The following is a 56,499-nucleotide window of genomic DNA, read 5'->3' as shown; positions in this document are numbered from 1 at the left end:
CTTGGCCAGCGGCAGTGCAAAGTTACCCAAACCACAAAACAGATCCAGAACCCGCTCATCCGACACAGGCTTGAGCCAGTCCAGCGCCTGGGCGACCATCGCTTCGTTGACCCCGGCGTTGACCTGAATGAAATCCCCCGGCCGCCAGGCCAGGTTCAAGTCCCACTGTTCAAGTCGATAACCCAACGCCTGGTCAGCCTCGACCGGTTGCGGTTCGCCGTCACCGTGCAGCCACAGTTGGGCTTCATGGAAGGCGCAGAAATCCTTGAGGATCGTCATGTCGGCGTCGGACAGCGGCGCCATGTGCCGCAGCAAAACGGCCAACTTTGATCCAGCAAACAATTCCACATGCCCCAGCGCCTGAGGTTTGCTCAAGCGCCGCAACATTTCCGGCAAGCGGGTCATGATCGGTTGCAAGGGCTGTACCAGCACCGTGCATTCGTTGATCGCAACGATGTCCTGACTGCCAGCCGCGCGGAAACCGACTTCGAGTTTTTTCGCTTTCATGTCCCAGCGCACCGCCACTCGGGCGCGACGACGGTAACCGAATTCCGGACCGCTCAACGGCGCTGCCCACTCTTGAGGTTCGACACCGGCGACCTTCGACAATTGCTCGGCGAGCATGCGCTGTTTCAGGGCGAGTTGTTCGTTGTGCGGCAGATGCTGCACGCTGCAGCCACCACAGCGACCGGCATGCGGACACGGCGCCGGGCGGCGCAGTTCGCTGGCCTGGAAGACGCGCTCGGTACGCGCCTCGACTACTTTGCCGTGGGCGCCCAATACGCGCGCTTCGACTTCTTCACCGGCCAAAGCGCCGATGACGAACCAGGTGCGACCTTCAAAAAAAGCGATACCGCGACCGTCATTGGCCAGACGCTCGATGCTCAAGCGCTGCTTTTTACCCGTCGGGATTTGCGGAGCCTTGCTGCCGCCCGTGGGCTGGAAGCGCAGGCCTCTCTCTTGCTTGGCCATCAGTTGGGCGCGTCGAAAATGCCGGTCGACAAGTAACGGTCGCCACGGTCGCAGATGATCGCGACGATCACCGCGTTTTCAACTTCTTGGGACAGGCGCAGCATGGCTGCCACGGCACCGCCCGAGGACACGCCGCAGAAGATGCCTTCTTCACGGGCCAGACGACGGGTCACGTCTTCGGCTTCGCTTTGCGCCATGTCGACGATCCGGTCCACGCGCTCGGCCTGGTAGATCTTCGGCAGGTATTCCTGCGGCCAGCGACGGATGCCCGGAATCGCCGAGCCTTCCATCGGTTGCAGACCGATGATCTGCACGCTTTCGTTCTGCTCTTTCAAGTAGCGCGAGACGCCCATGATGGTGCCGGTGGTGCCCATCGAACTGACGAAATGCGTGATGGTGCCTTCGGTCTGATGCCAGATTTCCGGGCCGGTGGTGGTGTAGTGCGCTTCGGGGTTGTCGCCGTTGGCGAACTGATCCAGCACCTTGCCGCAGCCTTCCGCTTCCATTCGCTGGGCGAGGTCGCGGGCGCCTTCCATGCCCTCTTCCTGAGTGACCAGAATCAGCTCGGCGCCATAAGCCGTCATGGCGGCTTTACGTTCGGCGCTGGAGTTGTCCGGCATGATCAGGATCATCTTGTAACCCTTGATCGCGGCGGCCATCGCCAGCGCAATCCCGGTGTTACCCGAGGTCGCTTCGATCAGCGTATCGCCGACGTGGATCTGCCCGCGCAACTCGGCGCGAGTGATCATCGACAACGCCGGCCGGTCCTTGACCGAACCCGCCGGGTTATTCCCTTCGAGCTTGAGCAAAAGGGTATTGCTGGTGGCACCTGGCAGGCGCTGCAAACGGACCAGCGGGGTGTTGCCGACGCAATCGGCGATGGTTGGGTACTGCAAGGTCATGGCGTATTCGCAATCCAGACTGCGGGGGCGCCTATCATACCGGCAAACGTCGGCAGGCCATATCACGCAAAGTGCGGTGCTTATGGTTTATGGGAATAAGGCCGGATAGATCAGCGATTTCTATCGGGGGCAGGCGTCGTCCTACAGCAAAAAAGCGTTAGAGGTGTAGGAAAAAAGTTTCTACTCAAAGATATCGCTCCTAGGAGACGCTTTTGTCGGACATTTCACTCAGATTTTAGCGATTACATGAACTGGGCATTAAAGGGCTTCATCGATAGCCTTTGTACTGCGCTCACGCTCAACAGCGGGATGCAGCACACCGTAAACCTCCTAAAGACCAAAAAACGATGTCCGATGCTTTAGCTTTATTTCGCTCTGAAGTCGTTAGTGCAAAGACCAAGCAACGCTTCGGTAGCGTACTGATCCATCAACCTTGGGGATATGGCGTAGCGTCCATTCTGGCTGGAACATTAATACTGGTGGTCGTGATCTATTCTTACTTTGGAACGTATACCCGTAAAGCTACCGTGGGAGGTTTACTCATGCCTGAACAGGGCATGTTACGCCTGACATCTCCCACTACAGGGCTGCTCACTGAAGTTTTTGCTCACGAAGGCCAGACCGTAGGCGCTGGTGAAGATTTGTTTGTAATCTCCGGCGAACGCGTCAGTGCCACCGGCGGTACACAACAGTTGATAGCGGAACAGCTCACTCAGCGTTTACTGGTGCTGGAACGTAATCGCACATCCGCAAATGATCGCATCGCAGGACAAGTTCGCCTACTTGATAGCCGACTCGTCACGATTACCGGGGAGCTGGGTCAGTATCGAGAAGAGATACGCCTGATCGCTCGACGTGTAGATTTGTCCGAGATTCAGCATAAGAGACTAAAAGACCTGTTGGCGGCTGGCTTCATTTCTGTTGCCCAGTATCAACAGGAGGAAGGAGAACTTCTCGCACTGCTTGGACAACAGCAAAGTATTCAGCGCGCTCGCGCTAGTCTCAATCGCGAACACATGGAATTGCAGATGCAGCGTCAGGAGGCCGAGTTACGGTACCGAAACGAAATCGCCGAGATAGACAAAGGCATCTCACTGGTTAGACAGGAGCAGGCGGAAAACGACATCCGCAACAAGCAAATTAGCTCTGCGCCATTTGCCGGAACTATAACCGGATTGAATATTCAAGTTGGGCAACAGGTCACAGCTGGGGCACTTCTTGCCAGTCTCATTCCCCAAGGTGCTGATCTTATAGCTCACATGTATGTAGCCTCACGAAAAATGGGTTTCATAGAAAAGGACCAGACAGTACTCATCCGATATTCCGCATATCCCTATCAAAAATTCGGTATGGCACGAGGTCAAATTATAGATCTGGCGAAAAGCCCTTATGCAGTCCAGGAACTACCAGCGCACATTGCAAGCGTTGTTCATGAAACAACGGAATCAACCGAACTTTTCTACCGAGTCACCGTCAAGCTCGATTCTCAGACAATTAATCTATACGGCAACTCACAACCACTGCAGGCTGGCATGCTGCTTGAGGCCGATATCGTGCAAGACAAACGCCGGCTCTATGAATGGACTCTGGAACCAATTTTCTCATTCGCTGGCAAACGTTCGGATTGATTTTTTCAAGCGCGAAGCATGGAGCAATATGCATATGACAAGAAGGGAACAAGAAGTCCTACATTCGCTTCTCGAAGGAAAAACCAACAAACAAATTGCTCGAGAACTGGGAATAAGTGATTTCACGGTACGCGATTATGTTTCTTCAATTTTCTATAAACACGGGGTCAACTCGAGGGGTGAGCTTTTCGCAGCAATAATGAAAATCACAAAACAATTTGCCACCCTACATTCATAGGGTTACATTCATATATCAGCCAAAGTATTCTTTTATCGCAATGTACAAAACCACCAAAACCAAATCCACTCGTTTAGCTGAAGACAAGCCAACGCATTAAAACCAAACATCAATACATAGGTGCTGAAAGCCATGCCCCAGCAGACTCTTGCCACTGCTAATGAAGAATGGAGCATTAATATATTTGGCGTACGCTTTGTGGAGGGTACAGTCTCTGACGCCCTTACCCCCTCTATTGTCGTCGCCATTTCATTTCTTCTCTACTATTGTTTTTTCAAACTGCTGCGCATGCGATGGGGAATACAAAGAAGCCTAGCAATAACCATATTGACAGCCTACATAGTTCCACTTATAGCATATTTAACAATAAAGCACATTCTCCCAACCATTACAAGATAGATAAAACAGAACAATGGAGCTTAACCATGAAAGAACTCTCAATATATGATTTAGAATTTGTTTCAGGTGCCGTAGGGCCACCCGGAGCCTTAATTGGTGGTGTTACAGCAGCAGCTGGGTATATAGGAAACTCCATGGCAACCGGAGAAGGTAGTGCTGAAGGACTTGTCGGAGCTATCGCGACCGGCGCAGTCGGAGGATTTATCTTGGGACCAGCAGGTTTAGGAGCGGGTCAAATAGCAGCATCAACCGCTGTTGGCGCCCATATTGGTTACTACAGCGGAATGCTAGGCGGCCAGGTTCAAAATGCTTTCACAGCAGGGACAAATTACAACTAATCCTTGCTGCTAAAAAACAATCTGAACAAATATTTAAAATACACTTGAGGTCTATCGGATGAGCATCGCATTCAACATATCTCCTGGTGATTTCGCCGAGCAATATCAGGAAAAAAAGCCGCTACTAATAAAGAGCGCAGTCGCTAAAACCTATTTCCCTTGGCAAGAGGCGAATGAAGTCTATAACAATAGTGACGTCGCATCCGAAGACCTCAAGTTATTTCTGAATGGTTTGATACCCAAACACAAATACACCGAAAAATACCTAGAAATCGGCACATTGCGGCATAGACTTGTCAAACCGACTGTCTATGAGTACTTAAAAAACGGCGCTACATTAATCGCTAATAAAATTAAACACTCTGGAAAAGTCGACCAACTTTCAAGACAAGTAGCAGTATTTACTGGAAGACAGGTAGTTAGTAGTGCTTACGTGGCGTTAGGTGAAAAGGAATCATCTCCCTGCCACTGGGATACCCGGGATGTGTTTGCAATTCAATTGATTGGTCGTAAGCGTTGGATAATTTATGAGCCGTCAATGGAATCGCCCATATTTACTCAACAAAGCAAAGACTACAAAGATCAGCATCCTTGCCCATCAGATTTTTACATGGACATTATCTTGGAAGCCGGAGATATCTTATACATTCCACGCGGTTGGTGGCATAACCCTCTACCATTGGGAGAGCCAACGTTCCATCTATCCGTTGGGACGTTTCCTGCCTTAACTGTAGATTATCTATCTTGGCTATTCACACATATTGAAAATTACGCGGACTCACGGAAATCTCTCAATAATTGGCGACAGGATAGTAGAACTCTCGCCTCCGTAGGTAATCATATCAATAAGTTGATAAACAACCCTGAAAACTATCGCCGCTTCATAGATGAGTTTACCGGTGCCACTCGCATAGATTCACCATTAGCTCTGGAGTTTTTTGGAAATCCTAGCGCCAGCGCACTGCCCGAGCACCTTGGTGTTCGGATTTGTGCAATCTGTCATCCAGGCTTAGACAGTGGTTATATTATTGCTAACGGCACTCGACTAAATCTCGACTTAAAAAGCTTAAAAATAGTTCAACACATAGCAGAGTCGCCTGGATCCAGCATAGTTAAACTAAGAGACAAACTCCCAGAAATCCCCTACAGCGAACTAAACACGATAATTACCCAACTATGCCGGCAAGACATTTTAGAAATACTCGATTATTGATTGAAGTTTTATTTCTTAGGGCATGCTGAACTATGCGAGTAACGTTACAAGCAGAAAGGCAGGAGTGCGGACTCGCCTGCCTAGTCATGATCGCGGCATTTCATGGATTGCATTTGGACCTAGCGAATATCCGCAGACGCTTCTCCATTTCCCTAAAAGGAATAAACTTAGCTCAACTGATGCGCTACGCCCACTCACTAAATTTCTCGTCTCGTCCACTGCGCTTGGAGTTAGACGAGGTATTTAGGCTGAAAACTCCATGCATCTTGCACTGGGACCTTGATCACTTCGTAGTACTGGAGAAATTAAAAGGACAAAAACTAATACTGCTAGACCCTGCTTCTGGTCGAAAAGTGATGACGATCGCTGAATCATCACAACACTTTACCGGAGTAGCATTAGAGTTAACGCCGAATTCGGTATTTCAACCCGAGTCTCTGAAGCCTCGGATCCGCCTGAATTATTTCACTAAACATGTTGTAGGATTAAAGCGTGCCTTGGCCAACATTTTCGTCCTTGCATTAGGAATAGAAATGGTTGCACTGCTAGCTCCACAAGTAACTCAGTGGGTGGTAGATGGCGCACTGGTATCGGCGGATCACGATCTATTGCTGCTAGCGGCAATTGGTGGCTGCCTGTTAATGGTGACTAGTTTTGTGCTGAGGATGGCGCAAGGATGGATGGGATTGCGCTTGAGTCAACAATTAGCAATTCAGCTATCTGGAAACTTATTCAGTCATATGTTACGCCTGCCTTGGTCGTATTTTGAAAAGCGTCAACTTGGGGATATTGCGGCTCGCTTTCAATCGCTTTCCGCTATTCGCAACGTTTTAACCAACAGTGCAATCACGGCGATCCTCGACGGGGTGGTCACATTGATTACTCTGACCATGATGTTTCTTTACAGCACAACACTAACAGTGATCGTTTTAACCGCGCTAGCCTTATACTGCATATTAAGAATTGTATTTTACTTTCCCTTGCGCAATGCTTCTGAAGAACGCATCGCGCTGAGCGCACGAGAAAATTCGTACTTTCTGGAAACCATAAGAGCAGTTTTACCTCTCAAGCTATTCAACGGCACTACATTGCGATTGGCAACCTGGCAAAATCTGATTATCGACGTTCAAAATAGAGATGTAACAACACAAAAACTATTATTGATGTTTGCCAGCCTTAACACCCTGATATTTGGACTGGAAGGAATGTTACTTCTCTATGTCGGAGGCCTAGCGGTACTACACGGCGCACTATCGTTAGGCATGCTATTGGCCTTCATTGCCTACAAAGGGCAATTCACTGGACGTGCAAGCAAACTAATAGATCTGAGCATCGAAATCCGGATGCTTTCGCTCCATACCGAACGGCTAGCAGACATCGCGTTAGAAGAACCAGAGCCGGACGAAGCAATTGAAATGGACCTTGAACGTATAGAACCAAGTATTGAATTCAGAGAAATTTCTTTCAGATATGCTCCAAACGAACCTTGGGTAATTAAGAATCTTTCACTTATGGTCCACGCAGGAGACTCAGTTGCTATCGTCGGCCGTTCTGGCTGCGGAAAAACAACATTATTCAAGTTATTACTTGGCTTGCTTACACCGACAGAAGGGGAGATTTTGATCGGAGGAATACCAACGCGCCAACTCGGAAATCTGGCTTGTCGAAATTTGGTCGGATCGGTGATGCAAGATGATCAATTGCTGGCCGGTTCATTAGCTGAAAACATCTGTTGTTTCGAACCTCACTTCTGCCAGGAGCGCATGAAAGAAGCAGCCAAACTTGCAGATATCGACAAAATTATAGGCAGCATGCCTATGGGCTACCAGACATTGGTATCTGAGTTGGGAACGGGGCTCTCTGGAGGAGAGAAACAGCGAATTTTATTAGCGCGAGCCTTATATCGAAAACCGAAAATACTTGCTTTGGACGAAGCCACTAGCCATCTAGATTTACACAGTGAACAGAATATAACTAAAGCGTTAAACGAAATGCCGACGACTCGAGTGTTTATTGCTCACCGTCGTGAAACCCTCGCTTTCGCTAAGCGCCTTGTTTGCCTAGATAATGGGGCGCTCGTGGAAGATGTTTGTCTCGATAGAACATAGGCTCACGTGTGAAGACCAAAAATATTGTATTGGGTGCAACAATGTTACTAGGCGCAGTAGTCGCTCAGGCCAACGACTTTGATCTTCTGCAAACCTATCGACAAGCATTACTTCATGATGCCCATTACTCTGCGGCAAAAGCCCAACTACGCGCAGGATATGAACGTTCAACACAAGGCCGAGCTGGGCTTTTGCCCCATGTATCGCTAGATGCCCAGATTCATTGGATGGAAACAGACTACCAAGTCCCGAACGGTAACATTCAACACAAAAGACAAAATCGTAGTTACGGCATACAGCTAATACAGCCAGTCTTTCGTTGGCAGAATTGGATGCAGTTTCAGCAGGGAGAGCTTCATCGTGTGCACGCGCAAATTGAGTTCGAACGCGCGGAGCAGGACTTGCTGCTGCGTGTTGTTCAAGCCTACTTTGAGATCCTAAATGCAACTGACGTACTTGAGGCGGTTCGAGATCTGCGCACCGCGGATACAGAGCAATTGGCGAGCGCCAAAAAAATGTTTGAAATTGGCAACGTCAGCATTATCGATGTACATGAGGCTCAAGCCAGTTTTGATCGAAGTACGGCGCAGTTTATCAAAGCTAGCAGTGATCTTGATCTAGCTCAATTCGCTTTAGTTCGAATCACTGGGCAGAATCCCAGCGCACTGAAAGGCTTCCACGACAGCGTGGCTCTTTCACCTCCGCAACCATTTGAGCTTGCCACATGGGTAGCGGCGGCTCGGCGGGATAATCTTGGCGTGCAAACTCAAGAGCTACTCCTAGATATCGCCGGTAGCGAAGTACATATCCGAAAAGCAGAACATTTTCCGATTGTTGATCTGGTAATCGGTCAAAACATGCAGCAAAACCCGAATGCCAATATCAATCGTACCGACTCATCTAGTATCGGGCTGCGTTTGAACATACCACTTTATAGCGGGGGCAAAATTGGCTCTGCTACTCGGCAAGCGATGGCAATGCAGGAAAAAACCGAGTTTGAATTGGAGGATGCACGCCGCGCTGCTGTGTTCGCAGCCAGACAGGCTTGGTCGGGTGTGGTGGATGGAATGGCGCAGGTTAAGGCACTTGAGGCTGCGAAGTCGTCCGCACATTCGGCACTGGCCTCCAATACCATCGGCTACAAAGTAGGAATGCGAGTAGGTATCGATGTGTTGGAGGCTCAAGGGAAATTGAGTGACATCATTCAACAGTTATCTCGCGCACGTTATGACACCCTGCTGGCTCAGCTACAGCTTAAGGCCACAGTCGGGGCCTTAAGTGAAGCCGATATTATTGAAGTCAACGCGTTATTGAGTGGTTAAATCTCGCGCTTCGAACACAATTCCTGCACATACACAGGAAGAACTCACGCTCTTCCGAGCGTTGACTCTGGCTGAAAATTGATCAAGTTGTGCGACTAGGATAATTGTCGCACCAGTGGGGCGACTTTCTCTGACGGTTTTTGGTCCAGGGCAATAGTGTCAGCAGCGCTGACACTATTGCCGATTGGGTGACGCTGAGTCCGATATGTGCGCCTTTGAACGGAGTTTGCTCTGGGTAAAAATGATCAGGTTGTGCGACCAGGGAATTGTCTCACCAGTGGTGAGACTTTTTCGTGATGGTGATCGGAGGGCCTCATCGCAAGCAAGCTCGCTTGTATGTTTAGACTTGAAGGGGACTCGCTTTCGCTGGTCACCCGCAGACGGCTCAAGGGCGTGCGTAATTCGTGGGACAGGTCGCGCAGCAGTTGTTGTTGCAGGGCCACCGTGCTTTGCAGGCGCTCGGACATGTGATCGAAGGCCCGCCCCAGTTCACCCAACTCATCCGAACGGTTGGTGGTTTGGCTCGACAGGCGCACGCTCATCTGGTCGGCATGCCAGGCATTGGCCTGTTCGCGCAGGCTGTTTAAAGGCACAACCAGCAACCGATATAGACCGACGCACAACAGTGAGGTGATCAGTCCGGGAATCACGCCATTGGTGATCACCCGCCAGAACACCCGGTAGCGACCGGGCATAAAACGCTGGGGCAGTTCGATCACCAGACTGCCGGCGGACGGATCGTTGGGAAAAGGCACGCGCAGCCACGGTCGGCCTTTGCTATGGCGACTCGTCGGCCAATCCAGGCCACGCAAAAAAGTCAGGCGCTGGATTTCTTTTTCCGTCAGCGGGTAACTGCTCAAAGACTGCAAATCGCCGCCAATCACACCGACCCACGTCGACTCGCGATGGCCGATACTCTGCAACCGGGCATCCACGTCTGCACTCTGATGCCTACTCCACGCCTGCTCGGCCTCGGCGGCGTAGCGGGTCAGCGTTTCCAGCAACCGGTACTCGCTGCGGGTCAGGCCGGCGACGTATTCGCCATAAAAGACATCACCGCGTTCATCGTCAAAACGCAGGCTGCCCGCCAAAGGGGCAATCGGTGCCGGCGCTGGCCGGCGGTCGAGCGCAACCCGCCGCAGGATCGCTTCGATGCGCACCCGCAACTCAACCATGCTGAAGGGTTTGGGCAGGTAATCATCGGCGCCCAGGCGAAAGCCACTGATGCGATCTGCCTCGGCACCGAGCGCCGACATCAGCACCACCGGGGTGGAATGGCTCTGGCGCAACTGTGTCAGCACGTTCAGCCCGTCCAGGCCCGGCAGCAGAATATCCATCAACGCCAGATCGAAGGCTTGCTGGCGGGCGATGGTCAGACCTTCCTGACCGTTCTGGCACCAGGTCACCTGAAAACCGCAACGCCCCAGGTGCTCGTGAACATAAGCACCGAGCACGAGCCGACGAATGCCGACATCAATTTTACGAGGATTGCCCGCCTGCAAATCGCTACACTGCGCAAGTGGCGCGTGCCGGAAGTACGTGCAGGTCATTAAATAGCTGGATGCAGGAGAGATGCGTGCTCAAGAAACTGGGAATTAAAGGCCGCGTGCTATTGCTGACCCTGTTGCCGACCAGCCTGATGGCATTGGTTCTGGGCGGCTATTTCACCTGGATGCAGCAATCCGACCTGCAAACCCAACTCATGCAGCGTGGCGAGATGATCGCCGAACAACTGGCGCCCCTGGTGGCCCCGGCCATGGGCCACAAGAACACCGAGCTGCTGGAACGCATTGCCACCCAATCCCTCGAACAAACAGACGTGCGCGCCGTTTCGTTCCTCACGCCCGACCGCTCCCTGTTGGCCCATGCCGGCCCGACCATGCTCAATCAGGCGCCGGTCGGCAACAGTTCGCAGATGCTGCGCCGCAGCGGTAATGACGCGACGCGTTACTTGCTGCCAGTATTCGGCAAGCACCGCAATCTGGCCGGTGACGTGATTCCCGATGAAGCCGACCGCCTGCTGGGCTGGGTCGAACTCGAACTGTCCCACAACGGCATGCTGCTGCGCGGTTACCGCAGCCTGTTTGCCAGCCTGCTGTTGATCGGTGCGGGCCTGGCCGGTGCGGCGCTGCTGGCGTTGCGCATGGGCCGGACCATCAATCGGCCGCTGAGCCAGATCAAGCAAGCGGTGGCGCAACTCAAGGACGGTCATCTGGAAACCCGTCTGCCGCCCCTCGGCAGCCATGAGTTGGATGAACTGGCGTCCGGCATCAACCGCATGGCCGGCACCCTGCAGAATGCGCAGGAAGAATTGCAGCACAGCATCGACCAGGCCACCGAAGACGTGCGTCAGAACCTCGAAACCATCGAGATCCAGAACATCGAACTGGACCTGGCACGCAAGGAAGCCCTTGAAGCGAGCCGGATCAAATCCGAGTTCCTGGCCAACATGAGCCATGAAATCCGTACGCCGCTCAACGGCATTCTTGGCTTCACCCACCTGCTGCAAAAAAGCGAACTGACCCCGCGCCAGCTCGACTATCTGGGCACCATCGAGAAATCCGCCGACAGCCTGTTGGGGATCATCAACGAGATTCTCGACTTCTCGAAAATCGAGGCCGGCAAACTGGTGCTCGACCATATTCCGTTCAACTTGCGCGACCTGCTCCAGGACACGCTGACCATCCTCGCCCCGGCCGCCCACGCCAAGCAGTTGGAGCTGGTGAGCCTGGTTTATCGCGATACGCCGCTGTCGCTGGTGGGTGATCCGCTGCGGCTCAAGCAGATCCTCACCAACCTTGTCAGCAACGCGATCAAGTTCACCCGCGAAGGCACCATCGTCGCCCGGGCCATGCTCGAAGAAGAGCATGAAGACAGCGTGCAACTGCGCATCAGCATTCAGGACACCGGTATTGGGCTGTCGAACCAGGACGTGCGCGCCTTGTTCCAGGCCTTCAGTCAGGCCGACAATTCGCTGTCCCGGCAACCGGGCGGCACCGGTCTGGGGTTGGTGATTTCCAAACGTCTGATCGAACAGATGGGCGGCGAGATCGGTGTCGACAGTACGCCCGGCGAAGGTTCGGAATTCTGGATCAGCCTGAGCCTGCCCAAAACCCGCGACGACGCCGAAGACCTGCCCGGCCCGCCGTTGCTCGGGCGCCGGGTGGCGGTACTGGAAAACCACGAACTGGCCCGTCAGGCATTGCAGCATCAACTGGAAGACTGCGGCCTCGAAGTCACACCGTTCAAGACCCTGGAAAGCCTGGCCAATGGCGTGACCAGTGCACATCAGACCGATCAGGCGATCGACCTGGCGGTGCTCGGTATCACCAGCAATGACATGCCGCCGGAGCGCCTCAACCAGCACATCTGGGATCTAGAACACTTGGGCTGCAAAGTGCTGGTATTGTGCCCGACCACCGAACAGACGCTGTTCCACCTCTCGGTGCCCAACCCGCACAGCCAGCTCCAGGCCAAACCGGCTTGCACGCGCAAGCTGCGGCGGGCCTTGTCCGACCTGGTCAACCCGCGTCAGCACCGCAGCGAACCCGGCGAACCGTTGTCCAGCCGTGCGCCAAAGGTGCTTTGCGTCGACGACAATCCGGCCAACCTGTTACTGGTGCAAACCCTGCTCGAAGACATGGGCGCCAAAGTACTCGCGGTGGAAAGCGGTTACGCAGCAGTCAAAGCGGTGCATACCGAAACCTTCGATCTGGTGCTGATGGACGTTCAGATGCCCGGCATGGACGGGCGTCAAAGCACCGAAGCGATTCGCCAGTGGGAAAGTGAACGGCATTGCACGCCGCTGCCGATCGTTGCCCTCACCGCTCACGCCATGGCCAATGAAAAACGCGCGCTGCTGCAAAGCGGTATGGACGACTACCTGACCAAACCGATCAGCGAACGGCAACTGGCCCAGGTGGTGCTGAAGTGGACCGGCCTGGCGCTGCGCAATCATGGACCAGAGCGCTCCAGCGACAGCCACGGCGGCGGTCATGAGTTGCAGGTGCTCGATCACGAGGAAGGTTTGCGCCTGGCCGCCGGCAAGGCTGATCTGGCGGCGGACATGCTGGCGATGCTGCTGGCGTCGCTGGAGGCCGACCGCGAAGCGATTCGCTTTGCCCGGGAAAACAACGACCAGAACGCCTTGATCGAGCGAGTCCATCGCCTGCACGGTGCGACGCGTTATTGCGGCGTCCCGCAACTGCGCGCTGCCTGCCAGCGCAGCGAAACCCTGCTCAAGCAACAGGACCCGAAAGCCCCCAGCGCGCTGGAGGACCTCGACCGGGCCATCAATCGCCTGGCCGCCCATGCCCGTATCAATGCTTGATGCATAGTCCAGGAGGACCGCATGCGCACGATTCTTTTCAGCAGCCAGACCTACGACCGCGACAGTTTTCTCAGTGCCGAGCTACCGTCCGGCATCGAGCTGCACTTTCAATCGGCGCGACTGAGCCTCGATACGGTGGCGCTGGCGGAGTATCACGAGGTGGTCTGCGCCTTTATCAATGATGACCTCAGCGCGCCGGTGCTCGAACGACTGGCCGCCGGCGGCACTCGCCTGATCGCCCTGCGCTCGGCCGGTTACAACCATGTCGACCTGGCGGTGGCGAAGCTTCTGGGATTGTCGATTGTGCGCGTCCCGGCCTACTCGCCCCACGCGGTGGCGGAACATGCCGTGGCGCTGATCCTGGCGCTCAACCGACACCTGCACCGCGCCTACAACCGCACGCGCGAAGGGGATTTCAGCCTGCACGGGCTGACCGGCTTCGACCTGGTGGGCAAGACCGTCGGCGTGGTCGGCACCGGACAGATCGGCGCGACCTTCGCGAAGATCATGAACGGCTTTGGCTGCCAATTGCTGGCCTACGACCCCTTCCCCAACCCGCAAGTCGAAGCCCTCGGTGCCCGTTACCTGAGCCTGCCGCAACTGCTGGCCGAGTCGCAGATCATAAGCCTGCACTGCCCGCTCAACGAGCAGAGCAAACACTTGATCAATCGCGAGACACTGGCGCACATGCAGCCCGGCGCGATGCTGATCAACACTGGACGCGGTGGTCTGGTGGACACGCCGGCACTGATCGACGCGTTGAAAGACGGTCAACTGGGTTATCTGGGGCTGGATGTGTATGAAGAGGAGGCGCAGCTGTTCTTCGAGGACCGTTCCGACCTGCCGCTGCAGGACGATGTGCTGGCGCGGCTGCTGACTTTTCCGAACGTGATCGTCACCGCTCACCAGGCTTTCCTGACCCGCGAAGCGCTGGGCGCGATTGCTGCAACCACCCTGCAGAACATCGCGGCCTGGGCGGCGGGCACGCCAGCGAATCTGGTGAAGGGTGACTGAACCAGATCGAAGGTCACATGCCCGCGCCATGCTGCGCTGATGTCCGTGCTAGCATGCCGCGCATATTTGGAGGACCCATGGTCGAACACGATTTCCGCTACAGCCTGATGAACCCGCAACACACCCTCACCGAATGCCGCGCCCTTGTGCCGGGGCGTTATCAAGTCACCGGCAACGGCGGCTCGATTCGTAACAACGACGTGTTGATAGTGACCCTCAAGGGTGCCAAGGACTTGTCCATGCGCCTGACCGTCGAAACGGTTCGCCACCTGATCAACCCGCCCGGCCAATGGGTCGCGGTGGCCAGTGGTCCGGTGTTCGGCGAACTGGCGATTCATACCTGGAAAGTCAACTGCGACAGCTGCGCCAAAGAGCTGAGCTTCGAGTTCGCAGTCGACGCCAAGCTGGGCATCAAGGCTGAAAAGCCGGCTGCCACTGCACGGATCGCCGAGTTGGGCTGGACCACCGCCGCCGAGAAGCACCTGTGCCCGAAATGCCAGGAGCCCGCGTGATGAAACGCCTTGCTCTGACCGCGATGGTTGGCGCCAGCCTGCTGGGCTGCGCCGCCGAGCCGGTTCAATTGCAACAGAACCGCAGCTACATTCTGGAGTGGATCGGCGAACGTCCGTTGATGGACTACAGCCACCTGACCGTCACCCTCGGTGAAGACGGTCGCGCCTATGGCAACGGCGGCTGCAACCACTGGTTTGCGCCGTACACCCTGGAAGGCGACAAGCTGAGCTTCGGCAAAGTCGGCAGCACCCGCAAATTGTGCGCGCCGGCGTTGATGGAGCAGGAAAAGCGTTTCCTCCAGGCGTTGGAAAACGTTCAGCGTTGGGACGTCTCGCCGATCGCGCAGATGCGTTTCTGGCCGGCGCAAGGGAAGCCGTTGCGTTGGTGGCTTGAAGAGGGTTGATCATCAGCCCCGAAAAGATCGCAGCCTCGCCAAGGCTCGACAGCTCCTACAGGGTGTTCGGCAACCCATGTAGGAGCTGTCGAGCCTTGGCGAGGCTGCGATCTTTTGCTTTTAGTTCTTGGCCTGCAACGCCTCCAGCTTAGCCATCACCCCCGCCGCCGTCTGCTCACCCATCAGCTGTTCCCTTACCTTGCCTTTGTTATCGATGATGTAGGTCACCGGCAACGCCTCACTGCGCGGCAATTCAAAAAGCTCCGCCGGATCCGCAGCCAGCACGGTGAACTTGATCCCCAGCTTCTCGCTGGCGCTTTTCAGCTCTTCGCCCTGCACGTTGTCGAAGTTGACCCCGAACACCCCAATCTTCTTGTCCTTGAGTTGATCGGCCAAGGTGTTCAATTCGGGGATCTCGGTTCGGCACGGCCCGCACCATTCAGCCCAGTAATTGAGCACCAGCCATTGTTTGTCCAAACGTTCGGCGGCGACTTTCTGGCCGTTCTGGTCGATGCCATAGTCGTTACCGCAGCCCCCCAGCAATAACGTACCGATGATCGCCAATGCCGCTGCCAGTCGCCTAGTCATGTCGTGATCCTTGTTCAAAATTGAATGCGCCTGCGACCCATCGCCTCCCAAGGTTCTGGATTACGCGCTGCACAGTTAGAATAGCCGTCACCTTACGCAAGATGCGAACCGCACATGACCGATCTGACGCTTTATCACAACCCGCGCTGCTCGAAATCCCGCGGTGCGCTCGAACTGCTCGAAGCCCGCGGCCTGACCCCGACGGTGGTCCGCTACCTGGACACCCCGCTGGACGCCACGCAAATCCAGGCCCTGCTGACCAAGCTGGGCATCAGCGCCCGGCAACTGCTGCGTACCGGTGAGGACGAATACAAAACCCTCAACCTGGCCGACAGCAGCCTCAGCGAAGCGCAATTGATTGCCGCCATCGCCGCCAACCCGAAACTCATGGAGCGCCCGATTCTCGAAGTCGGCGACAAAGCCATCATCGGCCGGCCGCCGGAGAATGTGCTGGAGTTGCTGCCGTGAGTACGCCGTACATTCTGGTTCTGTATTACAGCCGCAGCGGCTCGACCAATGAAATGGCCCGGCAGATTGCCCGAGGCGTCGAGCAGTCCGGGATGGAAGCGCGCCTGCGCACGGTGCCGCCGATTTCCACCGAGTGCGAAGCGGTTTCGCCGGACATCCCCGACGAAGGCGCGCTGTACGCCAGCCTCGACGACCTGAAAAACTGCGCAGGCCTGGCCATGGGCAGCCCGACCCGGTTCGGCAACATGGCCGCGCCGCTCAAGTACTTCCTCGACGGCACCAGCAACCTGTGGCTGACCGGCGCTTTGGTGGGCAAACCGGCCGGGGTTTTCACCTCCACCGCGAGTCTGCACGGTGGCCAGGAAACCACGCTGCTGTCGATGATGCTGCCATTGCTGCACCACGGCATGCTGATCACCGGCCTGCCGTACAGCGAATCGGCCTTGCTGGAAACCCGTGGCGGCGGCACGCCTTACGGCGCCAGCCATCACGCCGGGGCCGATGGCAAACTCGGTTTGAATGAGCATGAAGTCGCGCTATGCCGGGCCCTGGGCCTGCGCTTGGCCAAGACCGCACAGAAACTGGAGCGCTAACGTGGCCAAGAAGCCGAAGATTTTGCCCTCCATCGAATGGCTCGAACCCAGGGTTCGAGCGATGCGCGTCATCAGCCTGCTGTGCTTTTTCGGTCTGGTGGGGCTGCTTTGCGCCTACTACCTGGTGGTCGCCGACCTGCACGGCGCAAGGCCGTGGGTGATTCTGCTGATCGAACTGGTGCCGCTGCTGTTGCTGGCGCCGGGGATGATTGTCGGCAGCGCGCGCGGGCATTCATGGATGTGTTTTGTGGTGAACCTGTATTTCATCAAGGGCGCACTTGCGGCGTATGACCCGAACCGGCAGTTGTTTGGTTTGCTGGAAATGGGGGCGAGCCTGGCGGTGTTCTGCTCGGCGCTGCTGTATGTGCGGTGGCGGTTTCAGTTGAACCGCAAGTTGGCGGGTGAAGGCGAAACCTCCGCCACCTGACGGCCCCCACAGTGATCGTTCCCACGCTCTGCGTGGGAATGCATCAAGTGACGCTCCGCGTCACAGGGACGCGGAGCGTCCCGGGCGGCATTCCCACGCAGAGCGTGGGAACGATCATCTTCGTCAATGATTCACTGTGTACGCCAGCATCATCGAAATCTGGCTCATTGGCCGCCCACCGCTCTCTTCATGCCACTGGTTGAACACGCCCTGCACCGTGGCCAGATCCCGCAGACTGGTCGGCACCTTGTCGACTATCTTCTGCGCATTCAACGCCGCGACCACGTCGTAGCTCGGTACAAACGTATCCTTACCAACCATCCGCAAGAATCGCGGTGCCGACAACCCGCCCAATTGATGACCGCGCTTTTTCAGGTAGGTCCACAACCCAACGATATCCGTGACCGGCCAATCGGCGATCAACGCGCCGAAACTGCCCTGCTCATGCGCCACATCCAGAATGAACTGCGCATTGCGCGGCACGCTCTTGAGCTTGCCCAGATGGCGAATGATCCGCGCGTCCTGCATCAGTCGCTCCAGGTGTTCGGCGCTCATCAGCACGACTTTTTCCGGGTCAAACCTGAAGAACACCTCTTCGAACGTCGGCCATTTGGCGTCCACCAAACTGTGCTTGAGCCCGGCGCGGAATACGCGCAGCGCCATGGTCGAGAGGTAGCGGTCGTCGCTGATCTTGCGTAATTGCGCCGGGGTTTTCGGAACGGGCAGATGGGCTTCCAGTTCAGCCGCTGAACCAAAGCGGTTCAGACAGTATTCGTGCAGCCACTTGTAATCGCGCATGCCCTCTCCCAAGGAATGAAATGAAAACGGTGCCCGCGAGCGCCGTAGGTCTGAGCGGTAGAAAGCGTCAGAGGTTGACTACGTTAACGAACCGCGACATGGCGGTTTCGTCGATACGCAGGCTGGTGAAGTCGAACAGATTGCGGTCCGCCAGTTGTGACGGGATCACGTTCTGCAAGCTGCGGAAAATGCTTTCGGTCCGGCCCGGGGTCTTGCGCTCCCACTCCTGAAGCATGTCCTTCACCACCTGCCGTTGCAGGTTTTCCTGAGAACCACAGAGGTTGCACGGGATGATCGGGAATTGCTTGATGTCCGAGTAGGCCTGGATGTCTTTTTCGTTGCAGTAGGCCAGCGGGCGGATCACCACGTTGCGACCATCGTCGGCCCGCAGCTTCGGCGGCATGGCTTTGAGCGAACCGTTGAAGAACATGTTCAGGAAAAAGGTCTCGACGATGTCATCGCGGTGATGACCGAGGGCCATTTTGGTCGCGCCAATTTCATCGGCGAAGGTGTAGAGCGTGCCACGACGCAGGCGCGAGCACAGCGAACAGGTGGTCTTGCCTTCCGGGATCAGCTCTTTGACCAACGAATAGGTGTCTTTCTCGACGATGTGGTACTCAATGCCCAGCGCTTTGAGGTAGGCCGGCAGCACGTGCTCAGGGAAACCCGGCTGCTTCTGGTCCATGTTCACGGCCACGATGTCGAACTTGATCGGAGCGACCTTCTGCAAGTGCATCAGCACGTCGAGCAAGGTGTAGCTGTCCTTGCCACCGGACAGGCAGACCATGACCTTGTCGCCGTCTTCAATCATGTTGAAATCGGCAACAGCCTCACCGGTCTGGCGGCGAAGGCGCTTTTGCAGTTTGTTCTGGTTGACCGTAAGAGTGCCCATGACGCGAAATCCGTGAGGTGTGACGAAAGGTCGGCATTTTACGCAAAAACGCTTCGGGGGCGAAGAGCCTCCAAGCGACAGACCCTGCGGCGATTAACAGGCGTGTTTACAGCGCAATTTGCTCTAACGCCCTACAACCTGCGCCGTGAAGACCTTTCTATACTGCGACATAAGGTCATACACATATCCAGACCTTTCCTTACTCGGCCACTTTGGCCCGTAGGCGCTCCACTGGGGGGCGACGGTAAAACAAGAGGAGTGACTGGCATGATCCATCACGTAGTGGGGCTCTTCACCCACCCTGACCAAGAATGGAAAGAGATCCGTGGCGACCAGGAGGAAAGCATCAGCCACATGTATCTCACCCACACCCTGATTCTGGCGGCGATCCCCGCAGTGTCGGCGTTTATCGGCACCACTCAGGTCGGCTGGGTCATCGGCAGCCGCGCGCCGGTGATGCTGACTGTGGAGAGCGCGTTATGGATGACGATCATGTCGTACCTGGCGATGCTCGGCGGTGTGGCGGTAATGGGCGCGTTCATCCACTGGATGGCTCGCACCTATGACGCCAACCCAAGCCTGGCACGCTGCGTTGCCTTTGCGACCTACACCGCGACACCGCTGTTTATCGGCGGTCTGGCGGCGCTGTACCCACACATGTGGCTTGGGATGGTCGTCGGCACCGCGGCCATCTGTTACACGGTGTACCTGCTGTATGTGGGGCTACCCACTTTCATGAACATTCCATCAGACGAGGGATTCCTGTTTTCGAGTTCGGTGCTTGCCGTAGGCCTGGTGGTGCTAGTGGCCATCATGGCGTTCACTGTGATTGTCTGGGGACTCGGCGTGGGGCCGGTCTATACAAATTAGCTACACATCACCCAAAACTAGATCTGCCAACACAGGCCGCCGCAAGGCGGCCTTCTACTCTCTAAGAAAGAGCAGGAGCGACGACCATTCGGCGCCTGAGCGATTCGCAAGTCCCGAGGGTTGCGGCATACTCGACGCCTCTGGAGATCCATCAAGCATGCCCGAGCAACTCAATACCCGCATCGAAGACTGTTACCGACTCGCTGAATCCTTTTTCAAACGACCTTTCAAACGCCCCGTGGTGAGCCTCAAGCTGCGCGGTCAAAAAGCCGGTGTTGCGCATTTGCACGAGAACCTGCTGCGCTTCAATCCGCAGCTGTACCGGGAAAACACCGAGGACTTCCTCAAGCAAACCGTGGCCCACGAGGTTGCGCACCTGATCGCCCATCAATTGTTCGGCGACCGAATTCAGCCGCATGGCGAAGAGTGGCAACTGATCATGCGCGGCGTGTACGAACTGCCGCCCAATCGCTGCCACACCTACGACGTCAAACGTCGCAGCGTGACCCGCTACATCTACAAATGCCCGTGTGCGGACAGCGATTTCCCGTTTTCGGCCCAGCGTCATGGTTTGGTGCGCCAGGGGCGGCGGTATTTGTGTCGGCGCTGTCGGAGTACGTTGGTGTTCAGTGGGGAGATGCGGGTCGAGTAGTTAGATTTTCACTGTTTTTGAGGACGCCTTCGCGAGCAAGCCTCGCTCCTACGGTCTTGCATTGCCCCGTAGGAGCGAGGCTTGCCCGCGAAGAGGCCAGTACAGCCGCTAGAGAATCACCTTGGCACGCCGCAACGCTTCGATGCACTCAGCGCTATACCCCAACTCCCCCAACACCTGATCGGTATGCTGCCCCAGCGTCGCGCCGACAAACCGTGGTTCAGGCAACCCCTCTGAAAACTTCAAAGGACACGCCATCTGCGCCTGACTCGTCCCATCCTCGCGCGGCACTTCAGTCACCCGTTCCCGCGCCTTAAACTGCGGATGCCGCACCGCCTCGCCCAGGCTCAACACCGGCTCCACGCAAGCATCGACGCCGGCAAACAATTCGCACAACTCGGCAAAGTCATGTTTCTCGAATTCAACCTTCAACGCATTCTTCAGCGCCTGTTGCTCGGCGGGTTTGGGTGACAGGCCCTGGGCTGCCAGTTCCGGCCGTCCCAGAGCCGTACACAGTTGCTGCATGAACGCCGGCTCCAGACTACCCACCGACAACCAACGCCCATCGCGCGAACGGTAATAGTCGTAGAAGCTGCCGCCATTGAGCATCTGATCCTCCCTCCCCGGCTCCTCACCACAGGCCAGGTACCCGGCGCCAGCCATGGCGTTCAAGCTGAACGCGCAGTCGGTCATGCTCACATCCAGATGTTGCCCCAACCCGGTTTGCTGCCGGGCGATGACCGCCGCCAGCAGCCCGATCACCCCGTGCAACGAGCCACCGGCGATATCCGCCACTTGCATACCCAACGGCAGCGGTCCGCTTTCGGCGCGGCCGGTGTAGCTCGTCAGCCCGGCCAGCGCCAGGTAGTTGATGTCGTGGCCGGCGCGGTCCTTGTAGGGACCGGTCTGGCCGTAACCGGTGATCGACACGTAGATCAGTTTCGGATTGATCGCTTTCAAGGCGTCATAACCCAGGCCCAAACGCTCCATCACACCGGGGCGGAACTGCTCCAGCACGATGTCGTAGTTTTGCAGCAACTGCTTGATCACCTCCAGCGCCTCAGGTTGCTTGAGGTCCAGCGCCAGGCTGCGCTTGTTGCGATTGAGGTAGGCGTGACTGGCGGAAACACCCTTGTCATGGGGCGGCAATACCCGCAGCAGGTCCATGCGAGTCGGTGATTCGATGCGCAGCACCTCGGCGCCCATGTCCGCCAGCAACAGTGAGGCGAACGGCCCCGGCAGCAGTGTCGAGAAATCCAGAACCTTGAGTGATGCCAGTGGACCGAGCATGGGTGATCTCCGTAAACGATGCCCTCAGACTAGGCAGCCATTGGCATTGCAGCAATCACCTTATGCGTCAGGCGCAGTGACCGTTACGCTCAAATCGCAGGCATAAAAAAAACCCGCCGAAGCGGGTTTTTTCAGCGCAGCCGTCTTATTTGACGCTGGCTGGGGTTGGGCCTTCGGCCACACCCAGGTCGTCTTCTTCACGCTCGTCGGAGATACCGCGACCGCCGGAAGCCAGCTCGACTTGCAGCTTGTCTTCGTCCAGCTCGTTCACCCACTTGGCCACGACCAGGGTCGCAACCGCATTACCAACGAGGTTGGTCAGCGCACGGGCTTCGGACATGAAGCGGTCGATACCGAGGATCAGCGCCAGACCGGCTACCGGCAGAGTACCTACGGCCGACAGGGTGGCCGCCAACACGATGAAGCCACTGCCGGTCACGCCCGCAGCACCTTTGGAGGACAGCAACAGCACCAGCAGCAGAGTGATCTGGTGGGTGAGGTCCATTGGGGTATCAGTCGCCTGAGCGATGAACACTGCGGCCATGGTCAGGTAGATCGACGTACCGTCGAGGTTGAACGAATAGCCCGTCGGGATCACCAGACCCACAACCGACTTCTGCGCGCCCAGGCGTTCCATCTTGATCAGCATGCGTGGCAGAGCGGATTCCGAAGAGGAAGTGCCCAGCACGATCATCAGTTCTTCACGGATGTAGCGAATCAGTTTGATGACGCTGAAACCGTGCGCGCGGCAGATGGCGCCCAGTACCAGGACCACAAACAGGATGCAGGTGATGTAGAAGCAGATCATCAGCTGACCCAGCTGCACCAGCGAGCCGACACCGTAGGCACCGATGGTGAAGGCCATCGCACCGAACGCGCCGACCGGAGCGAGCTTCATGATCATGTTGATGATGTTGAACATCACGTGAGCAAAGCGATCGATGAAGTCCAGCACCGGCTTGCCGTACGCACCCAGGCGATGCAGGGCGAAACCAAAGATCACCGAGAACATCAGCACTTGCAGGATATCGCCGTTGGCGAAGGCGCCGACGATGGTGTTCGGGATCACGTTGAGGACAAAGGCGATGATGCTCTGGTCTTTACCGGCCGAGATGAAGCCCGCGATTTTGCTGGTGTCCAGAGTCGTCACGTCGATGTGCATGCCGGCGCCCGGTTGCACGACGTTGACCACGACCAGACCGATCAGCAAGGCAATGGTGGAAACAATTTCGAAGTACAGCAGCGCATAGCCGCCGGTTTTGCCGACCGACTTCATGTTCTGCATGCCGGCGATACCGCTGACGACCGTACAGAAGATGATTGGCGCGATGACCATTTTGATCAGTTTGATAAACCCGTCACCCAGCGGCTTGAGGGCCACACCGGTCTGCGGGTAGAAGTGACCGAGCAGGATGCCGATAGCGATGGCAACGATCACCTGGAAGTACAGGGATTTATACAGTGGCTGACGAGTCGTCATTGCAAAGTTCCTCAAGAGCGTCCCGCGACAACATCCATCTGTTGTCAACGACACCTCATTTGCGAACCCTCCTGCACTGGAGGGATTTGTTTTATCGAGCTGCGCGACGGCAGACCTCTGCGGCTTGTATCGCAAGCCCCGTGCCACCTTCGTCAACAATCCTGCAAGCCTTCTGACATCAAGGGTTACAGCTTTTTCTGGGTCACTGCTCGGTTACATCGGCATGGCGGATTTCCGCCCTTCGGCTAAATCACGTCCTACAATTTGGCGGATATCCGCCTTGTTCATCGTCGGCCACCACGGCTACCATCCGCCGTTCAATGGACGGACTGCCTTCTATGCGTGAACGCACCATCGCCAGTCATTTCGCCCGTGCCGCCCTCGGTGGTGCGCGCCGGTTGGGTTTTGACTATTCACACCTGTTGCAACAACTGGGCATCAGCCCCGAGTTGCTTGACGAACCGCGTGCGCGAATTGCACCTGAGCAGTTCACCCGGTTGATCCAGGGTTTGTGGCTGGCGCTGGACGATGAGTACCTGGGTTTCGGGCCGGTGCCGAGTAAAACCGGCAGCTTCGCGATGATGTGCCATGCGGTGATTCACTGCCGTAATCTGGAAAAAGCACTCCATCGCGGCTTATTGTTTTACAGCCTGTTCCCCGAAGGTCCACGTCTGACTCTGACCCGCGAAGACGAAATGATCCGCCTCAGCCTGGATGATTCGAAATTCCAGGACCCGGATCATTTCCTCACAGAGAGCCAACTGATGGTGTGGCATCGACTCGGCAGCTGGCTGATCGGCCAGCGCATTCGGCTGGAGCAGGCGACGTTCAGCTACCCGAGACCGGAACATGGCGCCGAATACGATTTGCTGTTCCCGTGCCCGCTGGAGTTTTCCACGGCCCAGAGCAGCCTGCTGTTTCATAGTCGCTACCTGAGCATGGCGCTGTTGCAGGACGAACGGACACTCAAACATTTCCTCGAACGCTCCCCCGCCGACCTGTTGTCCCGCCCGGACGATGGCGACAGTTTGAGCAGTCAGTTGCGCCGGTTGCTCAGCCGCGACAGTTCACGCTGGCCAGACCTGGAAGCGGTAGCCGCACTCTTGCACATCAGCCCACAGACCTTGCGTCGGCACTTGCGGGAAGAAGGGTCGAGTTTTCAGGAATTGAAGGATCAGTTGCGAAGGGACATTGCGATTTATCACCTGGGGCGGGCAGATCTGTCGTTGCAACAGATTGCCGAGCAGCTAGGGTTTTCCGAGCCTTCGGCGTTTCATCGAGCGTTCAAGAAGTGGACCGGGTTGACGCCTGGGGCTTATCGCGCCAAAGAGAACTGAAGAGCCACAGATCGTGCCCACGCAGAGCGCGGGCACGATCGTCAGCCCTTTCGCTAGCCTTGTGGATCGATGTTATCCAGCGCCCGATTTACCGCCAGCTCCCCCAGCATGATGATTTGCGCAATACCTAACAGCGAATTGCGACTCGGCCCCTCCATATGATCCGCCAGGTCCATGGTCATGACATTGGCCGAGGCCAGCGACTCGCAAGCGTGGGCCAGCAGGGTCTCGGTATCGAGCTCCGGGTTGACGATGAACATAGTGCCGGGGGTGCGCGGGGTGGCTTTGATGTGGGCAGCCGGGTTGAGGTAGTAATCGAGGGCGCGGTCGGCGGCTTCGTTGAGTATTTTGGAATCGGGGGCTTCGTACGGGGATACCGGATCTGTTTCCGGTGGATTGGGCGTTACTTTGAACATAGTGAAACTCCTGACGAGCGAAATATAAGGAGCCATCACCCTCGCTACCAAACGAAGGGTGGAGGCCATACGCAGGTTGGTAGACCGGTCGTCAGGAACCCCGGCGCGTCCGAAGACGCCCCGCGCATGACCACCATAAAACAGAAACGATAAAAGTCTCCGTAAACGGTAGCGCTGTGCAACTGACAGAATCCGGGCTACCAAACCCGATCGCTATTTTTCAGCGACCGGCAAACGATAGAGCCCGGCCCTTAGGCGCACAAGCCGGCGGATTCTGGCGTAGTCGTAGGCAGCGGCGCAAGGATGTGTAGCCTGAGTGAGTGTCTGGAGATGTGTTTTAAACATCACTGTTTATTACTAAGTTTCTGTGGGATTTGCGTTGTAAGGGTGGGCCTCATCGCGAGCTTGCTCGCGACAGCGTCCGAAAGAACACCATCAGTTCAAGGCTGAAATGGACAAGGCCGGGGCGGACATGCAGGCGTTTTTCAAGAAGATTTTTGGTTGATCCGGTAGACCGCGCCGCCGATCTGAACCTTTGCACTACCCAGCCTCAAGGCAACCCGGCAAAATGCCCGACATGAATCCCGTCCCCGCCCTACCCGTCTGCTGCACCCCACTCGATGCTCATTGGCCGCTGCCGTTTACGCTGGCCGATACGGTGCTGTTGAGCACTCACTTCGATACCTCGCAGCTGGCCAGCGATGATTTCCAGCGCAGCGCCATCGAGCCGCCGGCCACCATCCAGCGTTCGGTTGCCAAGCGTCAGGCTGAGTTCCTCGCCGGGCGGGTGTGCGCTCGGGCTGCGTTGCAACAATTGGAAGGCTTGAGTTTTGTCCCGGCCATTGGTGAAGACCGGGCGCCGGTGTGGCCGACGCACATCACGGGCTCGATCACCCACAGCACCGGCCGGGCCGCGGCGATTGTCGCGAAGAAAGCCCACTGGCGCGGCCTGGGGATGGACTTGGAAAACCTGCTCAACCCTGAACGGGCCGAACGCCTGTCCGGGGAAATCCTGACCCCACCTGAGTTGCAACGCATGACCGCCGGCCGTCGCGATCAGTTGGCGATGCTGGTGACCCTGACGTTTTCGGTGAAGGAAAGCCTGTTCAAGGCGCTTTATCCGATTGTTCAGCAGCGCTTTTATTTCGAGCACGCCGAAGTGCTGGAGTGGACCGAGAGCGGTGAAGTTCGGCTGCGGTTGCTGACGGATCTGTCCAGCGAGTGGCGCAATGGCACTGAGCTGGATGCGCAGTTCGGGATTGTGGATGGGCAGTTGTTGAGTTTGGTCAGCATCAAGGCCTGAAGATTTGTAGCGTCTGTGAGGGCCTCATCGCGAGCTTGCTCGCGATGAGGCCCTCACAGACAACAAAAGTCTCACCGCTTCTCCTGATTCCTCGGCCAGCTCAGGCTGAAACACGCCCCGCCCAAACTCTTGCTCTTGCTGATCAACGCCCGGCCATCATGCCAATGGATGATCCGCCGCACGATGGACAACCCCAGCCCATGCCCGCCCGAGGCGCGGGTACGGCTGTCATCGAGGCGCAGGAACGGCGTGAAGATCTTCTCCCAGGCCATTTCCGGCACGCCCGGCCCGTCATCCTCGACATCGACCCGACAGCGCTGCTGCCCCACCTGATAGCTGACGGTCACCCGTGATTGAGCGTGGCGCATGGCATTGCTCACCAGGTTCTGCAACGCCCGGTGCAGGTAACGCGGTTCAGCCTCGACCCACGCATCGTCGTTGTCAGCGGCGGACAGGCACAAACCGCGCTGCACCGTGACCTCGGCGCGTAACGGAGCCAGTTCCTCGATCACCTGATTGACCAACGCATCCAGATCGATCCGCTGAAAATTAAGCGCCGGTGAGCCCTGCTCTAGCCGCGCGTAAGTGAGCATCTCGTCCACCAGCTTATCGAGGTCCTCGATGTCGTGGTCCATGCCTTCACAGTATTTTTCCAACGCCTGCGGCGTGGTGGCCGTGCCGATCATTTCCAGACCAAAACGCAGTCGCGCCACGGGTGTGCGCAGCTCGTGAGACACGGCGCGCACCAACTCACGCTGGATCGCCAGCAACTGCTGCAAGTGCTCGGCCATCCCGTTGAACGCCGAGGCCAGCCGTCCCACCGAGTCCGCGCCGCGTGCCGGAACGCGGGTTTCCAGGCTGCCCTTGGCGATGCGCGTGGCGGCCGCTTCCAGGCCACGCAAACGGCGCTCAAGTTGCCGCACCAGCAGATAGACGATCAAACCGATCAGGCTCAAACCAAGGGCGGCGATCAGCACCAGCCACTCCGGCGGATAAGGATTCATCTGATACAACGGGCCAATTTCAAGCACCCACGGCGTACCGACCATGCCGGCAAACACCCGGATCGAATCGCCGCCCTTGCCCAGCGCCATCACCGTGTCGCCCTCGGACACCCGGCGACGCTGGTCCTCGTCCATGTCCGCCTGCTCGACCGTCACCAGCCGCAAGTCGAAACCAAACCCTTTGTCACGCTTCAACTGCGCCAGGCGCTCGGGTTGCTCGGCCACCGGGTAACGCACCAGTTCATCGGCCAGCAGGTAAATAGTCGCCCGGGCCAGTTGCTCGCTGATCTGCTGGACCTCCCCCGTCAGCACCAACTGTTGCTTGTCGCTGACCAACCGGTAAACCTTCGCTGCGTGCGGACCGGTCTGTTCCACCAGCGCCTGACCGCGCAGCACGCGGGTGCGCTGGGTGAGGTCCAGGTCGGTCTGGGCGAAGGTTTTCAGTGCCAACGGGATCCCCAGCAATCGTTCCCACACCAGCAAGGCACGGTGGCGCTCGGTTTCGTTCATCGGGTTCAGGTTGTCGGCCATCAGCGAGAACGTACCGTGGGCCAGGCGTTCGCGGTATTGCTCGCTGCGCACCTGGTTGAGCAAGTGCAAGGCCAGCACGCCAAGTACGGCCACCAGAATCAGCGCCGCGCACATGCCGCCATAAATGCGCAGGAAGATCGAGTTCACAGCGTGCAGGCTTCCGGAACGAACAGATAACCTTTGCTGCGGATGGTCTTGATCAGCCGCGGATGCTCCGGGTCATCGCCGATTTTTGGTCGAATACGCGAGATGCGCACGTCGATGGAACGGTCCTGGCCGTCATAGCCAATGCCGCGCAGCGCGGTGAAAATCTCTTCCCGGGACAGGATGCGCCCGGCGTTGGCCACCAGCAGCCAGAGCAGATCGAACTCGGCGCTGGTCAGTTCGATGCTGTTGTCATTCAGCCAGGCCTCGCGCAACGCGTTGTCCACCACCAACGGACCAAACTGCAGCCGCCGTTGTTTTTCCGGCGCCACTTCAGGGACTTCACTGCGTCGCAACAAGGCCTGGATACGCGCCAGCAGCAGTCGTGGGCGAACCGGTTTGCACACGTAGTCGTCGGCGCCCAGGTCGAGGCCAAGAATTTGATCGGTGTCGTCGGTGCGGGCGGTGAGCATCAGGATCGGGCCATCATACTTGTCGCGGACCTTGCGGCAGATGCTCAGGCCATCCTCGCCCGGCAACATCAGGTCGAGGATCACCAGGTCCGGTTTTTCCTTGATGATCCGTGCCGCGGCCAAGGCGCCATTGCCCTCGATCGATACGCGCAGGCCATTGGCTTCCAGGTAATCGCGGGTCAGTTCAGCCAGACGCTGGTCGTCCTCGACAATCAATACCTGCCAGGCTTCTTGTTCCACGGTGACCTCTGCTTGCCAACAACTCTAATAAGGAAGGATCCGCCCGTCTTTTTGTAATGATTGGGGAGGATAAGAATGCGTACGCACTGGCCGATTGTATAAACGTCGCTCGCCGAGAACACAAGCCGGTAAATGCGTTCGGACAACACGTTTTTTTGTGGTAGGGTTCGCGCCCTTAAAAATCCAAATGACCGTTTTCGATCATTGCAAATCAGTGAAAAACGGCCCGCTCCAGCTACGTCGCGGCCTACACGCCTGTTCCACCTTTCACACACAATTTACGCACAGGTTTATCCACAGGTAGTACGTTGCAACACCCCCCAAAACGCATTATCTTGTACCCCGGCGCCAAAAAAACCCTACATATAGGGTTTTGCATAAAAAACCAAACACAAACCAGACACCAATTTCAAGCGCTTTTATTGCCTCTTCCGGTTGAACCAAACGAATTTTTGAAAGACCAAACCGCGCGTGCGGATGGCTACTGTTTTCGAGCCGAAAACGGCGTTAGCGGTACGGGTGTTGCAGTCAATTACTGTCACCCAAAAGGATCCCGGTTTCAGGTTCAAGGCCTGGGACCGAAGACTTCGGCATGGAAGCGGCGCCCCAATTACCCCTTCCTGATCTGCCCCGAAGTTGGTATGCCCGGCACTCGCCGGTTGTAGTGCTTCAGGACGGAACGGTGGGCACCGTGATGGTGCCCAAACAAACATAGAGAATGTGGAGACACCCATGCAAACCGACACAACTCGCGAGAACCCGCAGGGCACCTTGCCGCAGGCCGCTGATTCGACTTCGGATCTGTCCGCCACCGCGCCTGGCCAGCTGCGCGTGATCAAGCGTAACGGCACTGTCGTTCCTTACACCGATGACAAGATTACCGTCGCCATCACCAAAGCGTTTCTTGCAGTTGAGGGCGGCACCGCTGCCGCTTCGTCGCGAATCCACGACACCGTTGCCCGTCTGACCGAACAAGTCACCGCGACCTTCAAGCGTCGCATGCCATCGGGCGGCACGATCCACATCGAAGAAATCCAGGACCAGGTTGAACTGGCTCTGATGCGTGCCGGCGAGCAGAAAGTGGCGCGCGACTACGTGATCTACCGTGATGGTCGTTCGAAAGAACGCGCCGCCCACGCGCCGGCCGAGGAAGCGGTCAACGCTCACCCGTCGATCCGCATCACCCGCGCCGACGGCACCTTTGCTCCTCTGGACATGAGCCGCCTGAACACCATCGTCACCGAAGCGTGCGAAGGCCTTGCAGAAGTCGACGGCGACTTGATCCAGCGCGAAACCCTGAAAAACCTGTACGACGGCGTGGCCCTGACCGACGTCAACACTGCGTTGGTGATGACCGCCCGTACCCTGGTCGAGCGTGAGCCGAACTACTCGTTCGTGACCGCTCGCCTGCTGATGGACACCCTGCGTGCCGAAGGCTTGAGCTTCCTGGAAGTTGCTGAAAGCGCCACTCACCACGAAATGGTCGATCTGTACGCCAAGGCCCTGCCTTCGTACATCGCCAAGGGTATCCAATTCGAATTGCTGAACCCGGTCCTCGCTACCTTCGACCTGGAAAAACTCGGCAAAGCGATCAACCACGAGCGCGATCAGCAGTTCACGTACCTGGGCCTGCAAACCCTGTACGACCGTTACTTCATCCACAAGGACGGTATCCGCTTCGAACTGCCGCAGATCTTCTTCATGCGCGTGGCCATGGGCCTGGCGATCGAAGAGAAGAACAAGGAAGACCGTGCGATCGAGTTCTACAACCTGTTGTCGTCCTTTGACTACATGTCGTCGACCCCGACCCTGTTCAACGCCGGCACCCTGCGTCCACAGCTGTCGAGCTGCTACCTGACCACCGTGCCGGATGACCTGTCGGGCATCTACCACGCGATCCACGACAACGCCATGTTGTCGAAATTTGCGGGCGGCCTGGGCAACGACTGGACGCCGGTTCGTGCGCTCGGTTCGTACATCAAGGGCACCAACGGCAAATCTCAGGGCGTTGTTCCGTTCCTGAAAGTGGTGAACGACACCGCGGTAGCCGTTAACCAGGGTGGCAAGCGCAAAGGCGCTGTCTGTGCCTACCTGGAAACCTGGCACATGGACATTGAAGAGTTCATCGAGCTGCGCAAGAACACCGGTGATGATCGTCGTCGTACCCACGACATGAACACCGCCAACTGGATCCCTGACCTGTTCATGAAGCGCGTCTTCGATGACGGCCCGTGGACCCTGTTCTCGCCATCCGAAGTGCCGGATCTGCATGACCTGACCGGCAAGGCCTTCGAAGAGCGTTACGAGTACTACGAAGCCCTGTCCCAGTACCCAGGCAAGATCAAGCTGTTCAAGACCATCCAGGCCAAAGACCTGTGGCGCAAAATGCTGTCCATGCTGTTTGAAACCGGCCACCCATGGCTGACCTTCAAAGACCCGTGCAACCTGCGCAGCCCGCAGCAGCACGTCGGCGTGGTTCACAGCTCGAACCTGTGCACCGAGATCACCTTGAACACCAACAAGGACGAGATCGCCGTTTGCAACCTGGGCTCGATCAACCTGCCGAACCACATCACCAACGGCAAGCTCGATACCGCCAAGCTGGAGCGCACCGTGAACACCGCCGTTCGCATGCTCGATAACGTTATCGACATCAACTACTACTCGGTGCCGCAAGCGAAGAACTCCAACTTCAAGCACCGTCCGGTCGGTCTGGGCATCATGGGCTTCCAGGACGCTTTGTACCTGCAGCACATTCCTTACGGTTCCGACGCTGCCGTCGAGTTCGCCGACAAGTCGATGGAAGCGGTCAGCTACTACGCGATCCAGGCCTCCTGCGACCTGGCCGATGAGCGCGGTGCCTACGAGACGTTCCAGGGTTCGTTGTGGTCCAAAGGCATCCTGCCGCTGGATTCGCAACAGATCCTGATCGAGCAACGCGGCCAGAAGTACATCGACGTTGACCTGAACGAATCCCTGGACTGGGCACCGGTTCGTGCCCGTGTACAAAAAGGCATTCGTAACTCCAACATCATGGCCATCGCACCGACCGCGACCATCGCCAACATCACTGGCGTCTCGCAGTCGATCGAACCGACCTACCAGAACCTCTACGTGAAATCGAACCTGTCGGGCGAATTCACCGTGATCAACCCATACCTGGTTCGCGACCTGAAGGCTCGCGGCCTGTGGGACTCGGTCATGATCAACGACCTGAAGTACTACGACGGTTCGGTGCAACAGATTGAGCGCATCCCGCAAGAGCTCAAAGAGCTCTACGCGACGGCCTTCGAAGTGGACACCAAGTGGATCGTTGACGCGGCAAGCCGTCGTCAGAAGTGGATCGACCAGGCTCAGTCGCTGAACCTGTACATCGCTGGCGCCTCAGGCAAGAAGCTGGACGTGACCTACCGCATGGCCTGGTACCGTGGCCTGAAAACCACTTACTACCTCCGTGCGCTGGCCGCGACCAGCACCGAGAAGTCGACCATCAACACCGGCAAGCTGAACGCTGTTTCCAGCGGCGGCAACCACGGTGAAGATTCGGTCCTGGCAGCACCTGCCGGCCCTGCTCCAGTGCCGAAGGCTTGCGCCATCGACGAGCCGGATTGCGAAGCTTGCCAATAAGCTGAGCCGGTAGGCGCCGCGAGGCGCTTACTCGAAACCCCCGACAGGCCTCTGGTTTGTCGGGGGTTTTCTTTTGCCTCAAGGGAAATGGCGGCTGGTCTGACGCCTTCACGCCCTGAGCCTTTCCGTCAACACGGTTTTGCGTCGTGCCGGTTGCAGGTGATCGACATAAAATCTGCCTCCTGACAAAAATTCCGGCCACAAAAAACCCCTCGATTGAGGGGCTCTTTGTGCAGCGCTTTCAACCAACCCGCATCAGGTCATCTGAATAATGGTTTGCATGATGGTGCTTTGGGTGGAGATGGTCTTGGCGTTCGCCTGGTAGTTGCTTTGCGCCTTGATCAGGTCGACCAGTTCATTGGTCAGGTTGACGTTGGACTCTTCCAGGGAGTTGGAGGCGACCGAACCCAGGGTGCCGGTTTCCGGTGCATCGTAGCCCGGGATACCCGACGCGTAGGTTTCTTTCCAGCTGGTGCCGCCGACTGGCTGCAGGCCTTGCTCGTTGGTGAAACTGGCGAGTGAGATCTGGCCAATAGGCTTGGTCTGGTTGTTGCTGAAGTTAGCCAGCAACACACCGCTGCCGTCGATGGTCAGGTTGGTGATCTGGCCGGTGGCGTAGCCGTTCTGCGCAGGAATCGAACGCGCGGTGTCGGCGTTGAATTGCGTGGTGTTGGTCATGGAGAGGGTGACGCCCCCCGGATCGGCGGCGGCGCCGTTGGCTGCCCACACGCCATTGGTCACCTTGCCAGGAATCCAGCCCGTGATCTTCAGGTCAGGGCTGACGATCGGCGTTGGGGTCGCCGGAGTGGTGACCGAAACCAGCTTGCCCGAGGTGTCGAACGCCATGGTCGAAGCGACCGGCGGGGACAGCGGGGTCGCGGTAGGACTAGGGTCGCTGCCGTTCGGGTTGCGACCATCGATCAGGGTGTAGGTTTTCCAGGTGTTCGCGCCAGTCTTGACCATGTACTGGTCCATGACGTGCGAGTTACCCTGAGTATCGAAAATCGGAGTACTGAACTGCTTGGTGAAGGATGCCTGCTTGCTCGGGTCGAACGGGTTGGCAACCTGATCGATATTCAATGCCGTAGAGTTCAGGTTGATCGTCGACGAAACAGTGGTGGTGGTTTTCGGCGCCAGGTTCGAGGTGTCGATGCGCAGGTCGGTCAAAATGCCATTGACGATCTTGCCATTGGCATCCACACCGTAACCCTGCAGACGCGCGGTGTTGTCGGTGTTGGTGACGTAACCTTCCTTGTCGACCTTGAACGTACCGGCACGGGTGTAGGACAGCGAGCCGCTGTTGTTCAGCACGAAGAAGCCCGAACCGTTGATACCCATGTCCAGCACGTTGCCGGTATTGCTGACGTCGCCCTGGGTGAACTGCTGGGAAACGTTGGCCAGGCGCACGCCGTTACCGATGGTTTTGCTGCCGGAACCCAGCTTGGTGGCCGAATAAACGTCTTCGAATTCTGCACGGGACGATTTGAAACCGGTGGTCGCGACGTTGGCGATGTTGTTGCCGGTTACGTCCAGTTGTTTGTTGGCTGCATAGAGACCGCTAAGGCCGATATTGAAAGACATATTCCACTCCTTTGTGCCGTGTTAGCCGGCTCTACATACCAATGGTTTTAACTTTGGACAGGGCGATGCTGCCCAGCCCGGCCAGATTGAGCATCAACTCACCGCCGGTCTGGCTGATGGTCACGCTGTTGACCGTTGCTGGCAGGTTGGTGATCAGCGATACCGCCTGGCTATCGATGGTCGTCGATGCCGCGAAGGAGTAAGTGCCCGACGTTAGGGCGTTACCCGCAGAGTCCTTGCCGTCCCAGATGAAGCTGGAATTGCCGGCTGCCTGAGCCCCTTGATCGATGGTGCGAACAAGCTTGCCCTCCGCGTTCGTGATCTTCACCGTAACTCCCGCCACCGACGCCGGGAGCACGACCTCACCGCCAAACGACTTCGAGGTATCGACCACGGCTTTGCTTCCCGGTGCGATGACCGAGCGCCCTACCAGCGACGAGGCTTGCAACGCCTGCGACGAGCTGTTGCTGGCGGCAATTTTGCTCACGCTGGTGTTGAGCGTAGTGATCCCTTCCAGGCTACTGAACTGCGCCAACTGAGCCACGAACTCGCCGTTGTCCTGCGGTTCCAGCGGGTTCTGGTTTTTCAGTTGCGTTACCAGCAACTGCAGGAACGCGTCCTTGCCCAGGGCCTTTTTGCCGGTGGCGCTGTTCGTCGCGGACGCCAGGCCATCGGCACTGGTGTTGGTCTTGATCGAAGAGTTGGCCAAGATGTTTTTGAGGCTAGGGCCACTGGTGGTATCGGTAATACTCATCTGAGTCGCCCCTTATCACTGACCGAGGGTCAGGACCTTCTGCATCATGGTTTTGGCGGTGTTCATCATTTCGGCGTTGGTCTGGAACGAGCGGCTCGCGGAAATCATGTCAGCCATTTCTTCCACCACGTTGACGTTCGGGTAGTAGACGTAGCCCTTGCCGTCGGCCGCCGGATGGTTCGGCTCGTAGCGCGCCTCAAGGTTGCTCTGGTCTTCGACTACGCCCAGCACTTGCACACCTTGACCGGCCGCGTCCTGGTTCTGGAACAACGAATCGCTGCCGCCGCTCTGACCGCCCTGGAACATGGTGGCAAATACCGGGTGCCGTGCACGGTAGGTCTGGTCGATGCTCGAGGAGACGGTCTCGGCGTTGGCGATGTTACTGGCGACGGTGTTCAAGCGAGTGGTCTGGGCACTCATGCCGCTACCGGCAATGTTGAAAACACTGGATAGAGACATGGCTTACTCTCCGCGCAGGGCTGATACCAGCCCTTTGAATTTGCTGTTGAGCAGGGTGAAGCTGGCCTGGAAGCCGACGGCGTTTTCCGCGTAGTTCGACTGTTCAAGCTGGGCGTCCACGGTGTTCTGGTCGATCGACGGTTGCATCGGCGTGCGATACAGCAGCGACTCGTCGCCATTGCCCAGTCCTTCGGCTTCGATATGACGGTTGTTGGTCATGTTCAAGGCGAAAGTGCCGCTCTTGGTCTTCTCGTTCTGCTCGGCGAGCACTTTCGAGAAGTCCAGATCCCGAGCCTTGTAGTTCGGGGTGTCGGCGTTGGCGATGTTGTTGGCCAGGACTTCGGCACGCTGAGCGCGGTAGCCCAGGGCTTGTTCGTGGATACCGAGCGCTTTATCGAAGCTGATGCTCATGTCGGGAAACCTTCGGGTGACCTGATTTTTCGTAACAGAGACAAAGCAAGCGGCGTGCCAATTCAAAAAAGGCCGTAATCCGGGGCTTTGCGGGCAGTGGCAACGTGGCAATGCCAGAAAAGCGGCAACCGATTTCCGCCGCCTGCCGCTTTTCTGCCGCTCGCCTCCCAAAAATCGCAGGCAAAAAAAACGGGAGTCCCTGAGGACTCCCGTTTTTTTATACCGTCAACGAATCACTTCGCCTGGTAAATGATCCCCGGGCTGCATTGGACCATTTGGTAATGGTCCGGCAAACCGTTCAGCGCCTCGGAAGCACCGAGGAACAGATAACCGCCTGGCTTCAACGTGCTGTGAATACGCAACAGGATGTCCTTCTTCACCTCGGCGGAAAAGTAGATCAGCACGTTGCGGCAGAACACGATGTCGAACTTGCCGAGGCTCGCGTAGCTGTCGAGCAGGTTGAACGAGCGAAACTCCACCCGGCTCTTGATTGGTGCCTTGATGGCCCAACGCCCTGGCCCTTTCGGGTCGAAGTAACGCTGAAGGCGCTCGGGCGACAGACCACGGCCGATGGCCAGACTGTCGTACTCGCCGGTCTTGCAGTTGGTCAGCATGGTGCCGGACAGGTCGGTGGCAACGATTTGCACGCCCATCTTCAACTGGCCCATGTTCACGCGCTCGAACTCATCGATCGACATCGACAGCGAATACGGTTCCTGACCCGACGAACACGCCGCCGACCAGATCCGCAGACGCTGGCCAGGGGCGGCCTTGATCGCGGCGGGCAGCACCTTGTTCTTCAAGACTTCAAACGGATAGGTGTCACGAAACCACAGGGTTTCGTTGGTGGTCATGGCATCCACTACCATCTCGCGCAAACCGCTGCGTGGCTGGGTCTGGATGCGCTGGACCAGCTCACCCAGGGACTTGATGCCTTGCTGTTCCATCAGTTTGTTGAGACGGCTTGAGACCAGGTATTGCTTGTTTTCACCGAGCAAAATGCCACAGGCTTTTTCCAGGAAGACCCGGAACTGTTCGAAATCCAAATTACCCGTAGACAAAGATGCCGCCTCTTAAATCGTGTTAACCGCCAGGGGCAGAAGGCCCCTAGCTGATGTCTGCTGCTTTGATCCGGTTGACTACCCGGGATGCCAGGTCATCAGGACGGAATTTGGCAAGGAAGTCATCGGCACCGACCTTCTTGACCATCGCCTGATTGAATACACCCGACAACGAAGTATGCAGGATGATGTGAAGCTTTTGCATGCGAGGGTCGCTGCGGATCTCGGCCGTGAGGGTATACCCGTCCATCTCCGGCATCTCGATGTCGGAAATCATCATCAGGAACTCTTCTTCCGGCTTCTTGCCCTCGTCGACCAGTTTGCGCAGGTAATCCAGCGCTTGCCGACCATCGTTCAACGCCACCACTTCAACACCGACCGTCTGCAGGCAACGGGTCACCTGCTTGCGCGCCACCGACGAGTCATCGACCGTCAGTACTCGCAAGGAAAGCGCCTTGTGCTGGGTTTCGACATCCACCACGCCGACGGAAATCGCTTCCGGTGTCGGCGCCACTTCTGCCAGCACTTTCTCGACGTCGATGATTTCGACTAACTGATTGTCGACCCGAGTCACAGCCGTCAGGTAATGGTCGCGTCCCGTGCCCTTGGGTGGCGGATGAATCTCCTCCCAATTCATATTGACGATGCGTTCCACCGATCGCACCAGGAAACCCTGGGTCTTGGTGTTGTACTCCGTGATGATCACGAAGGGATTGCTTTGATCTTTCAGCGCACCGGAACCGGTCGCCATCGCCAGATCAAGAATCGGAATGGTCGCCCCCCGAATACTTGCCACACCGCACACGACAGGACTGGATTTTGGCATCAGCGTCAGTTTGGGGCATTGCAGCACCTCCCGAACCTTGAACACGTTGATCCCATAAAGCTGCTGACCGTCAAGACGGAACAACAACAGCTCAAGGCGATTCTGCCCTACCAGTTGCGTGCGCTGGTTTACCGCATCCATTACACCAGCCATGCACAGACTCCTACACCAACGCTTAAGTGTGTTGCGACGCGCGTTCATCACTAAACGGCACGGCGCTTGCTTTTTAACTCTTATGAACACAGAACCGACATTTTTCCGACGCCTGACATCAAATGCCCGCACATTAATGTGCGCGATGTCGGCCGTTTGCCTGTTCAACGCTGGCAGCCCTGCCCTTGCTGACGCGGTTACCTTGCCTGACATACTTATCGGCGTCACCCAAGGCTTTCTTGAATTCACCGTAGAAGACTATCTGGCGACCAGTCAAACGGAAGGCCGCTACGAAATCCAGGTCAACCAGCTCGACCCACGTCTGCGCATGCCTATGTGCGACAAGGAATTGACAGCCACTCTGGAAAGTCCGGCCACGCCGCTGGGCCGCGTTACCGTCAAGGTTCGCTGCGAGGGCGCGTCGCCCTGGACGGTGTTCGTACCCGCTCAAGTGCGCCTTTTTCGCGACATTGTGATCACCACCCGCCCGCTGCGACGCGCCGGTATTGTCGAGCCCGAAGATGTGACCTTGCGCGAGCGTGACATCAGCCTGATCAACCAGGGTTACCTGACTTCTGTCGACCAGGCGATCGGGCAGAAACTTACCCGACCAATGGTCGCCGATCAGGTCATGACCCTGGTACACATGGAGCAGGCAGAAGTCATCAGCAAGGGCGATCAAGTGGTGATAACCGCCCGCAGCGGTACGCTCAGCGTGCGCATGCCGGGTGAAGCGCTGTCCAACGGCGGCTTGCGCGAACAGATTCGAGTGAAAAACCTCAACTCCCAACGGGTGATCAAGGCGCAAGTTACCGCGCCCGGCCAGGTGGAAGTGGCCATGTAGAACACTGGCGCGCCGCTCGACTGTTCCCTAGACTGTGCCCTATGCAGGGCAAGCGCTGACGCGCGCAAGCTCATTGATAAATGGGCCTAAAGTTTTTCCGGGTATGGCCGAAAACATGGCAAGCGTCCAAATACCCAGAGGTTTTTTGTCATGGTCATCGATTTCAGCCGTTTGAACAGTTCCTCATCACTTACCGGTAGTACACGTACCAGCGCAGCAAAGGAAACCGCCGAAGCCGGCAAATCCGCGCCGCTGAATACCCCGGCCGAACAGGCCAGTACCGTCAAAAGCGGGGAATCGGTACATCTCAGCAATGAGGCGCAACAGTTGCAGAAGGTCACTGACAAGCTGCGCGATCAGCCTGCCGTCGACAACGCCCGCGTGGCCGAGTTGAAAGCAGCGATTGCCGATGGCAGCTACAAAGTCGACAGCAACCGTGTAGCCAGCAAACTGCTCAACTTCGAAGCCCAGCGCTAGGCCAAGGCCCGCGCCAGGCTTTTGGACGCTTAAAACCCAAGGCCAGCCATGCACGACTCTAATTTACTGCAACTGATCACTGACGATTTTGCTCCAGCACAGCATTTGCTGGAGTTACTGCAAACCGAGTCCCTCGCCTTGCACGGTCGTGATATGCCACTGCTCGAAGAGATTCTGGCGCAGAAACAGGCATTGATCATTTTGCTCGATCAGCATGGCCGCAAGCGCAGTGAAATCCTCGCCAGCCTCAATCTGCCGACCAACCGCAACGGCTTGGAGCAACTCGCCAGCCATTCGAGCATTGGCGATCAGTTACTGGAGCAGAGCGATGTGCTGACCGATCTTCTGGCGCAATGCCAGGCGGCCAATATCAAGAATGGCCAGTCGATTCTGGTGCAACAGGCCGCGACAGCCAATCAGCTGAAAATCCTCAACGGCGGCGAGCCGCCAGCGCTCTATGATGCACGCGGATCAACCTCCATGCTTGCGAAGCCGCGCGCGCTCAGTCAGGCTTGAACCTGCTGAAAAAGCGCGCACTATCAAGACGCGAAACATGCTGGCAAAATGATGGCCAGCCATAGTCATATTTTGTCTGGAGATTGATGAACCGTGTTCAATGCCTTATGCGCGGAAGATGCTCCGCAGCCACCCAAGGTGCTCACCACGCCCCTGGAGATCTCCGGCAACCTGCGTCAGCTGCAAGACAGCCATGATCCGCTGATCATCACGTTCCATGAGCGCAGCCAGCGCTTCCAGAGTTACCTGGTGGACATTGACCGTGACAGCAACATGATGGCCCTGGACGAAATGATTCCCCGCGACGGTGAACGTTTCCTGCTGGCCGGCGAACCGTTCAAGGTCGAAGGCTTTCACGACGGCGTGCGTATTGCTTGGGAAAGCAACGGCCCGTTGACCATCGACGAATCCGGTGGCGGTCGCTGCTATCGTGGCGCACTGCCCTGCGAGGTGGTTTACCATCAGCGCCGAAATGCATTCCGTGCTGCACTGAAGCTGGCACAACTGGTCAACGTCGATCTGGGTGGTGAAAAACTCAAGTCGCCGATCAGTGGCAAGCTCCTGGACATCTCGGCCACCGGCTGCAAGTTGCGCTTCGAAGGCGACATCACGGGCAGCCTGCAACTGGGTCAGGTCTACGACCGCTTCATCGCCGCCCTGCCCTTTGGCAACATGACGGCACCGGTCGAATTGCGTTACCTGCACTTCGAAGAAAGGATCTCCATCACCTTCGCCGGCGTACGCTTTCACAACATGAGCGGGCTGGTGCAGCGTCAAGTCGAGCGGTTCGTCTATCAGCTTCAGCGCGAAGCGCGGCGCTTCGACAAAGACGACATGTAAGACGACGCATCAATAGAAAACGGGCAGTCCCTTGCGGTGACTGCCCGTTTTTTTATGCATTTTAAGGCCTGGCCTCGGTGAAACTTTGCTCGCGCCCTGCGTCAGGGTCTTCTGGAGGTGGTTCCGTTTCGGGCTCGGGCTCGGGTTCCGGCTCTGGCTCCGGGTTGATCGGGTTGTGCATCTGCTCCTGCACCACCTGCTCATCGACACGCGGGTCCAGGCACGCCACCAGTGGCGAACTCGACATGCTGTCCGGCATGGCGACGTGATGCAGCGGTGCATCGTCCACCTGATGCAGGTTGGTTACCGCTTTCGGGCGAATCCGCCACACCAGCACCAACGCGAAGAAGCTGAAGAAGGCATAGAGCATGTGGCTGCCGAACATTTTCATCAGTACCCCAGCCACCAACGGCCCGATGCTCGCGCCCACACCATAGGTCACCAGCAACATCGCCGTCAGGGACACCCGCCGATCACCCTCGACGTGGTCGTTGGAAAACGCCACTGCTAATGGATACAGGCAGAACTGCACCAACGAACATACAAACCCGGCTATAAACAGCACCTCCAACGGCACTTGCTTGATGATCGCCAGTGGCAATGCAGCCAGCGCCAGGCTGAATGCAAAACAGCGGATCAACAGTGCCCGGTCATAACGATCGGACAGCCAACCCAGCGGCCACTGCACCACCAGACCGGCGAAAATGCAGCTACCCATGAACAGACCGACCTGCTCCGTGGACAAACCTTGCTGCGAGGCGTACAGCGGCGCCAGGCCGTAGAACGAACCGACGATCAGCCCTGCCCCAAGCACCGTGCTCAACGATTGCGGCACGCGCTTGATAAAAAACCGCGGCTCCATCGGCGCGGGGTGCAACGCCGCCGGGTGAATCCGCTGGGTCAAGGCCACCGGCACCAGACACAGGGCAAAGCAAAGAGCGACCAACATCAACAGCTCCAAGCCCAGCGCCGGGTGCATGACCAGGATCAGTTGACCCAACACCAGCCCCAGATACGAGGCGATCATGTAGCCGCTGAAAACGATGCCACGTTGCTTGGCTTCGGCCTGCTCATTGAGCCAGCTTTCGATGACCATGTACTGGCACATCATCCCGAGGCCGACAATTACCCGCAGGAAGATCCAGGCAGGCAACCAGTCCACCAGGCCATGGCCCAGCACCGCCGCGCCGACAATCCCGGCGCAGGCTGAATAGGCTCGAATATGCCCGACCCGGGCAATCAGCCGATGGCCGATCTTGCCACCCAGCACCAGGCCGAAATAGTTGGCCGCCATCAACGCACCGACCCACAGGCTGTCGACGCGGTCGGCGGCCAGGCGCAAGGCCAGGTAAGTACTCAACAGGCCAGAGCCGATCAACATCATCAGCGAGGCAAAATAAAGCGCTCGAAAGGGTTTCCAGATTTGGCGCATCGGCGTTCCGAGCGGCTCCTTGCAGTGAGAATCGGGCTACCCGAAAAGATAGCCCGAAGACGATGTAACGTCAGGCCTGAGCGGCCAGGACACGGCGCTCCCAGGGAGTAATTTCATCAAAGAAGCTGGTCAACTCCATAGTCTTCGAAGCGACGTAGCCTTCGATGAACTCCTTGCCAAACAGTTCCTTCGCCAATTGACTACGTTTCAGACGCTCAATAGCGGCATGCAAGGTACACGGCAACGAAAGATTATCCGGCACTTCAAATTCACCCTGGATCGCCTCGCTTGGCTCCAGTTTGTGTTCAATGCCATACAACCCTGCGGCAAGACTGGCGGCGATCGCCAAATACGGATTTGCATCGGCCCCTGGCAAGCGGTTTTCGACCCGCCGAGCGGCGGGCGAACTGGCCGGAATACGCAAACCGGCCGCACGGTTGTCGTGGGACCAGCAGGCATTATTCGGCGATGCGAAGGGATGGCACAAGCGCTGATAAGAGTTCACGTTCGGCGCGAACAACGCCGTGAAATCCGCCATGCAGACCTGCTGACCCGCGATGAAATGACGGAAGGTCGCGGTCGGCTCACCGGCCTTATCACTGAACACGTTACGCCCGCTGCCGATCTCGACAATGCTCTGGTGAATATGCATCGAACTGCCCGGCGTGTGCGCCAGCGGCTTGGCCATGCAGACTACTGTCAGGCCATGCTTGAGCGCGACTTCTTTAAGCAGATGCTTGAACAGGAAGGTCTGGTCGGCCAACAGCAGCGGGTCGCCGTGCAGCAGGTTGATCTCAAACTGGCTGACGCCCATTTCATGCATGAAGGTATCGCGCGGCAAGCCCAGCGCCGCCATGCATGCGTAGACCTCACTGAAGAACGGCCGCAAGCCGTTATTGGAACTGACACTGAACGCCGAAAGACCGTCCTCGCGACGACCGTCCAGACCCAGCGGCGGCTGAAACGGTTGAGTGGGGTCGGTGTTGGGCGCAAAGACAAAGAATTCCAGCTCGGTTGCAACTACCGGCGCCAGGCCGAAGGCCGCATAACGCGCGATTACGGCCTTGAGTTGACCACGGGTGGACAGAGACGAGCTTTCGCCGGTCAGCTCATCCGCATCGCAAATGGCCAGAGCTCGCGGCTGTGTGCTCCAAGGCAAGCGATGGATCTGTGCGGGATCGGGCACCAGCGCCAGGTCGCCATCATCGCTGCCGTAAAAGCGCGCTGGCGGATATCCGCCCATGATGCATTGCAGCAGCACCCCCCGCGCCATCTGCAAACGCCGCCCTTCAAGAAAGCCTTCGGCGGTCATTACCTTGCCACGGGGTACGCCATTCAAGTCCGGCGTGACACATTCAATCTCATCAATGCCCGTCAATCGCTCCGCGAGTGAACAATGGCCATCGGTTGTCATGACGCAATCCTTTTTGTATGCAAGCCGCGAACGGCGACCCGTACAAAATAGGCTCCGCCTGTTCGGAATATCAAGCAGCGGCCAACAAAAAGAAACCGGTCAGGGCAGATAGAGGTTGAACACTGCGCCACCCAGCGGGCCGCCATTGCTGATGTCGGTGCGTCCGCCCACGCCATTGCGCTGATGAAGTGCGGCAATCCGCCCGGCAAAGTACAGGCCCAGGCCAGTGCTTCCGCTGCTCTGGTTGATGCCCTGCACGTAATCGGCCTGACGCTCGATCATCTCGGGAGGATAACCCTCGCCATCGTCGTTGACGGTCAGCACCAATTGCCCGGCTTCATCGCTGACGCTGATCAACACCGCGTGGCGGGCGTAACGAATGGCGTTGTTGATGCTATTGGCCAGCACCGACGCAATCAGCTCCCGGTCGAAGAAGCCCAGCGGGCTCAACGGGTCCACTTCATAGGTCGCCATAATGCCGCGACTGGCGAACACTTCTTGGTGCGCTGCCAATTGCGCTTCGATGAAGTCATCCAGCTCATGGTAGGCCGGCTGCAATGGCATCTGGTTGACGCCGAGTTTGTACAGCCCCAGCAACTGCACCAGCATGCCATTGAGATGCGCGAACTCGAATTCGATCACGCCCTGTTCCGGGGTGTGCTGCTGCGGATCCGGCAAGCGCGCCAACCATTGGCTGTGGGCCTGCATCAACATGGCCAGGGAGTTCTTCATGTCGTGCACGGTGGAGGCAATCACCGTGGAAAAATCGAGTGCCTGTTCGCTGTCGTTCATTCGTCAAACGCCTTGCTTCGCAGCTTCTGATAACGGGAATAACGCGCATCGGTGTCAGGCATCAGGCCGACCATTTTCAGGCAGGCCCGACATTCCTCCAGCTCCGCCGAAGGCACAGTGGTGTCGGTGCCGTGCAGCAGCGACTGCGCCATGTTCAGCGCGATACTGATGTTTTTCGGCTGCATCGCCAGGGCTTTGCGGAACACCTGCCGCGCTTCCACCAGGTTGCCGGTCTTGTATACCCGCACGCCCTGACGGTTGAGGTCGGCAGCGGCGTTGCCGGAATTGAGAATGCTCGGATCGTCGGTCAGCTTGGCGATGCCCTTCATCACCGTCGGGTCGTCGCCGTAGATTTCCGCGCAGTTTTTCAGCATCGAGGCTCCGGCGCTGGCCTGCCCGAGCATCTGCAGTTGCTTGGCCACCAGCAGCGCCGCTTCGGCGCTCATGAACTGCTCCATGCCATCAAGGCGCATCATTGCCTGCTCGGTGAGCTTCTCGGCGGTTTCGGCATCGTTAAGCAGCATGCTGGTGGCTTTCATCAGCCGCGCACGAATCTGCAGACCTGGATCGGTAGGGTTTTCCTTTGCCACCGCACTCAGCGTCGTGTTGATTTCCAGCCGGGTCCGGTTATCCAGGCCTTTTTCGCTGCCTTTGCTGATCAAGGCGTGGGCCAGACCCAAGTTGCTCTCCGCATCCTTGAAACGTGACTGCGCGCCCTGCGCCACCGCCTGACGATAGGCTTTGGAGGCGGTGTCAAAATCTTCGTTGGCCATTGCCAACTTTCCCAGCAGCGCTTGCCGGCGCACCGCCAGCGGCGACAGTCGAATCGCCTCCTCCAATACGTTCTGGGCAGCCTTGGTGTCTCCTTCAGCGACCAGCACATCGGCCATGCCGTCGTAGAGCGCCGGCATCATCGGGAACACTTTCAGGGCTTTTTCGTAGACGCCCTTGGCCTGAACGACCTGGCCGCGCTTGAACAGCAATTTGCCCAGACCGGCAAACGCCCACGGCAAAGGCCGATCAGCAATGATGCTGTCGTAGAGACGCTCCAGCGCTTCGTTCTGATTCAGGTCGCGCAGGGCATCGGCGCGATAGCGCAGGCACAACGGCGAGTAGCGGATGTCTTGCTTGCACAAGGCGATGCAAGCATTCAGCACTTCAACCGGTTTGCCCCGGTCAAGGGCTTGCAGGATCGGCTTGAGCAACGTCTTGCGCTGCTCCAGCCGCTCCAGACGTTGAGCCAGGCCGGAACGGTTGAACGGTTTGGTCAGGTACGCATCGGGTTCGTGTTCCAACGCACTGAGCACCATCGCCTGACTGGTCTCGGCGGTGACCATGACAAACACGGCTTCATGACTGATCAGCTTCTCGATCATCAGGTCTTCAAGCACCTGCTGACCGTTCTTCTTGCCATCGCCCAGGTGAAAGTCCTGCAGGATGAAATCGTAGGCCTTCTGCGAACACATACGCAGCGCCTGTTCACCGGTGTCTGCGGTGTCGACATCCTTGACGCCCAGCTCGCGCAGCATGGACCTGACGGAACTGCGGAAATCCGAGAAATCATCGACGATCAAAAAACGCTTTTGGTGATACGACAGCATCGAAGATTTCCAGGCAATTGAAGAGGACGAACCGTGGGAATTTTCAGGCGCGCAGATGAGCTGGAGGCAAACGCTATCAAACGATTTCGTGCGAGTCTGAAGTAACCGTTTGGGTTATCGGCCGGATCAACAGTTCTCTTGAAGAAAGGGCGCTGCATTTATTTGGGGCTGAAAGCTTTTTAGCCCCTTTACCAGCGCAGCAGCCACAAAAAAGCCCCACCAGATCACTCTGAGTGGGGCTTTCAAAAATATGGTGTCCCAGGGCAGGTTCGAACTGCCAACCTTCCCCTTAGGAGGGGGATGCTCTATCCAATTGAGCTACTGAGACACTGGTCGACCACGAAGAAAACGCGGTGCGATGGACGGCGTGCATGTTAACGGGCAGGACTGCGTTTGTCATGTCGTCCTTGGGCTTTTTAAGTGTAGGCACACGCCTTACCGAGGCGTAGCTTTGTTTACCGTGCAATTTGCATCACCGCAAAAAGTCATCATTGCAAAATGCAATGCAAGCACCACGCACAAATAGCTTAATTCATTGTTTTTAAAGAGTTTAATTGCCGTTAGACTCTTGGCATGCAGGCTGCTTGAACTGTTCTCACAGAACAACGGAGGCCAGCCTCATGAACAGCGCCCTTTTACTCTCGAATGCGATCGCCCTGGCGATTCTGTTGGGCTTTCCATTTGTCCCCGAGAGCGGTGCTGAGCCAGTTGCCCATCGCGTGCCTCATTACCTTCAACTGCAAAAGACGCCTCAATTGGCGGTTATGAGCGATGCGCGCAGCTTTGTCAGCCAAGAGGTGAGCCAGGAAGGCATCCTGCTGCCAGCTCAGTCTTCCGAACGCTTGGTTTTTTGAATCACCCCATCAGGAGCACCGCATGTCCAAATCAGCCGCTGGATTTTTCATCCTCGCCTTACTGAGCGGCATTCTTCATCTATCAGTGGTCCAGGACAGGGTCGTTACCTTGCCCCTGATCGCCTGCGGCGTATTCGGTGCGCTATTTGTGCTGGCGCTGATTGCCGGGCGCAAGATCAAGTTCGATCCGGTACTGCGTTAACCTTCAACAGGTTCAGCAGATTGACGACAGTGATGGACAGTTCGCCTGAATTGTCGAGTCGATGGATCTGAGCGCCACCGAATGAACACTCTGCCGTGAATAACCCATTGCGGTGCAGCCTTGCCTCAATCTCCTCAAGACCCTCGCGACCACGGCGCAACAGTCGTTCTCGCAGGACTTGATCCTTGACCGTCAACAGAACCGGCAACAGCGTTGGATACCGGTGCAGCGCCTCAGCCAGATGGCCGCGGGAGCCGTTGACGAGGACATGTCGGCCGTCATTGAGCCAGTGATTTATTTCGATCGGAATACCGTAATCCAGGCCATTGGCGTTCCAGCACAGCGCGAAATCGCCCTCGACTCTGTGTCGCTCGAACACTTCCCGGGAAACTCCGATCGCATCCTCACCCACTGATTCGGCCGACCGCGTAATGAACCGACGCACCACTTCACAATTGAGGGTCTGCAAAGGCTCTCGAGCGGCTTCGATAAGGCTGTCCTTGCCGGCCCCAGAAGGCCCCATCAAGTAAATCAGCCTGCCATCCATCCTGAAATAGCCTCCCACCGCATGTCTGCCCCTAGTAAATCGGCCATATGCCACTATCCTGTACAAAGTAAGGAACACTGATCGAATCCGCACAGCATGCACCTTCAGGCGTCTTCGGACATCACCTGTCGACCAGGAGGATGTGGTCAGTCAAACGGCCTGGAGCAAACTTTTCAAACCAGTCCGCATTTCTGATAACTGGTGCTGGCATAACGCCTTTATCCAGTTCAATATTTGTCACAGAATTGACGCCAATGAACTGGCTGCTTTGAGGCATGATGCGAGCCTCTATCAATTCAGGTTGAACATTTGGCCAGACCGCTTGTCCTAAAAGACATCCTGCGGCCAATCCCGAGAACCGCTCCCCTGAACTAACCGGTTAAATATATGCGCCCATTGAAACAGGCAATTTATTCCAGCCGTACGGCTGACAAGTTCGTCGTACGTCTGCCAGACGGAATGCGTGAACGCATTGCCGAGGTGGCTCGCAATCATCATCGCAGCATGAACTCCGAAATCATCGCGCGCCTTGAGCAGAGCCTTATACAGGAAGGCGCGCTGGGCGAAGAGTTGAGCATGCGTTTGGACAGCCCGGAGCTGTCATTGCACGAACGCGAACTGCTGCAACGCTTCCGCCAACTCTCCCACCGTCAGCAGAACGCTCTTGTCTCGCTGATTGCGCATGATGCCGAACTGGCCGCAGACGCTTCCTGATTCATTCTGAACGCCCAAGCCAGCTTAATCGCTGGCTTTTTTTTGCCTGAAATTCGGGCATAAAAAAACCCGCCGATTGGCGGGTTTTTTTACGTCAGCACGTCAGAGCAGGAAGATTGTCGCCAGCCCGAGAAAGATGAAGAATCCGCCACTGTCCGTCATGGCGGTGATCATCACACTGGCGCCCATCGCAGGATCGCGCCCCAGCCGCGCCAGGGTCATGGGAATCAACACACCCGCCAATGCCGCCAGCAACAGGTTAAGCGTCATGGCGGCCGTCATCACCACACCCAGAGACCAACTGCCATACAGGAGGTAGGCGACCAAGCCGATCACACCGCCCCAGACCAGGCCATTGATCAGACCTACCGCCAATTCCTTGCGCATCAGGCGCGAAGTATTGCCGGTGCTGACCTGATCCAGCGCCATGGCCCGAACAATCATGGTGATCGTCTGGTTACCCGAGTTGCCACCGATACCGGCCACGATCGGCATCAATGCCGCCAGCGCCACCAGTTTCTCGATGGAGCCTTCGAAAAGACCGATCACCCGGGATGCGATAAACGCGGTGATCAGGTTCACGGCCAACCAGGCCCAACGGTTACGCAGGGATTTCCAGACTGACGCAAAAATATCTTCTTCTTCGCGCAGACCCGCCATGTTGAGAACTTCGTTTTCGCTCTCTTCACGAATCAGGTCGACCATTTCATCGATGGTCAGACGGCCGATCAGCTTGCCGTTCTTGTCGACCACAGGCGCCGAGATCAAGTCGTAACGTTCGAACGCCTGAGCAGCGTCATAGGCGTCTTCGTCCGGGTGAAAACTCACCGGGTCGCTGGCCATGACTTCAGAAACCTGTTTTTCCGGGTCGTTTACCAGCAAACGCTTGATTGGCAAAACGCCCTTGAGGACACCGTCGTAATCGACCACGAACAATTTGTCCGTGTGGCTCGGCAGCTCCTTGAGGCGGCGCAGGTAACGCAAAACCACTTCGAGACTGACGTCCTCACGGATCGTCACCATCTCGAAGTCCATCAGCGCACCGACCTGTTCCTCATCGTAGGACAACGCAGAGCGTACGCGCTCACGCTGTTGACCATCGAGGGTTTCCATCAGCTCGTGGACGACGTCTCGCGGCAGCTCGGAGGCCAGGTCAGCAAGTTCATCGGCGTCCATGTCCTTGGCCGCAGCCAGGAGCTCGTGATCGTCCATGTCGGCGATGAGCGTTTCACGAACCGAATCGGATACTTCGAGCAGAATGTCGCCGTCGCGATCGGCCTTGACCAATTGCCAGAGCATCAGACGATCGTCCAGCGGCAAGGCTTCAAGGATGTAGGCGACGTCGGCGGAGTGCAAATCATCGAGCTTGCGTTGCAACTCGACGAGGTTTTGCCGGTGAACCAGGTTTTCGACCCGGTCGTGATGCGGACCTTCCTGGCGATGAGTCAGGTCTTCGACCAGCCGCTGACGCTGCAGCAGCTCAACAACTTGAGCGAGGCGGTCCTGCAAGCTTTCCTGCATTTTCTTTACTTCAACTTCAGACATAGGCGAACTCCACTCCCAGCAGCGGGGCACGCCGGAAGGATCAATCAGTCAATTCATGATTGGAAAAAAGGGATACTGAGTAACTACTGGGTAAGTCCATGGAGGTATTCCACAAGCCCCGGCGGGGCTGACGGGCGCAATGATACACCGCCCGACGGTTTTAATCGTTAAAAAATCGTGGCTGAAACAAGCGGTTGCAAGACAAACTTGAGCGCTGTCCTGATCCGTCAAATTGCGACGACTCATCCTGAAAAGAAAACACACCACAGCCGAAAAATGTAGCGACTACCCTTGAGATGGACCGTCACGGAGGACGTTTAATGCCATCGAATGCACATTATTTTTTATTGATCGCCCTGCTCTGCCCGTCGCCCAGGGCGCTGGCCACGACCGTTCACCGCTGCGAAGCGGCCAACGGGCGCATTACCTTCACTACGCTGAGCTGTGCGGCCGGAGACAGCCTTTCGCTTCAGGATGTGCGCACCTTCACGCCAGGCAGCACGACCGCTCTCATGCCGGAAGAGATTCGTGAAACATCAGGCATGAAAATCAAAAGGAGAGATCCGACTGTCGTCGGCCGGACCGAGGACAAATGTGGAAACCTGATCAGCGCCAGGGAACGCCGCGAAGCCATCATCAATCAGCGGGTTGTCGCCGGCATGAGTCAGCAGGACGTCGAGAGCGCCCTTGGCAAGCCAGACAAGATCAGTATTCGCAATTCAGCGACGAGCTACCGTTACGACACCAAGCGAGGTCGTAGCGCACACGTCGAGTTCGATGAGAAAGGATGCACCAAAGGAAAAGCCAAATCCCAGACGGCAAAAAGCCCGCGTTAAACGCGGGCTTTTTGGTGTTTGGTGCACTCGACAGGATTCGAACCTGTGACCGCTCGGTTCGTAGCCGAGTACTCTATCCAGCTGAGCTACGAGTGCATTTGTGTTTTTATACCAGATCACAACTGGTTGAAGCCAAGTCATTCACATTACTGCAAACAACTTTTAAATGGTGCACTCGACAGGATTCGAACCTGTGACCGCTCGGTTCGTAGCCGAGTACTCTATCCAGCTGAGCTACGAGTGCATTTGTTGCCGCGCATTATAGGCCGTTTAATCTCTATGTAAAGCACTTTTTCTAGTAATTTCAAACACTTACCGAATAAGCTAGATTACAACGTACTACGCAAATAATGGCGGAGAACGGGGGATTCGAACCCCCGACACCCTTTTGAGGTGTACTCCCTTAGCAGGGGAGCGCCTTCGGCCACTCGGCCAGCTCTCCGCAACACGGGGCGTATGTTAACCAGCTTCTTCCCCGTTTGCAAACATAAAAAACGATAAAAATTAATGGCTTGGTTCTTCGTCCTTCTCTTTCTTAATACGCAGGTAAATTTCTTCACGGTGGACAGCAACCTCTTTCGGGGCGTTGACACCGATACGCACTTGATTTCCTTTGACGCCGAGCACGGTCACGGTGATTTCGCCATCACCTATAATCAGGCTTTCTGCGCACCGACGAGTCAGAATCAGCATACCTTTCTCCTCACGCATTTCATTTCAGGGACAACAGTCTGCAAAAAAAGGCACTCGACCTACAACCGGAGCGATCGCAGCCTTACATGCCTGAGTATTGACTAGCGCGAGCAAAAGAACAGCTTCGGGTCGCACCATTCAAAAAACAAAGGGCGCGGTCAGACCGCGCCCTTCGGCAAACGCATCACTCGCCCTGACGGGCCGGCGCGTCCAGTTCGAAAGCCGTGTGCAGAGCGCGCACAGCCAGTTCCAGATACTTCTCTTCGATCACTACGGAGACTTTGATCTCCGAGGTGGAGATCATCTGGATGTTGATGCTTTCCTTGGCCAGGGATTCGAACATGCGGCTGGCCACGCCCGCGTGGGAGCGCATGCCGACACCGACGATCGACACCTTGGCTATCTTGATATCGCCAACGACTTCACGGGCTCCGATCTCGCGAGCGGTGTTTTCCAGCACGGTTTGCGCTGCCTGGAAGTCATTGCGGTGCACGGTGAAGGTGAAGTCGGTGGTGTTATCGTGCGCAACGTTCTGCACGATCATGTCGACTTCGATGTTCGCGCCGCTGATCGGGCCGAGAATCTTGAATGCAACGCCCGGGGTGTCTGGCACGCCACGGATGGTCAGCTTGGCTTCATCGCGGTTGAAAGCGATGCCGGAAATGATCGGCTGTTCCATGGTTTCCTCTTCATCAATAGTAATGAGGGTACCCGGACCCTCCTTGAAGCTGTGCAGTACGCGCAGCGGAACGTTGTACTTACCGGCGAATTCCACCGCACGGATCTGCAACACCTTGGAACCGAGGCTGGCCATTTCCAGCATCTCTTCGAAGGTAATCTTGTCCAGGCGCTGAGCCACGGACACCACACGCGGGTCGGTGGTATAGACGCCGTCGACATCGGTGTAGATCTGGCATTCGTCAGCCTTCAAGGCTGCCGCCAGTGCCACACCGGTGGTGTCGGAACCGCCACGACCGAGGGTGGTGATGTTGCCGTGTTCGTCGACGCCCTGGAAACCGGCGACAACGACCACACGACCGGCCTTCAGGTCACCCCGAATCTTCTGTTCATCAATCTGCAAGATACGCGCTTTGTTGTGAGCGCTGTCCGTCAGAATCCGCACCTGACTGCCTGTGTAAGACACCGCAGGCACGCCGCGCTTGATCAGCGCCATGGCCAACAGCGCAATCGTCACCTGCTCACCGGTGGAGACGATCACATCCAGCTCACGAGGAACCGGTTGGCCGTCGCCACTGATTTGCTTGGCCAGATCGATCAGACGGTTGGTTTCGCCGCTCATTGCAGACAGCACAATCACCAGGTCATCGCCGGCCTCGCGGAATTTCTTAACCTTGTCGGCGACCTGCTCGATTCTCTCGACAGTGCCGACCGAGGTGCCTCCAAATTTCTGTACGATCAAAGCCATTTCAAAGCCGCCTCTGCCCATGAAGGGCGCCCAAATAATCACTCAAACAGCGATAAGGCCCGCCACTAGACTGCGGGCCGGACACACTGCCTTATAAACCCTGCTCTACAAATGGAACAGTCAGGGCCAATGCCGCATCCAGTGCGCCAGCGTCTACACCACCGCCCTGCGCCATGTCTGGACGACCACCGCCCTTCCCGCCCACTGCCGCAGCGGCTTGCTTCATCAAATCACCGGCTTTGAGTTGGCCAGTCAGGTCTTTGGTTACACCTGCAACCAGAACGACCTTTTCCTCATGGACACTGCCGAGCAGGATCACTGCGCGGCCGAGTTTGTTTTTCAGTTGATCGACCAGCGCCAGCAGCGCCTTGCCGTCCTGACCGTCCAGACGCACGGCCAGCACTTTCACGCCTTTGACGTCCAGGGCGCAAGCCGACAGATCGTCGCCCGCCGCGCTGGCAGCCTTGGCCTGCAACTGCTCGAGCTGCTTTTCCAACAGACGGTTGCGCTCCAGCACAGCCGACAGCTTGTCGATCAGGTTGTCGCGGCTACCCTTGACCAGGTTGGCCGCTTCCTTGAGTTGTTCTTCAGCCGCGTTCAAGTATGCCAGCGCCGCGGCGCCGGTGACCGCTTCGATACGACGCACGCCGGAAGCCACACCGCCTTCACTGATGATTTTCAGCAGACCGATGTCGCCGGTACGGCTGGCGTGGATACCACCGCACAGCTCGACGGAGAAATCACTGCCCATGCTCAGTACGCGCACGCTGTCGCCGTACTTCTCGCCGAACAGCGCCATGGCGCCCTTCTGCTTGGCGGTTTCGATATCGGTTTCTTCGGTTTCAACTTCGGAGTTCCTGCGAATCTCGGCGTTGACGATGTCTTCCAGCGCCTTCAACTGTTCAGGCTTGATGGCTTCGAAGTGGCTGAAGTCAAAGCGCAGGCGCTGACTGTCGACCAACGAGCCTTTCTGCTGAACGTGCTCGCCCAGCACCTGACGCAATGCCGCATGCAGCAAGTGAGTCGCCGAGTGGTTCAACGAAGTCGCGTGACGCACTTCAGCATCAACATGAGTTTCTACCGGTGCGCCGATGGTCAGGCTGCCCGACGCCAGCACGCCGTGATGCAAGAAGGCGCCACCCGTTTTGGTGGTATCGCGTACATCAAAGCGCGCATTGCCGACCTGAAGGAAACCGCAGTCACCAATTTGGCCGCCGGACTCAGCGTAGAACGGCGTCTGATTGAGAACAATCACGCCCTCTTCGCCTTCACTTAATACGTCGACCGACCGGCCTTCTTTATAGATAGCGACAATTTTGGCCGAACCGCTGGTGGCCTTGTAGCCGGTGAACTCGGTCGCCACGTCAACCTTGACCAGCGTGTTGTAGTCCAGGCCGAACGAGCTGGCCGAACGCGCCCGCACACGCTGGGCTTCCATTTCGCGCTCGAAGCCGCCTTCGTCGACCGTCAGGTTGCGTTCGCGAGCGATGTCAGCGGTCAAGTCCATCGGGAAACCGTAGGTGTCATACAGCTTGAACACCACGTCGCCCGGCACCACGGTGCCTTTAAGTTCCAGCAGATCCTGCTCGAGAATCTTCAGGCCGTGCTCCAGGGTCTTGGAGAACTGCTCTTCTTCGGCCTTGAGCACGCGCTCGATATTGGCCTGTTGCTGCTTGAGTTCCGGGAACGCTTCGCCCATCTCGGCAACCAGCGCCGCGACGATCTTGTAGAAGAAGCTACCGGTCGCGCCCAGCTTGTTACCGTGACGGCACGCACGACGAATGATCCGGCGCAGTACATAGCCGCGGCCTTCGTTGGACGGCAATACGCCGTCGGCAATCAGGAAACCGCACGAACGGATGTGGTCGGAGACAACCTTGAGCGAAGACTGGTCGTCGTTGCTGCAGCCAATCGCCTTGGCCGAAGCGCTCAGCAGGTTTTTGAACAGATCGACTTCATAGTTGGAGTGAACATGCTGCATCACCGCACTGATCCGCTCCAGGCCCATGCCGGTGTCTACCGACGGCGCTGGCAGCGGATGCAACACGCCGTCGGCGGTACGGTTGAACTGCATGAACACGTTGTTCCAGATCTCGATGTAACGGTCGCCATCTTCTTCCGGCGAACCCGGTGGGCCGCCCCAAATGTGGTCGCCGTGATCGTAGAAAATCTCGGTGCAAGGGCCGCACGGGCCGGTATCGCCCATGGTCCAGAAGTTGTCGGACGCGTACGGCGCGCCCTTGTTGTCGCCGATGCGAATCATGCGCTCGACCGGCACACCGATTTCTTTGGTCCAGATGTCATAGGCCTCGTCATCCGAGGCATAGACCGTTACCCAGAGTTTTTCCTTGGGCAGTTTCAGGACACCGGTCAGGAAGGTCCAGGCGTAGGTGATCGCGTCGTGCTTGAAATAATCGCCGAAGCTGAAGTTACCCAGCATTTCGAAAAACGTGTGGTGACGAGCGGTATAGCCGACGTTTTCCAAGTCACTGTTCTTGCCACCGGCACGCACGCATTTCTGGCTGCTTGTCGCACGGGTGTACGCGCGCTTTTCCTGGCCCAGGAAGCAGTCCTTGAACTGGTTCATCCCCGCGTTAGTGAACAGCAGGGTTGGGTCGTTGCCCGGAATCAAAGAGCTGGAGGCTACACGGGTGTGGCCTTGCTCTTCGAAGAAGCGAAGGAAGGCTTCACGGATTTCTGCGCTTTTCATTAGGTTCTTCCACGGAGGCTGCGGCCAAAGGCCTGTGCGAACGTCAACAGACGAAGCAACGGCAAAGGGCCGCATTATATCGGCCCTGCGCGTGGGGTACAGCGTGTTTATACGATAGAAACGGTCAATTGGACGGCTAACGCTATCAGTTGCGCGAAAACTCGACGAATGTCGCGACGACCTGCTCGATTTGAGCGCGACTGACGTCCATGTGCGTGACCATGCGCAGGCGCCCGGCAGCGCTGAGCTTGATTCCGCGATCCGCGGCAAATGCCTTGATGGCCTCGGCCTTGTCGCCCATCTTCACGTAAACCATGTTGGTCTGCACCGGCTCGACCTCGTAACCCGCGGCTCGCAGGCCTTCGGCCAGCCATTGGGCATTGGCGTGGTCGTCGGCCAGACGCAGAACGTTGTTTTCCAAAGCATACAAGCCGGCTGCCGCCAGAATTCCGGCCTGGCGCATACCGCCGCCGACCATCTTGCGCAGACGCCGCGCCTTGCCGATCAACTCGGCCGAACCGCACAGCACCGAACCGATCGGCGCGCCCAGGCCCTTGGACAGACAGACCGAGACCGAATCGAAATACTGGGTGATCTCTCGAGCATCGACACCCAGCTTGACCGCCGCGTTGTACAGCCGCGCGCCGTCAAGGTGCAGCGCCAGCCTGTGCTCACGGGTGAAACTGCGGGCCCGGGCCAAATACTCCAGCGGCAGGACTTTGCCCTGCATGGTGTTTTCCAGCGCCAGCAAACGGGTGCGGGCGAAATGGAAGTCATCCGGCTTGATCGCGGCCGCGACGTGCGCCAAGTCCAGCGAACCATCTGCCTGCACTTCCAGTGGTTGCGGCTGGATCGAACCGAGCACCGCTGCACCACCACCTTCATACTTATAAGTGTGAGCCTGCTGGCCGACGATGTACTCGTCACCGCGTTCGCAATGGGCCATCAAGCCCAGCAGATTGCTCATGGTGCCCGTCGGAACAAACAGCGCCGCCGCAAAACCCAGCCGTTCTGCAAGCTCGGCTTCGAGACGATTGACCGTCGGATCTTCTCCGTAAACGTCATCACCGGTGGCTGCTGCGGCCATCGCGTCGAGCATCCCTGCGGTCGGTTGGGTGACGGTGTCGCTGCGAAGATCGATAACGCTCATGAATGTGGCCTCGGTTTGCAGGGGAAAATCCCTTTCAGGTAGGAATTACTGCGGTCATGCCGACGAATAATCAACCCTTGAGTAGCAAAAGACTTCTTGAACCGACGAAAAAGTCGATAGCAAACACCAGATAGCAACAATGCACAGGGGAGAAATA

At 57.2% G+C, this 56,499-nt stretch carries 53 protein-coding genes, 4 tRNA genes and 2 pseudogenes (1 of these 59 running past the window's edge); 26 read left to right on the top strand and 33 right to left on the bottom strand.

Annotated elements, in window-relative coordinates; all coding sequences use genetic code 11:
* Together rlmD and cysM are read right to left on the bottom strand one after the other, a co-directional pair.
* On the bottom strand, window positions 1–972 hold the 5' portion of the coding sequence (gene rlmD / locus ACYZTU_RS08675) for a 23S rRNA (uracil(1939)-C(5))-methyltransferase RlmD (protein WP_461969425.1). The gene continues 381 nt to the left of window position 1, outside the view; only the first 972 of its 1,353 coding nucleotides appear in the window; the start codon lies at window positions 970–972; its stop codon lies off the left edge, out of view.
* On the bottom strand, window positions 972–1,874 hold the full coding sequence (cysM, locus tag ACYZTU_RS08670) for a cysteine synthase CysM (RefSeq protein ID WP_461969423.1): 903 nt from the start codon (window positions 1,872–1,874) through the stop codon (window positions 972–974). Before cysM ends, rlmD begins: the two co-directional genes overlap by 1 nt.
* Before the next feature lie 347 nt (window positions 1,875–2,221).
* Between cysM and ACYZTU_RS08665 the strand changes: the two genes are divergently transcribed.
* The 6 genes from ACYZTU_RS08665 (at window position 2,222) to ACYZTU_RS08640 (ending at window position 9,120) form a co-directional block, all read left to right on the top strand.
* On the top strand, window positions 2,222–3,502 hold the full coding sequence (locus tag ACYZTU_RS08665; RefSeq protein ID WP_461969422.1) for an HlyD family secretion protein: 1,281 nt from the start codon (window positions 2,222–2,224) through the stop codon (window positions 3,500–3,502).
* A complete protein-coding gene (locus ACYZTU_RS08660; protein ID WP_461969420.1) occupies window positions 3,450–3,740 on the top strand; it encodes a response regulator transcription factor in 291 nt (96 codons plus the stop codon). The genes ACYZTU_RS08665 and ACYZTU_RS08660 overlap by 53 nt, the downstream gene beginning before the upstream one ends.
* A 425-nt stretch (window positions 3,741–4,165) precedes the next feature.
* The gene (locus ACYZTU_RS08655) at window positions 4,166–4,477 is read left to right on the top strand and encodes a hypothetical protein (protein ID WP_461969419.1); all 312 of its coding nucleotides are present in this window, start codon (window positions 4,166–4,168) and stop codon (window positions 4,475–4,477) included.
* Between the two features lie 58 nt (window positions 4,478–4,535).
* Window positions 4,536–5,690 (top strand): JmjC domain-containing protein, encoded by a 1,155-nt coding sequence (locus ACYZTU_RS08650; RefSeq protein WP_461969417.1) that lies wholly within the window; start codon window positions 4,536–4,538, stop codon window positions 5,688–5,690.
* A 32-nt stretch (window positions 5,691–5,722) separates the two neighbouring features.
* The gene (locus ACYZTU_RS08645; RefSeq protein WP_461969415.1) at window positions 5,723–7,798 is read left to right on the top strand and encodes a peptidase domain-containing ABC transporter; all 2,076 of its coding nucleotides are present in this window, start codon (window positions 5,723–5,725) and stop codon (window positions 7,796–7,798) included.
* 8 nt (window positions 7,799–7,806) lie between these two features.
* Window positions 7,807–9,120, top strand: coding sequence for a TolC family outer membrane protein (locus tag ACYZTU_RS08640; protein ID WP_461969413.1), 1,314 nt, complete (start codon window positions 7,807–7,809; stop codon window positions 9,118–9,120).
* A 356-nt stretch (window positions 9,121–9,476) separates the two neighbouring features.
* On the opposite strand, the pseudogene ACYZTU_RS08635 reads toward ACYZTU_RS08640, so the two are convergent.
* Together ACYZTU_RS08635 and ACYZTU_RS08630 are read right to left on the bottom strand one after the other, a co-directional pair.
* Window positions 9,477–10,115, bottom strand: a pseudogene (locus ACYZTU_RS08635) (histidine kinase sensor domain-containing protein); the annotation flags it as partial.
* Window positions 10,116–10,283: 168 nt separating this feature from the next.
* Window positions 10,284–10,670: pseudogene (locus tag ACYZTU_RS08630) on the bottom strand (response regulator); the annotation flags it as partial.
* Window positions 10,671–10,696: 26 nt separating this feature from the next.
* Here ACYZTU_RS08630 and ACYZTU_RS08625 point away from each other — a divergent pair.
* The 4 genes from ACYZTU_RS08625 to ACYZTU_RS08610 all read left to right on the top strand — a co-directional run bounded on the left by ACYZTU_RS08625 (window position 10,697) and on the right by ACYZTU_RS08610 (window position 15,380).
* Window positions 10,697–13,450: a response regulator gene (locus ACYZTU_RS08625; protein WP_461969411.1), complete on the top strand. Its 2,754-nt coding sequence runs from the start codon at window positions 10,697–10,699 to the stop codon at window positions 13,448–13,450.
* A gap of 21 nt (window positions 13,451–13,471) precedes the next feature.
* Complete coding sequence (locus ACYZTU_RS08620) at window positions 13,472–14,464, top strand: 2-hydroxyacid dehydrogenase (protein ID WP_461969409.1); 993 nt, start codon at window positions 13,472–13,474, stop codon at window positions 14,462–14,464.
* A gap of 77 nt (window positions 14,465–14,541) precedes the next feature.
* Window positions 14,542–14,976: a hypothetical protein gene (locus ACYZTU_RS08615; protein WP_461969407.1), complete on the top strand. Its 435-nt coding sequence runs from the start codon at window positions 14,542–14,544 to the stop codon at window positions 14,974–14,976.
* Window positions 14,976–15,380 carry an META domain-containing protein gene (locus ACYZTU_RS08610; RefSeq protein WP_461969405.1) on the top strand — a complete coding sequence of 135 codons (405 nt, stop codon included), beginning with the start codon at window positions 14,976–14,978 and terminating at the stop codon, window positions 15,378–15,380. Before ACYZTU_RS08615 ends, ACYZTU_RS08610 begins: the two co-directional genes overlap by 1 nt.
* A 111-nt stretch (window positions 15,381–15,491) precedes the next feature.
* On the opposite strand, the gene ACYZTU_RS08605 is transcribed toward ACYZTU_RS08610, so the two are convergent.
* Complete coding sequence (locus tag ACYZTU_RS08605) at window positions 15,492–15,959, bottom strand: redoxin domain-containing protein (RefSeq protein ID WP_461969404.1); 468 nt, start codon at window positions 15,957–15,959, stop codon at window positions 15,492–15,494.
* 114 nt (window positions 15,960–16,073) lie between these two features.
* Between ACYZTU_RS08605 and arsC the strand changes: the two genes are divergently transcribed.
* Genes arsC through ACYZTU_RS08590 form a run of 3 tightly spaced genes read left to right on the top strand, consistent with a single transcriptional unit; the run spans window position 16,074 to window position 17,447 of the window.
* Window positions 16,074–16,427: an arsenate reductase (glutaredoxin) gene (gene arsC / locus ACYZTU_RS08600; protein ID WP_461969402.1), complete on the top strand. Its 354-nt coding sequence runs from the start codon at window positions 16,074–16,076 to the stop codon at window positions 16,425–16,427.
* A complete protein-coding gene (gene wrbA, locus ACYZTU_RS08595; RefSeq protein ID WP_461969399.1) occupies window positions 16,424–17,020 on the top strand; it encodes an NAD(P)H:quinone oxidoreductase in 597 nt (198 codons plus the stop codon). The genes arsC and wrbA overlap by 4 nt, the downstream gene beginning before the upstream one ends.
* Before the next feature lies 1 nt (window position 17,021).
* Window positions 17,022–17,447 carry a DUF2069 domain-containing protein gene (locus ACYZTU_RS08590; RefSeq protein ID WP_282375638.1) on the top strand — a complete coding sequence of 142 codons (426 nt, stop codon included), beginning with the start codon at window positions 17,022–17,024 and terminating at the stop codon, window positions 17,445–17,447.
* 123 nt (window positions 17,448–17,570) lie between these two features.
* On the opposite strand, the gene ACYZTU_RS08585 is transcribed toward ACYZTU_RS08590, so the two are convergent.
* Together ACYZTU_RS08585 and ttcA are read right to left on the bottom strand one after the other, a co-directional pair.
* Window positions 17,571–18,245 (bottom strand): DNA-3-methyladenine glycosylase I, encoded by a 675-nt coding sequence (locus tag ACYZTU_RS08585; RefSeq protein WP_461969397.1) that lies wholly within the window; start codon window positions 18,243–18,245, stop codon window positions 17,571–17,573.
* Window positions 18,246–18,312: 67 nt separating this feature from the next.
* Window positions 18,313–19,137: a tRNA 2-thiocytidine(32) synthetase TtcA gene (gene ttcA / locus ACYZTU_RS08580; RefSeq protein WP_461969395.1), complete on the bottom strand. Its 825-nt coding sequence runs from the start codon at window positions 19,135–19,137 to the stop codon at window positions 18,313–18,315.
* Between the two features lie 267 nt (window positions 19,138–19,404).
* Here ttcA and ACYZTU_RS08575 point away from each other — a divergent pair, with 267 nt between their 5' ends.
* The gene (locus ACYZTU_RS08575; protein WP_461969393.1) at window positions 19,405–20,007 is read left to right on the top strand and encodes a Yip1 family protein; all 603 of its coding nucleotides are present in this window, start codon (window positions 19,405–19,407) and stop codon (window positions 20,005–20,007) included.
* Between the two features lie 157 nt (window positions 20,008–20,164).
* The gene (locus tag ACYZTU_RS08570; protein ID WP_461969391.1) at window positions 20,165–20,659 is read left to right on the top strand and encodes a SprT family zinc-dependent metalloprotease; all 495 of its coding nucleotides are present in this window, start codon (window positions 20,165–20,167) and stop codon (window positions 20,657–20,659) included.
* 108 nt (window positions 20,660–20,767) lie between these two features.
* Here ACYZTU_RS08570 and ACYZTU_RS08565 read toward each other — a convergent pair whose 3' ends face one another.
* Together ACYZTU_RS08565 and ACYZTU_RS08560 are read right to left on the bottom strand one after the other, a co-directional pair.
* A complete protein-coding gene (locus ACYZTU_RS08565; protein ID WP_461969389.1) occupies window positions 20,768–21,949 on the bottom strand; it encodes a CaiB/BaiF CoA transferase family protein in 1,182 nt (393 codons plus the stop codon).
* Between the two features lie 145 nt (window positions 21,950–22,094).
* The gene (locus tag ACYZTU_RS08560) at window positions 22,095–23,429 is read right to left on the bottom strand and encodes a dicarboxylate/amino acid:cation symporter (RefSeq protein ID WP_461969388.1); all 1,335 of its coding nucleotides are present in this window, start codon (window positions 23,427–23,429) and stop codon (window positions 22,095–22,097) included.
* Between the two features lie 338 nt (window positions 23,430–23,767).
* Between ACYZTU_RS08560 and ACYZTU_RS08555 the strand changes: the two genes are divergently transcribed.
* Window positions 23,768–24,766: an AraC family transcriptional regulator gene (locus tag ACYZTU_RS08555; protein ID WP_461969386.1), complete on the top strand. Its 999-nt coding sequence runs from the start codon at window positions 23,768–23,770 to the stop codon at window positions 24,764–24,766.
* A gap of 53 nt (window positions 24,767–24,819) precedes the next feature.
* On the opposite strand, the gene ACYZTU_RS08550 is transcribed toward ACYZTU_RS08555, so the two are convergent.
* Window positions 24,820–25,182: a DUF6124 family protein gene (locus ACYZTU_RS08550; RefSeq protein WP_461969384.1), complete on the bottom strand. Its 363-nt coding sequence runs from the start codon at window positions 25,180–25,182 to the stop codon at window positions 24,820–24,822.
* Between the two features lie 577 nt (window positions 25,183–25,759).
* Between ACYZTU_RS08550 and ACYZTU_RS08545 the strand changes: the two genes are divergently transcribed.
* On the top strand, window positions 25,760–26,485 hold the full coding sequence (locus tag ACYZTU_RS08545; protein ID WP_461969382.1) for a 4'-phosphopantetheinyl transferase family protein: 726 nt from the start codon (window positions 25,760–25,762) through the stop codon (window positions 26,483–26,485).
* A 71-nt stretch (window positions 26,486–26,556) separates the two neighbouring features.
* Here ACYZTU_RS08545 and ACYZTU_RS08540 read toward each other — a convergent pair whose 3' ends face one another.
* Window positions 26,557–28,167 carry an ATP-binding protein gene (locus ACYZTU_RS08540; protein WP_461969380.1) on the bottom strand — a complete coding sequence of 537 codons (1,611 nt, stop codon included), beginning with the start codon at window positions 28,165–28,167 and terminating at the stop codon, window positions 26,557–26,559.
* Window positions 28,164–28,877 carry a response regulator gene (locus ACYZTU_RS08535; protein ID WP_461969378.1) on the bottom strand — a complete coding sequence of 238 codons (714 nt, stop codon included), beginning with the start codon at window positions 28,875–28,877 and terminating at the stop codon, window positions 28,164–28,166. Before ACYZTU_RS08535 ends, ACYZTU_RS08540 begins: the two co-directional genes overlap by 4 nt.
* Before the next feature lie 732 nt (window positions 28,878–29,609).
* Here ACYZTU_RS08535 and ACYZTU_RS08530 point away from each other — a divergent pair.
* The gene (locus ACYZTU_RS08530; RefSeq protein ID WP_282375625.1) at window positions 29,610–32,504 is read left to right on the top strand and encodes a ribonucleoside-diphosphate reductase subunit alpha; all 2,895 of its coding nucleotides are present in this window, start codon (window positions 29,610–29,612) and stop codon (window positions 32,502–32,504) included.
* A 255-nt stretch (window positions 32,505–32,759) separates the two neighbouring features.
* Here the strand turns inward: ACYZTU_RS08530 and flgE are convergent, their stop codons facing one another.
* The 6 genes from flgE to ACYZTU_RS08500 all read right to left on the bottom strand — a co-directional run bounded on the left by flgE (window position 32,760) and on the right by ACYZTU_RS08500 (window position 37,749).
* Window positions 32,760–34,085, bottom strand: coding sequence for a flagellar hook protein FlgE (gene flgE, locus ACYZTU_RS08525; protein WP_461969376.1), 1,326 nt, complete (start codon window positions 34,083–34,085; stop codon window positions 32,760–32,762).
* A 31-nt stretch (window positions 34,086–34,116) separates the two neighbouring features.
* Window positions 34,117–34,839 carry a flagellar hook assembly protein FlgD gene (gene flgD / locus ACYZTU_RS08520; protein WP_461969374.1) on the bottom strand — a complete coding sequence of 241 codons (723 nt, stop codon included), beginning with the start codon at window positions 34,837–34,839 and terminating at the stop codon, window positions 34,117–34,119.
* 15 nt (window positions 34,840–34,854) lie between these two features.
* Window positions 34,855–35,298: a flagellar basal body rod protein FlgC gene (flgC, locus tag ACYZTU_RS08515; protein ID WP_007899122.1), complete on the bottom strand. Its 444-nt coding sequence runs from the start codon at window positions 35,296–35,298 to the stop codon at window positions 34,855–34,857.
* Between the two features lie 3 nt (window positions 35,299–35,301).
* Entirely contained in the window at window positions 35,302–35,709 is a 408-nt protein-coding gene (flgB, locus tag ACYZTU_RS08510; RefSeq protein WP_282375620.1) for a flagellar basal body rod protein FlgB, read from the bottom strand.
* 233 nt (window positions 35,710–35,942) lie between these two features.
* Entirely contained in the window at window positions 35,943–36,770 is an 828-nt protein-coding gene (gene cheR / locus ACYZTU_RS08505) for a protein-glutamate O-methyltransferase CheR (RefSeq protein ID WP_008147958.1), read from the bottom strand.
* Between the two features lie 46 nt (window positions 36,771–36,816).
* Window positions 36,817–37,749, bottom strand: a complete 933-nt coding sequence (locus ACYZTU_RS08500; RefSeq protein ID WP_282375618.1) for a chemotaxis protein CheV — start codon at window positions 37,747–37,749, stop codon at window positions 36,817–36,819.
* 82 nt (window positions 37,750–37,831) lie between these two features.
* Here ACYZTU_RS08500 and flgA point away from each other — a divergent pair, with 82 nt between their 5' ends.
* From flgA to ACYZTU_RS08480, 4 genes are all read left to right on the top strand, one after another.
* Window positions 37,832–38,593, top strand: coding sequence for a flagellar basal body P-ring formation chaperone FlgA (gene flgA / locus ACYZTU_RS08495; RefSeq protein ID WP_461969372.1), 762 nt, complete (start codon window positions 37,832–37,834; stop codon window positions 38,591–38,593).
* A gap of 150 nt (window positions 38,594–38,743) precedes the next feature.
* Window positions 38,744–39,070, top strand: coding sequence for a flagellar biosynthesis anti-sigma factor FlgM (gene flgM, locus ACYZTU_RS08490; protein ID WP_129437605.1), 327 nt, complete (start codon window positions 38,744–38,746; stop codon window positions 39,068–39,070).
* 48 nt (window positions 39,071–39,118) lie between these two features.
* Window positions 39,119–39,586, top strand: a complete 468-nt coding sequence (locus ACYZTU_RS08485; protein ID WP_449643384.1) for a flagella synthesis protein FlgN — start codon at window positions 39,119–39,121, stop codon at window positions 39,584–39,586.
* Window positions 39,587–39,679: 93 nt separating this feature from the next.
* Entirely contained in the window at window positions 39,680–40,426 is a 747-nt protein-coding gene (locus ACYZTU_RS08480) for a flagellar brake protein (protein WP_461969370.1), read from the top strand.
* Window positions 40,427–40,487: 61 nt separating this feature from the next.
* On the opposite strand, the gene ACYZTU_RS08475 is transcribed toward ACYZTU_RS08480, so the two are convergent.
* The 5 genes from ACYZTU_RS08475 to ACYZTU_RS08455 form a co-directional block, all read right to left on the bottom strand.
* A complete protein-coding gene (locus ACYZTU_RS08475; RefSeq protein ID WP_461969368.1) occupies window positions 40,488–41,858 on the bottom strand; it encodes an MFS transporter in 1,371 nt (456 codons plus the stop codon).
* A gap of 70 nt (window positions 41,859–41,928) precedes the next feature.
* Window positions 41,929–43,170 (bottom strand): glutamine synthetase family protein, encoded by a 1,242-nt coding sequence (locus ACYZTU_RS08470; RefSeq protein WP_461970990.1) that lies wholly within the window; start codon window positions 43,168–43,170, stop codon window positions 41,929–41,931.
* Between the two features lie 201 nt (window positions 43,171–43,371).
* Window positions 43,372–44,064 (bottom strand): sensor histidine kinase, encoded by a 693-nt coding sequence (locus ACYZTU_RS08465; RefSeq protein WP_461969366.1) that lies wholly within the window; start codon window positions 44,062–44,064, stop codon window positions 43,372–43,374.
* On the bottom strand, window positions 44,061–45,665 hold the full coding sequence (locus ACYZTU_RS08460; protein ID WP_461969364.1) for a response regulator: 1,605 nt from the start codon (window positions 45,663–45,665) through the stop codon (window positions 44,061–44,063). Before ACYZTU_RS08460 ends, ACYZTU_RS08465 begins: the two co-directional genes overlap by 4 nt.
* A gap of 251 nt (window positions 45,666–45,916) precedes the next feature.
* A tRNA-Arg gene (locus ACYZTU_RS08455) sits at window positions 45,917–45,993 on the bottom strand.
* A 292-nt stretch (window positions 45,994–46,285) separates the two neighbouring features.
* Here ACYZTU_RS08455 and ACYZTU_RS08450 point away from each other — a divergent pair.
* On the top strand, window positions 46,286–46,519 hold the full coding sequence (locus ACYZTU_RS08450; RefSeq protein ID WP_461969362.1) for a hypothetical protein: 234 nt from the start codon (window positions 46,286–46,288) through the stop codon (window positions 46,517–46,519).
* Between the two features lie 22 nt (window positions 46,520–46,541).
* Window positions 46,542–46,721, top strand: coding sequence for a PA3371 family protein (locus tag ACYZTU_RS08445; protein ID WP_461969360.1), 180 nt, complete (start codon window positions 46,542–46,544; stop codon window positions 46,719–46,721).
* Here ACYZTU_RS08445 and phnN read toward each other — a convergent pair.
* Entirely contained in the window at window positions 46,696–47,268 is a 573-nt protein-coding gene (gene phnN, locus ACYZTU_RS08440; RefSeq protein WP_461969358.1) for a phosphonate metabolism protein/1,5-bisphosphokinase (PRPP-forming) PhnN, read from the bottom strand. The two genes, ACYZTU_RS08445 and phnN, sit on opposite strands and share 26 nt — an antisense overlap.
* Window positions 47,269–47,389: 121 nt before the next feature.
* Window positions 47,390–47,545, bottom strand: a complete 156-nt coding sequence (locus tag ACYZTU_RS08435) for a hypothetical protein (RefSeq protein WP_461969356.1) — start codon at window positions 47,543–47,545, stop codon at window positions 47,390–47,392.
* A 110-nt stretch (window positions 47,546–47,655) separates the two neighbouring features.
* On the opposite strand from ACYZTU_RS08435, the gene ACYZTU_RS08430 reads away from it, so the two are divergent.
* Complete coding sequence (locus ACYZTU_RS08430) at window positions 47,656–47,982, top strand: Arc family DNA-binding protein (protein ID WP_028620557.1); 327 nt, start codon at window positions 47,656–47,658, stop codon at window positions 47,980–47,982.
* Window positions 47,983–48,084: 102 nt separating this feature from the next.
* Here ACYZTU_RS08430 and mgtE read toward each other — a convergent pair whose 3' ends face one another.
* Window positions 48,085–49,527, bottom strand: coding sequence for a magnesium transporter (gene mgtE / locus ACYZTU_RS08425; protein ID WP_461969354.1), 1,443 nt, complete (start codon window positions 49,525–49,527; stop codon window positions 48,085–48,087).
* Between the two features lie 320 nt (window positions 49,528–49,847).
* Here mgtE and ACYZTU_RS08420 point away from each other — a divergent pair, with 320 nt between their 5' ends.
* Entirely contained in the window at window positions 49,848–50,363 is a 516-nt protein-coding gene (locus tag ACYZTU_RS08420) for a cell envelope protein SmpA (protein WP_461969352.1), read from the top strand.
* A 19-nt stretch (window positions 50,364–50,382) separates the two neighbouring features.
* Here the strand turns inward: ACYZTU_RS08420 and ACYZTU_RS08415 are convergent.
* The 7 genes from ACYZTU_RS08415 to ltaE form a co-directional block, all read right to left on the bottom strand.
* Window positions 50,383–50,459: transfer RNA gene (locus ACYZTU_RS08415), tRNA-Arg, on the bottom strand.
* A 71-nt stretch (window positions 50,460–50,530) separates the two neighbouring features.
* A tRNA-Arg gene (locus tag ACYZTU_RS08410) sits at window positions 50,531–50,607 on the bottom strand.
* A gap of 107 nt (window positions 50,608–50,714) precedes the next feature.
* Window positions 50,715–50,805, bottom strand: a tRNA-Ser gene (locus tag ACYZTU_RS08405).
* 62 nt (window positions 50,806–50,867) lie between these two features.
* On the bottom strand, window positions 50,868–51,056 hold the full coding sequence (csrA, locus tag ACYZTU_RS08400; RefSeq protein WP_002554426.1) for a carbon storage regulator CsrA: 189 nt from the start codon (window positions 51,054–51,056) through the stop codon (window positions 50,868–50,870).
* Between the two features lie 184 nt (window positions 51,057–51,240).
* Window positions 51,241–52,482 carry an aspartate kinase gene (locus ACYZTU_RS08395; RefSeq protein ID WP_461969350.1) on the bottom strand — a complete coding sequence of 414 codons (1,242 nt, stop codon included), beginning with the start codon at window positions 52,480–52,482 and terminating at the stop codon, window positions 51,241–51,243.
* Between the two features lie 91 nt (window positions 52,483–52,573).
* Window positions 52,574–55,192: an alanine--tRNA ligase gene (gene alaS, locus ACYZTU_RS08390; protein WP_461969349.1), complete on the bottom strand. Its 2,619-nt coding sequence runs from the start codon at window positions 55,190–55,192 to the stop codon at window positions 52,574–52,576.
* A 145-nt stretch (window positions 55,193–55,337) separates the two neighbouring features.
* Window positions 55,338–56,342, bottom strand: coding sequence for a low-specificity L-threonine aldolase (gene ltaE / locus ACYZTU_RS08385; protein ID WP_461969347.1), 1,005 nt, complete (start codon window positions 56,340–56,342; stop codon window positions 55,338–55,340).
* Window positions 56,343–56,499 lie beyond the last annotated feature (157 nt).

The organism is Pseudomonas sp. HLT2-19-2 (genome assembly GCF_054898005.1).
Note: the sequence above shows the minus strand (reverse complement) of the source record. Positions and strands in the feature narration are given on the sequence as shown.

Excerpts from the sequence above, each read along its gene's own strand:
- ACYZTU_RS08450 (WP_461969362.1), top strand. The coding sequence starts at position 46,286 with ATGAACAGCGCCCTTTTACTCTCGAATGCGATCGCCCTGGCGATTCTG.
- phnN (WP_461969358.1), bottom strand. The coding sequence starts at position 47,268 with ATGGATGGCAGGCTGATTTACTTGATGGGGCCTTCTGGGGCCGGCAAG.
- ACYZTU_RS08485 (WP_449643384.1), top strand. The coding sequence starts at position 39,119 with ATGCACGACTCTAATTTACTGCAACTGATCACTGACGATTTTGCTCCA.
- ACYZTU_RS08420 (WP_461969352.1), top strand. The coding sequence starts at position 49,848 with ATGCCATCGAATGCACATTATTTTTTATTGATCGCCCTGCTCTGCCCG.
- flgC (WP_007899122.1), bottom strand. The coding sequence starts at position 35,298 with ATGTCTCTATCCAGTGTTTTCAACATTGCCGGTAGCGGCATGAGTGCC.
- flgB (WP_282375620.1), bottom strand. The coding sequence starts at position 35,709 with ATGAGCATCAGCTTCGATAAAGCGCTCGGTATCCACGAACAAGCCCTG.
- ACYZTU_RS08610 (WP_461969405.1), top strand. The coding sequence starts at position 14,976 with ATGAAACGCCTTGCTCTGACCGCGATGGTTGGCGCCAGCCTGCTGGGC.
- ACYZTU_RS08660 (WP_461969420.1), top strand. The coding sequence starts at position 3,450 with ATGAATGGACTCTGGAACCAATTTTCTCATTCGCTGGCAAACGTTCGG.
- ACYZTU_RS08445 (WP_461969360.1), top strand. The coding sequence starts at position 46,542 with ATGTCCAAATCAGCCGCTGGATTTTTCATCCTCGCCTTACTGAGCGGC.
- ACYZTU_RS08585 (WP_461969397.1), bottom strand. The coding sequence starts at position 18,245 with ATGCGCGATTACAAGTGGCTGCACGAATACTGTCTGAACCGCTTTGGT.
- ttcA (WP_461969395.1), bottom strand. The coding sequence starts at position 19,137 with ATGGGCACTCTTACGGTCAACCAGAACAAACTGCAAAAGCGCCTTCGC.
- flgE (WP_461969376.1), bottom strand. The coding sequence starts at position 34,085 with ATGTCTTTCAATATCGGCCTTAGCGGTCTCTATGCAGCCAACAAACAA.
- flgA (WP_461969372.1), top strand. The coding sequence starts at position 37,832 with ATGAACACAGAACCGACATTTTTCCGACGCCTGACATCAAATGCCCGC.
- ACYZTU_RS08565 (WP_461969389.1), bottom strand. The coding sequence starts at position 21,949 with ATGCTCGGTCCACTGGCATCACTCAAGGTTCTGGATTTCTCGACACTG.
- flgM (WP_129437605.1), top strand. The coding sequence starts at position 38,744 with ATGGTCATCGATTTCAGCCGTTTGAACAGTTCCTCATCACTTACCGGT.
- csrA (WP_002554426.1), bottom strand. The coding sequence starts at position 51,056 with ATGCTGATTCTGACTCGTCGGTGCGCAGAAAGCCTGATTATAGGTGAT.
- flgD (WP_461969374.1), bottom strand. The coding sequence starts at position 34,839 with ATGAGTATTACCGATACCACCAGTGGCCCTAGCCTCAAAAACATCTTG.
- arsC (WP_461969402.1), top strand. The coding sequence starts at position 16,074 with ATGACCGATCTGACGCTTTATCACAACCCGCGCTGCTCGAAATCCCGC.
- ACYZTU_RS08570 (WP_461969391.1), top strand. The coding sequence starts at position 20,165 with ATGCCCGAGCAACTCAATACCCGCATCGAAGACTGTTACCGACTCGCT.
- ltaE (WP_461969347.1), bottom strand. The coding sequence starts at position 56,342 with ATGAGCGTTATCGATCTTCGCAGCGACACCGTCACCCAACCGACCGCA.
- ACYZTU_RS08435 (WP_461969356.1), bottom strand. The coding sequence starts at position 47,545 with ATGCCTCAAAGCAGCCAGTTCATTGGCGTCAATTCTGTGACAAATATT.
- ACYZTU_RS08560 (WP_461969388.1), bottom strand. The coding sequence starts at position 23,429 with ATGACGACTCGTCAGCCACTGTATAAATCCCTGTACTTCCAGGTGATC.
- ACYZTU_RS08475 (WP_461969368.1), bottom strand. The coding sequence starts at position 41,858 with ATGCGCCAAATCTGGAAACCCTTTCGAGCGCTTTATTTTGCCTCGCTG.
- ACYZTU_RS08645 (WP_461969415.1), top strand. The coding sequence starts at position 5,723 with ATGCGAGTAACGTTACAAGCAGAAAGGCAGGAGTGCGGACTCGCCTGC.
- ACYZTU_RS08545 (WP_461969382.1), top strand. The coding sequence starts at position 25,760 with ATGAATCCCGTCCCCGCCCTACCCGTCTGCTGCACCCCACTCGATGCT.
- ACYZTU_RS08620 (WP_461969409.1), top strand. The coding sequence starts at position 13,472 with ATGCGCACGATTCTTTTCAGCAGCCAGACCTACGACCGCGACAGTTTT.
- ACYZTU_RS08665 (WP_461969422.1), top strand. The coding sequence starts at position 2,222 with ATGTCCGATGCTTTAGCTTTATTTCGCTCTGAAGTCGTTAGTGCAAAG.
- ACYZTU_RS08615 (WP_461969407.1), top strand. The coding sequence starts at position 14,542 with ATGGTCGAACACGATTTCCGCTACAGCCTGATGAACCCGCAACACACC.
- ACYZTU_RS08500 (WP_282375618.1), bottom strand. The coding sequence starts at position 37,749 with ATGGCTGGTGTAATGGATGCGGTAAACCAGCGCACGCAACTGGTAGGG.
- ACYZTU_RS08465 (WP_461969366.1), bottom strand. The coding sequence starts at position 44,064 with ATGAACGACAGCGAACAGGCACTCGATTTTTCCACGGTGATTGCCTCC.
- ACYZTU_RS08550 (WP_461969384.1), bottom strand. The coding sequence starts at position 25,182 with ATGTTCAAAGTAACGCCCAATCCACCGGAAACAGATCCGGTATCCCCG.
- ACYZTU_RS08650 (WP_461969417.1), top strand. The coding sequence starts at position 4,536 with ATGAGCATCGCATTCAACATATCTCCTGGTGATTTCGCCGAGCAATAT.
- ACYZTU_RS08470 (WP_461970990.1), bottom strand. The coding sequence starts at position 43,170 with ATGACCGCCGAAGGCTTTCTTGAAGGGCGGCGTTTGCAGATGGCGCGG.
- ACYZTU_RS08555 (WP_461969386.1), top strand. The coding sequence starts at position 23,768 with ATGCGTGAACGCACCATCGCCAGTCATTTCGCCCGTGCCGCCCTCGGT.
- alaS (WP_461969349.1), bottom strand. The coding sequence starts at position 55,192 with ATGAAAAGCGCAGAAATCCGTGAAGCCTTCCTTCGCTTCTTCGAAGAG.
- ACYZTU_RS08395 (WP_461969350.1), bottom strand. The coding sequence starts at position 52,482 with ATGGCTTTGATCGTACAGAAATTTGGAGGCACCTCGGTCGGCACTGTC.
- cysM (WP_461969423.1), bottom strand. The coding sequence starts at position 1,874 with ATGACCTTGCAGTACCCAACCATCGCCGATTGCGTCGGCAACACCCCG.
- ACYZTU_RS08530 (WP_282375625.1), top strand. The coding sequence starts at position 29,610 with ATGCAAACCGACACAACTCGCGAGAACCCGCAGGGCACCTTGCCGCAG.
- ACYZTU_RS08575 (WP_461969393.1), top strand. The coding sequence starts at position 19,405 with ATGATCCATCACGTAGTGGGGCTCTTCACCCACCCTGACCAAGAATGG.
- mgtE (WP_461969354.1), bottom strand. The coding sequence starts at position 49,527 with ATGTCTGAAGTTGAAGTAAAGAAAATGCAGGAAAGCTTGCAGGACCGC.
- ACYZTU_RS08430 (WP_028620557.1), top strand. The coding sequence starts at position 47,656 with ATGCGCCCATTGAAACAGGCAATTTATTCCAGCCGTACGGCTGACAAG.
- ACYZTU_RS08655 (WP_461969419.1), top strand. The coding sequence starts at position 4,166 with ATGAAAGAACTCTCAATATATGATTTAGAATTTGTTTCAGGTGCCGTA.
- ACYZTU_RS08460 (WP_461969364.1), bottom strand. The coding sequence starts at position 45,665 with ATGCTGTCGTATCACCAAAAGCGTTTTTTGATCGTCGATGATTTCTCG.
- ACYZTU_RS08605 (WP_461969404.1), bottom strand. The coding sequence starts at position 15,959 with ATGACTAGGCGACTGGCAGCGGCATTGGCGATCATCGGTACGTTATTG.